The sequence below is a fragment of the Polaromonas sp. genome, assembly GCF_049790275.1.
GTDB lineage: Bacteria > Pseudomonadota > Gammaproteobacteria > Burkholderiales > Burkholderiaceae_C > Polaromonas.
In genome coordinates this window covers 1-57,671 of sequence record NZ_JBAQYR010000056.1, presented here as the reverse complement: position 1 = coordinate 57,671, position 57,671 = coordinate 1, and the positions used below count along the sequence as shown (strand labels likewise).

48 protein-coding genes, 3 tRNA genes, 1 other RNA gene and 1 pseudogene (1 of these 53 running past the window's edge) are annotated in these 57,671 nt (G+C 62.1%); 42 read left to right on the top strand and 11 right to left on the bottom strand.

The window, feature by feature from the left end; genetic code table 11:
• Both WA904_RS08420 and WA904_RS08415 read right to left on the bottom strand, forming a co-directional pair.
• Positions 1–291 carry the 5' portion of a nucleotidyltransferase family protein gene (locus WA904_RS08420; protein ID WP_425196669.1) on the bottom strand. It extends 288 nt beyond the left edge of the window, so the window shows 291 of its 579 coding nt (coding positions 1–291); its start codon is at positions 289–291; its stop codon lies beyond the left edge, outside the window.
• Positions 292–321: 30 nt separating this feature from the next.
• Positions 322–1,518: an amino acid aminotransferase gene (locus WA904_RS08415; protein ID WP_425196668.1), complete on the bottom strand. Its 1,197-nt coding sequence runs from the start codon at positions 1,516–1,518 to the stop codon at positions 322–324.
• A gap of 171 nt (positions 1,519–1,689) precedes the next feature.
• Between WA904_RS08415 and uvrB the strand changes: the two genes are divergently transcribed.
• The 11 genes from uvrB (at position 1,690) to WA904_RS08360 (ending at position 10,569) form a co-directional block, all read left to right on the top strand.
• Positions 1,690–3,804 (top strand): excinuclease ABC subunit UvrB, encoded by a 2,115-nt coding sequence (uvrB, locus tag WA904_RS08410; protein ID WP_425196667.1) that lies wholly within the window; start codon positions 1,690–1,692, stop codon positions 3,802–3,804.
• Between the two features lie 344 nt (positions 3,805–4,148).
• Entirely contained in the window at positions 4,149–4,685 is a 537-nt protein-coding gene (iscR, locus tag WA904_RS08405) for a Fe-S cluster assembly transcriptional regulator IscR (RefSeq protein ID WP_077595009.1), read from the top strand.
• Between the two features lie 86 nt (positions 4,686–4,771).
• Positions 4,772–5,989, top strand: coding sequence for an IscS subfamily cysteine desulfurase (locus WA904_RS08400; RefSeq protein ID WP_425196666.1), 1,218 nt, complete (start codon positions 4,772–4,774; stop codon positions 5,987–5,989).
• A gap of 41 nt (positions 5,990–6,030) precedes the next feature.
• Positions 6,031–6,417 (top strand): Fe-S cluster assembly scaffold IscU, encoded by a 387-nt coding sequence (gene iscU, locus WA904_RS08395; RefSeq protein ID WP_077595007.1) that lies wholly within the window; start codon positions 6,031–6,033, stop codon positions 6,415–6,417.
• 21 nt (positions 6,418–6,438) lie between these two features.
• Positions 6,439–6,762 carry an iron-sulfur cluster assembly protein IscA gene (gene iscA, locus WA904_RS08390; protein WP_077595006.1) on the top strand — a complete coding sequence of 108 codons (324 nt, stop codon included), beginning with the start codon at positions 6,439–6,441 and terminating at the stop codon, positions 6,760–6,762.
• Positions 6,763–6,810: 48 nt separating this feature from the next.
• Positions 6,811–6,885, top strand: a non-coding RNA gene (locus WA904_RS08385) — sX9 sRNA.
• Positions 6,886–6,901: 16 nt separating this feature from the next.
• Positions 6,902–7,423 carry a Fe-S protein assembly co-chaperone HscB gene (gene hscB / locus WA904_RS08380; RefSeq protein WP_425196665.1) on the top strand — a complete coding sequence of 174 codons (522 nt, stop codon included), beginning with the start codon at positions 6,902–6,904 and terminating at the stop codon, positions 7,421–7,423.
• Positions 7,424–7,459: 36 nt separating this feature from the next.
• Positions 7,460–9,334, top strand: a complete 1,875-nt coding sequence (gene hscA, locus WA904_RS08375) for a Fe-S protein assembly chaperone HscA (protein ID WP_425196664.1) — start codon at positions 7,460–7,462, stop codon at positions 9,332–9,334.
• A gap of 16 nt (positions 9,335–9,350) precedes the next feature.
• Positions 9,351–9,689, top strand: a complete 339-nt coding sequence (gene fdx, locus WA904_RS08370) for an ISC system 2Fe-2S type ferredoxin (RefSeq protein ID WP_425196663.1) — start codon at positions 9,351–9,353, stop codon at positions 9,687–9,689.
• 64 nt (positions 9,690–9,753) lie between these two features.
• Positions 9,754–10,461 (top strand): DNA polymerase III subunit epsilon, encoded by a 708-nt coding sequence (gene dnaQ, locus WA904_RS08365; protein WP_425196662.1) that lies wholly within the window; start codon positions 9,754–9,756, stop codon positions 10,459–10,461.
• Between the two features lie 33 nt (positions 10,462–10,494).
• Positions 10,495–10,569 (top strand) — tRNA-Val (locus WA904_RS08360).
• A gap of 67 nt (positions 10,570–10,636) precedes the next feature.
• Here the strand turns inward: WA904_RS08360 and WA904_RS08355 are convergent.
• Both WA904_RS08355 and WA904_RS08350 read right to left on the bottom strand, forming a co-directional pair.
• Positions 10,637–11,245 (bottom strand): outer membrane beta-barrel protein, encoded by a 609-nt coding sequence (locus WA904_RS08355; protein WP_425196661.1) that lies wholly within the window; start codon positions 11,243–11,245, stop codon positions 10,637–10,639.
• 344 nt (positions 11,246–11,589) lie between these two features.
• Positions 11,590–12,372: a 3-hydroxybutyrate dehydrogenase gene (locus WA904_RS08350; RefSeq protein ID WP_425196660.1), complete on the bottom strand. Its 783-nt coding sequence runs from the start codon at positions 12,370–12,372 to the stop codon at positions 11,590–11,592.
• Between the two features lie 90 nt (positions 12,373–12,462).
• Here WA904_RS08350 and WA904_RS08345 point away from each other — a divergent pair, with 90 nt between their 5' ends.
• The 5 genes from WA904_RS08345 (at position 12,463) to rimO (ending at position 18,041) form a co-directional block, all read left to right on the top strand.
• On the top strand, positions 12,463–13,362 hold the full coding sequence (locus WA904_RS08345; RefSeq protein WP_425196659.1) for an alpha/beta fold hydrolase: 900 nt from the start codon (positions 12,463–12,465) through the stop codon (positions 13,360–13,362).
• A gap of 27 nt (positions 13,363–13,389) precedes the next feature.
• A complete protein-coding gene (locus WA904_RS08340; RefSeq protein WP_425196727.1) occupies positions 13,390–15,657 on the top strand; it encodes a RelA/SpoT family protein in 2,268 nt (755 codons plus the stop codon).
• A 76-nt stretch (positions 15,658–15,733) separates the two neighbouring features.
• Positions 15,734–15,810 (top strand) — tRNA-Val (locus WA904_RS08335).
• A gap of 221 nt (positions 15,811–16,031) precedes the next feature.
• Positions 16,032–16,568, top strand: a complete 537-nt coding sequence (gene phaR / locus WA904_RS08330; RefSeq protein ID WP_425196726.1) for a polyhydroxyalkanoate synthesis repressor PhaR — start codon at positions 16,032–16,034, stop codon at positions 16,566–16,568.
• Positions 16,569–16,631: 63 nt separating this feature from the next.
• Positions 16,632–18,041 (top strand): 30S ribosomal protein S12 methylthiotransferase RimO, encoded by a 1,410-nt coding sequence (gene rimO / locus WA904_RS08325; RefSeq protein ID WP_425196658.1) that lies wholly within the window; start codon positions 16,632–16,634, stop codon positions 18,039–18,041.
• A 118-nt stretch (positions 18,042–18,159) separates the two neighbouring features.
• Here the strand turns inward: rimO and WA904_RS08320 are convergent.
• Positions 18,160–18,244: transfer RNA gene (locus tag WA904_RS08320), tRNA-Leu, on the bottom strand.
• Positions 18,245–18,488: 244 nt separating this feature from the next.
• Between WA904_RS08320 and rnr the strand changes: the two genes are divergently transcribed.
• On the top strand, positions 18,489–20,789 hold the full coding sequence (gene rnr / locus WA904_RS08315; protein WP_425196725.1) for a ribonuclease R: 2,301 nt from the start codon (positions 18,489–18,491) through the stop codon (positions 20,787–20,789).
• Between the two features lie 38 nt (positions 20,790–20,827).
• Positions 20,828–21,376: a YggT family protein gene (locus WA904_RS08310; RefSeq protein WP_425196657.1), complete on the top strand. Its 549-nt coding sequence runs from the start codon at positions 20,828–20,830 to the stop codon at positions 21,374–21,376.
• Here the strand turns inward: WA904_RS08310 and WA904_RS08305 are convergent.
• Together WA904_RS08305 and WA904_RS08300 are read right to left on the bottom strand one after the other, a co-directional pair.
• Positions 21,323–22,894 (bottom strand): NAD(P)H-hydrate dehydratase, encoded by a 1,572-nt coding sequence (locus WA904_RS08305; protein ID WP_425196656.1) that lies wholly within the window; start codon positions 22,892–22,894, stop codon positions 21,323–21,325. The genes WA904_RS08310 and WA904_RS08305 overlap by 54 nt on opposite strands.
• A gap of 51 nt (positions 22,895–22,945) precedes the next feature.
• Positions 22,946–24,217 carry a D-amino acid dehydrogenase gene (locus WA904_RS08300; protein ID WP_425196655.1) on the bottom strand — a complete coding sequence of 424 codons (1,272 nt, stop codon included), beginning with the start codon at positions 24,215–24,217 and terminating at the stop codon, positions 22,946–22,948.
• A 343-nt stretch (positions 24,218–24,560) separates the two neighbouring features.
• Here WA904_RS08300 and rpsB point away from each other — a divergent pair, with 343 nt between their 5' ends.
• The 20 genes from rpsB (at position 24,561) to WA904_RS08200 (ending at position 45,926) form a co-directional block, all read left to right on the top strand.
• Positions 24,561–25,313, top strand: a complete 753-nt coding sequence (rpsB, locus tag WA904_RS08295) for a 30S ribosomal protein S2 (protein WP_425196654.1) — start codon at positions 24,561–24,563, stop codon at positions 25,311–25,313.
• 116 nt (positions 25,314–25,429) lie between these two features.
• On the top strand, positions 25,430–26,344 hold the full coding sequence (gene tsf, locus WA904_RS08290; protein WP_425196653.1) for a translation elongation factor Ts: 915 nt from the start codon (positions 25,430–25,432) through the stop codon (positions 26,342–26,344).
• A 63-nt stretch (positions 26,345–26,407) separates the two neighbouring features.
• Positions 26,408–27,118 (top strand): UMP kinase, encoded by a 711-nt coding sequence (pyrH, locus tag WA904_RS08285; RefSeq protein WP_300536184.1) that lies wholly within the window; start codon positions 26,408–26,410, stop codon positions 27,116–27,118.
• Between the two features lie 59 nt (positions 27,119–27,177).
• The gene (gene frr / locus WA904_RS08280) at positions 27,178–27,738 is read left to right on the top strand and encodes a ribosome recycling factor (protein WP_425196652.1); all 561 of its coding nucleotides are present in this window, start codon (positions 27,178–27,180) and stop codon (positions 27,736–27,738) included.
• 150 nt (positions 27,739–27,888) lie between these two features.
• Positions 27,889–28,632, top strand: a complete 744-nt coding sequence (uppS, locus tag WA904_RS08275) for a polyprenyl diphosphate synthase (protein ID WP_425196651.1) — start codon at positions 27,889–27,891, stop codon at positions 28,630–28,632.
• A complete protein-coding gene (locus tag WA904_RS08270; protein WP_425196650.1) occupies positions 28,632–29,468 on the top strand; it encodes a phosphatidate cytidylyltransferase in 837 nt (278 codons plus the stop codon). Before uppS ends, WA904_RS08270 begins: the two co-directional genes overlap by 1 nt.
• A 4-nt stretch (positions 29,469–29,472) precedes the next feature.
• Entirely contained in the window at positions 29,473–30,660 is a 1,188-nt protein-coding gene (gene ispC / locus WA904_RS08265) for a 1-deoxy-D-xylulose-5-phosphate reductoisomerase (RefSeq protein WP_425196649.1), read from the top strand.
• A gap of 13 nt (positions 30,661–30,673) precedes the next feature.
• Positions 30,674–32,062, top strand: coding sequence for an RIP metalloprotease RseP (rseP, locus tag WA904_RS08260; protein WP_425196648.1), 1,389 nt, complete (start codon positions 30,674–30,676; stop codon positions 32,060–32,062).
• Between the two features lie 13 nt (positions 32,063–32,075).
• On the top strand, positions 32,076–34,382 hold the full coding sequence (bamA, locus tag WA904_RS08255; protein WP_425196647.1) for an outer membrane protein assembly factor BamA: 2,307 nt from the start codon (positions 32,076–32,078) through the stop codon (positions 34,380–34,382).
• A complete protein-coding gene (locus tag WA904_RS08250) occupies positions 34,382–34,888 on the top strand; it encodes an OmpH family outer membrane protein (RefSeq protein WP_425196646.1) in 507 nt (168 codons plus the stop codon). Before bamA ends, WA904_RS08250 begins: the two co-directional genes overlap by 1 nt.
• 21 nt (positions 34,889–34,909) lie before the next feature.
• The gene (gene lpxD / locus WA904_RS08245) at positions 34,910–35,977 is read left to right on the top strand and encodes a UDP-3-O-(3-hydroxymyristoyl)glucosamine N-acyltransferase (RefSeq protein WP_425196645.1); all 1,068 of its coding nucleotides are present in this window, start codon (positions 34,910–34,912) and stop codon (positions 35,975–35,977) included.
• On the top strand, positions 35,974–36,414 hold the full coding sequence (gene fabZ / locus WA904_RS08240; protein WP_425196644.1) for a 3-hydroxyacyl-ACP dehydratase FabZ: 441 nt from the start codon (positions 35,974–35,976) through the stop codon (positions 36,412–36,414). Before lpxD ends, fabZ begins: the two co-directional genes overlap by 4 nt.
• A 239-nt stretch (positions 36,415–36,653) precedes the next feature.
• Positions 36,654–37,448 (top strand): acyl-ACP--UDP-N-acetylglucosamine O-acyltransferase, encoded by a 795-nt coding sequence (gene lpxA, locus WA904_RS08235; protein WP_425196643.1) that lies wholly within the window; start codon positions 36,654–36,656, stop codon positions 37,446–37,448.
• Between the two features lie 84 nt (positions 37,449–37,532).
• On the top strand, positions 37,533–38,663 hold the full coding sequence (lpxB, locus tag WA904_RS08230; protein ID WP_425196724.1) for a lipid-A-disaccharide synthase: 1,131 nt from the start codon (positions 37,533–37,535) through the stop codon (positions 38,661–38,663).
• Entirely contained in the window at positions 38,635–39,252 is a 618-nt protein-coding gene (gene rnhB / locus WA904_RS08225) for a ribonuclease HII (protein WP_425196642.1), read from the top strand. Before lpxB ends, rnhB begins: the two co-directional genes overlap by 29 nt.
• Positions 39,249–40,040, top strand: coding sequence for a TrmH family RNA methyltransferase (locus tag WA904_RS08220; RefSeq protein WP_425196641.1), 792 nt, complete (start codon positions 39,249–39,251; stop codon positions 40,038–40,040). Before rnhB ends, WA904_RS08220 begins: the two co-directional genes overlap by 4 nt.
• A gap of 188 nt (positions 40,041–40,228) precedes the next feature.
• Positions 40,229–41,410 (top strand): glutamine-hydrolyzing carbamoyl-phosphate synthase small subunit, encoded by a 1,182-nt coding sequence (gene carA / locus WA904_RS08215; protein WP_425196640.1) that lies wholly within the window; start codon positions 40,229–40,231, stop codon positions 41,408–41,410.
• Positions 41,403–44,633, top strand: coding sequence for a carbamoyl-phosphate synthase large subunit (gene carB / locus WA904_RS08210; RefSeq protein ID WP_425196639.1), 3,231 nt, complete (start codon positions 41,403–41,405; stop codon positions 44,631–44,633). Before carA ends, carB begins: the two co-directional genes overlap by 8 nt.
• Before the next feature lie 361 nt (positions 44,634–44,994).
• Positions 44,995–45,471, top strand: a complete 477-nt coding sequence (greA, locus tag WA904_RS08205; protein ID WP_425196638.1) for a transcription elongation factor GreA — start codon at positions 44,995–44,997, stop codon at positions 45,469–45,471.
• 17 nt (positions 45,472–45,488) lie between these two features.
• The gene (locus WA904_RS08200) at positions 45,489–45,926 is read left to right on the top strand and encodes a DUF4149 domain-containing protein (RefSeq protein ID WP_425196637.1); all 438 of its coding nucleotides are present in this window, start codon (positions 45,489–45,491) and stop codon (positions 45,924–45,926) included.
• 102 nt (positions 45,927–46,028) lie between these two features.
• Here the strand turns inward: WA904_RS08200 and folD are convergent, their stop codons facing one another.
• From folD to WA904_RS08185, 3 genes are all read right to left on the bottom strand, one after another.
• Positions 46,029–46,895: a bifunctional methylenetetrahydrofolate dehydrogenase/methenyltetrahydrofolate cyclohydrolase FolD gene (gene folD, locus WA904_RS08195; RefSeq protein WP_425196636.1), complete on the bottom strand. Its 867-nt coding sequence runs from the start codon at positions 46,893–46,895 to the stop codon at positions 46,029–46,031.
• Positions 46,896–46,984: 89 nt separating this feature from the next.
• A complete protein-coding gene (locus WA904_RS08190) occupies positions 46,985–47,611 on the bottom strand; it encodes a response regulator transcription factor (RefSeq protein WP_077594972.1) in 627 nt (208 codons plus the stop codon).
• Positions 47,612–47,647: 36 nt separating this feature from the next.
• Complete coding sequence (locus tag WA904_RS08185) at positions 47,648–50,209, bottom strand: PAS domain S-box protein (RefSeq protein ID WP_425196635.1); 2,562 nt, start codon at positions 50,207–50,209, stop codon at positions 47,648–47,650.
• A gap of 281 nt (positions 50,210–50,490) precedes the next feature.
• Between WA904_RS08185 and aceE the strand changes: the two genes are divergently transcribed.
• From aceE to lpdA, 4 genes are all read left to right on the top strand, one after another.
• Entirely contained in the window at positions 50,491–53,220 is a 2,730-nt protein-coding gene (aceE, locus tag WA904_RS08180; protein ID WP_425196634.1) for a pyruvate dehydrogenase (acetyl-transferring), homodimeric type, read from the top strand.
• A gap of 32 nt (positions 53,221–53,252) precedes the next feature.
• On the top strand, positions 53,253–54,920 hold the full coding sequence (gene aceF / locus WA904_RS08175; RefSeq protein ID WP_425196633.1) for a dihydrolipoyllysine-residue acetyltransferase: 1,668 nt from the start codon (positions 53,253–53,255) through the stop codon (positions 54,918–54,920).
• 104 nt (positions 54,921–55,024) lie between these two features.
• The gene (locus WA904_RS08170; RefSeq protein WP_425196632.1) at positions 55,025–55,609 is read left to right on the top strand and encodes an MFS transporter; all 585 of its coding nucleotides are present in this window, start codon (positions 55,025–55,027) and stop codon (positions 55,607–55,609) included.
• Between the two features lie 27 nt (positions 55,610–55,636).
• Positions 55,637–57,457, top strand: a complete 1,821-nt coding sequence (lpdA, locus tag WA904_RS08165) for a dihydrolipoyl dehydrogenase (protein WP_425196631.1) — start codon at positions 55,637–55,639, stop codon at positions 57,455–57,457.
• Between the two features lie 80 nt (positions 57,458–57,537).
• Here the strand turns inward: lpdA and WA904_RS08160 are convergent.
• A pseudogene (locus WA904_RS08160) lies at positions 57,538–57,671 on the bottom strand (IS1595 family transposase); the annotation flags it as partial.

Below are 57,671 nucleotides of genomic sequence, written 5' to 3'. Positions count from 1 at the left end.
GTACCAGGTGTGCACGCGGGCCTGGTTTTTGACTTCCAGCTCCACGCTCAGTTCGGCAAAGGCATCCTGGGCGCGCCGGTTGATGGCGTGTTCTGCAGCCTCCGACAAATCGCCGGGGTCGAAGTAAAAGATGTCGTAGTCCTTGATGCCCGATTCGGGTGAGCGGCCGTCTAGCAGGTTCCAGACAGTCTGGAACAGGCAACCCCCCACGAGCCAGGCATCGGGCAGCTCGAGCTCGTGAAGGCGTTGCAGCAGGACGCGGTTGCAGTGGTTGTTCAGTGCGTCCCGCACAAACCGCTGCTGCAGCTCCACGCTGCCGATTTACATCACCTTGGCGATGGACGCGCAGACGTGGGCGATGTTCTTGCTGTTCAGCGCAGCCACGCACATGCGGCCGGTGTCGGTGCCGTAAACACCGAACTCATTGCGCAGGCGCACCATCTGGTCCTTGGTCAGGCCCGAGTAGCTGAACATGCCGATCTGCTGGGTGATGAAGCTCATGTCTTCCTTCACGCCGGCGGCTTTCAGCCCGTCCACCAGTTTCTGGCGCATTTCCTTGATGCGCACGCGCATTTCGCCCAGCTCTTTCTCCCACAAGGCACGCAGTTCCGGGTTGTTCAGCACATTGGCGACCACGGTGGCGCCATGGATCTGCGGGTTGCTGTAGTTGGTGCGAATGACGATCTTGAGCTGCGACAGCACGCGCTCGGCTTCGTCCTTGCTCTCACACAGCACCGACAGGGCGCCGACGCGTTCGCCGTACAGGCTGAAGCTCTTGGAAAACGACGTCGAGACAAAAAACGACAGGCCTGCCGCGACAAACTTGCCGATGACGGCACCGTCTTCCTTGATGCCGTGGCCAAAGCCCTGGTAAGCCATGTCCAGGAAGGCCGTCAGGTTGCGTGTCTTGACGGTGGCGACCACCTGGTCCCACTGGTCGCTGGTGATGTCGTAGCCGGTCGGGTTGTGGCAGCAGGCGTGCAGTACGACGATGGTGCCGGCCGGGGCGGCGTTCAGCGCAGCCAGCATGCCATCGAAATTGACACCGCGTTTGGCAGCGTCGTAGTAAGGGTAGCTTTCAACGACAAATCCGGCCTGGGTGAACAGGGCGCGGTGGTTCTCCCAGCTCGGGTCGCTGATCAGCACCTTGGCATCCGGGCTGAGTTTTTTCAGGAAGTCGGCGCCAATCTTCAGGCCGCCGGTGCCGCCTATGCCCTGCGCGGTGGCCACGCGCCCGCTTTTCACCGGCTCGCTGTCGGCGCCGAACACCAGGGCCTTGACGGCGGCATCATAGGCAGCCACCCCGTCCATGGGCAGGTAGCCGCGCGGCTTGGGCGATTCCATCATGGCTTTTTCGGCGGCCTGCACACATTGCAGCAGGGGCAGCTTGCCGTTGTCGTCGTAGTAGACGCCGACACCGAGGTTAACCTTGTTCGGGTTGGTATCGGCATTGAATTGCTCGTTCAGGCCCAATATAGGGTCACGGGGAGCCATCTCGACGGCGGTGAAAAGCGACATGAAAATCCTCTGATAGGGTGGTTTGTGTTTTTTAACGGCCCGGCAGCCCGTCTGGTTTACCGGGTGTTACGCAAACATCGGGGTGATCGGCGGTTCCGGGAATCGCCCATCGCCCAAATGTCGTATTCTGTTCGGTTACCCCGGATTTTAGCGGGCCAGGATTGAGTTTTTATGCCAGAACTGATTGAAGTTATTCCCGATTCAACTGCATTGCCCGCCGCCGGCGAGTTTGTGCGTTTCCCAGACTCGCCTTTCGAGCTCTTCATGCCTTACCCACCGGCCGGCGACCAGCCGGTGGCCATCGAGCAGCTGGTGGAAGGCATCAACGACGGCGAGGTGTTCCAGACCCTGCTGGGCGTGACCGGCTCGGGCAAAACCTTCACCATGGCCAATGTGATTGCCCGGCTGGGCCGGCCGGCGATTGTGTTTGCGCCCAACAAGACACTGGCGGCGCAACTGTACAGCGAGTTTCGCGAGTTCTTCCCGAAAAATGCCGTGGAGTACTTCGTCAGTTATTACGACTACTACCAGCCCGAAGCCTACGTGCCGCAGCGCGACCTGTTCATCGAGAAAGACTCGGCCATCAACGAACACATCGAGCAGATGCGCCTGTCGGCCACCAAAAGTGTGCTGGAACGGCGCGACACCATCATCGTGGCCACCGTCAGCGCGATTTACGGCATCGGAGCGCCCGAGGACTACACGCAGATGCGTTTCATCGCGCGCTCCGGCGACAAGATGAACCAGCGCGATGTGATTTCGCGCCTGATCCGCATGCAGTACGCGCGCAATGACCAGGACTTCGCGCGTGGCACTTTCCGCGTGCGCGGCGACGTGATCGACGTGTTTCCGGCGGAGCATTCCGAGCTTGCCATCCGCATTGAGCTGTTCGACGACGAAATCGAATCGTTGCAGCTGTTCGACCCGTTGACCGGCCGCATCCGCCAGAAAGTGCCGCGGTTTGTGGTGTACCCCAAGAGCCACTACGTCACGCCGCGCGACAAGGTCATGGCCGCGGTCGAAACCATCAAGCTCGAGCTGTCCGAGCGGGTGGCCCAGTTCATTGCCGACGGCAAGCTGGTGGAGGCGCAGCGCATCGAGCAGCGCACCCGCTTTGACCTGGAGATGCTTAGCGAAATTGGCCACTGCAAGGGCATTGAGAACTACACCCGCCATCTGAGCGGCTCGCCGCCGGGCTCGCCGCCCTCGACGCTGTGCGACTACCTGCCCAAGGACGCGATCATGTTCCTGGATGAGAGCCACGTGATGATCGGCCAGCTCAACGCCATGTACAACGGCGACCGCGCGCGAAAGACCACGCTGGTGGAATACGGCTTTCGCCTGCCGAGCGCGCTGGACAACCGGCCGCTGAAGTTCGAGGAGTTCGAGGCCAAGATGCGCCAGGCGATTTTTGTGTCGGCCACGCCGGCCGCTTACGAACAGCAACATGCCGGCAAGGTGGTTGAGCAGGTGGTGCGGCCCACCGGGTTGGTGGACCCCGAGGTGGAAGTGCGACCGGCCACCCACCAGGTGGACGATGTGCTGCAGGAAATCCGCATTCGCGTGGACAAGAACGAACGCGTGCTGATCACCACGCTGACCAAACGCATGGCCGAGCAGCTGACCGACTACCTGACCGACAACGGCGTCAAGGTGCGCTACCTGCACAGCGATGTGGACACCGTCGAACGCGTGGAAATCCTGCGCGACCTGCGGCTTGGCAGCTTTGATGTGCTGGTGGGCATCAACCTGCTGCGCGAGGGGCTGGACATTCCCGAGGTAAGTCTGGTGGCCATCCTGGACGCCGACAAGGAAGGTTTTTTGCGCGCCGAGCGCAGCCTGATCCAGACGATCGGCCGGGCGGCGCGCAATCTCAATGGCCGCGCCATCCTGTATGCCGACCGCGTCACCGATTCGATGAAAAAAGCGATGGGCGAGACCGAGCGCCGCCGCAACAAGCAGATTGCGTTCAACCTGGCGCATGACATCACGCCGCGCAGCATCGTCAAGCGCATCAAGGACCTGATTGACGGGGTTTACAGCGAGAAATCAGGCAAGGAAGCGGAAAAACTCGAAATCCAGAAAGCCCTGGTCGAGGACATGAGCGAGAAAGACATCGCCCGGGAAATCAAACGGCTTGAGAAACTGATGATCGAACATGCGAAAAACCTGGAATTTGAGAAAGCTGCCAAAGTGCGCGACCAGTTGCATGTTCTCAAGCAACAGGCTTTTGGCGCCCCGGGCATCGACAATGTGCCGCTTTCCGCCGGTCCCAGCAGCCCTTGATCCCTTGACTTGAGGGGGGCACAGGGTGACTCGGGGGCCTGCTGGCCGCCCGCATCCGGACTCAGGGAACGTAGTTGCACGGAAAGGGTCGAATACCCGGCAGCGGGTGAAGTTCGGGTCACATCTCCTCTCCGGAACCAGTCGTCCGGGGTCGGGGTGCCGAGCGAATCCGGCCCCTCTCATGCTATACTTGACGAAAACAGTCAGGAACAGCCAAAACAACAGAAACCCTGAGCCAAGGCAGGCCGATTGGCAGGGGTGGGTAGGAGAAAGTTCCTTGTAGTCCATAAGACTTACAAGGTGAGCCAAACGACAGTCAAGCCAACTTTTTAAGGAGCTTGAAAATGCGCCTAACAACCAAAGGCCGCTTTGCGGTCACCGCGATGATTGACTTAGCCCTGCGCCAGAACAATGGCCCCGTGACCCTGGCGGCCATCAGCCAGCGCCAGCAGATTTCGCTGTCCTATCTGGAGCAGCTTTTCGGTAAACTGCGCCGCCACGAACTCGTGGAGTCCACGCGCGGCCCGGGCGGCGGTTACACGCTGGGCCGCAAGGCTGCCGAAATCACCGTGGCCGACATCATCGTGTCGGTGGATGAGCCGATTGATTCCACCCAGTGTGGCGGCAAGGAAAACTGCCTCGGTGATGGTGGCCGCTGCATGACGCACGAATTGTGGGCTTCGCTGAACAGCCGCATGGTGGAGTTTCTTGATTCCGTGACCTTGCAGAAACTGGTCGACGACCAGTTGGCCAAGGGCGTGGTCGTTGAAAACACACCCATGGTGAAGAAAGCCATTTTCACTGCGCCGGTGGCCAAGCCGATGCGTGTCAATGCGCCCAATTCGGTTTTTGCCCTGGGCAACGCGTTCTCGAAGTCCTGAGCGGATGGGTTGGATGGGCGTGATCGCCTTAAACTGCCGTCCTTTTTAGATGCTGCCAGCCAGCCGTGAATTGAAAAGCTAGCCACATGGAAACTCCCCACTTCCCCATTTATATGGATTACAGCGCCACGAACCCGTGTGACCCACGGGTGGTGGACGCGATGATCCCCTGGTTGCGCGAGCATTTCGGCAATCCCGCCTCGCGCAGCCACGCCTGGGGCTGGGAAGCGGAAGCCGCTGTTGAAAAGGCGCGGGAGCAGGTGGCCGAGCTGATTGGTGCCGACCCGCGCGAGATTGTCTGGACCAGCGGTGCGACCGAGTCCAACAACCTGGCACTCAAGGGCGCTGCGCATTTCTACAAATCCAAAGGCAAACACCTCATCACGGTCAAGACCGAGCACAAGGCCGTGCTCGACACCTGCCGCGAGCTGGAACGCCAGGGTTTTGACGTGACTTATCTCGACGTGCAGGCCGATGGCTTGCTCGACCTCGAGGTGCTGAAGGCGGCCATCCGTCCCGACACGATCATGGTCAGCGTCATGTACGTCAACAACGAAATCGGCGTCATCCAGGACATCCCGGCGATTGGCGCGCTGTGCCGTGAAAAAGGCATCATTTTCCATGTCGATGCCGCGCAGGCAACGGGCCGTGTGGATGTCGACCTCTCGGCTTTGCCGGTTGATCTGATGAGCCTGACCTCGCACAAAACCTATGGCCCCAAAGGCATTGGTGCCCTGTATGTGCGGCGCAAGCCTCGCGTGCGGCTCGAAGCGCAGATGCACGGCGGCGGCCATGAGCGCGGCATGCGTTCAGGAACCCTGCCGACGCACCAGATCGTGGGCATGGGCGAGGCCTACCGCATCGCCAAGGCCGAGATGCATGAGGAAAACAAGCGCATCCGTGCGCTGCACGAACGCATGCTGGCCGGCCTGAAGGATGTGGAAGAAGTTTTCCTCAACGGCCATGCCGAAAAACGCGTGCCGCATAACCTCAACATGAGTTTCAACTTTGTCGAGGGCGAGTCGCTGATCATGGGCATCAAGGGCCTGGCGGTTTCCAGCGGATCCGCCTGCACCTCGGCCAGCCTGGAGCCCAGCTATGTGTTGCGTGCCCTGGGCCGCAGCGACGAACTGGCGCACAGCAGCCTGCGCATGACGATAGGCCGCTGGAGCACCGAAGAAGAAATCGACTACGCCGTGGCGACGATCAAGGAAAACGTGGCCAAGCTGCGCGACCTGTCGCCGCTCTGGGAAATGTTCAAGGATGGCGTGGACCTGTCCACCATCCAGTGGGCGGCCCATTAAGGCCAGCCCGCTACCCAAGACAGCTTAAAGAGGTAAACAAAATGGCATACAGCGAAAAAGTGGTAGACCACTATGAAAACCCCCGCAACGTCGGCTCGTTTGAAAAGGGCGACGACACGGTAGGCACCGGCATGGTCGGTGCGCCGGCCTGTGGCGACGTGATGAAGCTGCAGATCAAGGTCAACCCGCTGACGGGCGTGATTGAAGATGCGCGCTTCAAGACTTATGGCTGCGGTTCGGCCATTGCCTCCAGCTCGCTTGTGACCGAGTGGGTCAAGGGCAAGACCCTGGACGAAGCGGCAAGCATCAAGAACAGCGCCATTGCCGAAGAGCTGGCCCTGCCACCGGTGAAAATCCATTGCTCCATCCTGGCCGAAGACGCCATCAAGGCGGCCGTCAGCGACTACAAGCTCAAGCATACCCACTAACTTTTCATTGACCCGCGAATCATGTCCGTCACCCTCACCGACGCCGCAGCACGGCACGTCACCCGCTACATGGCCAAACGCGGCAAGGGTGTGGGCGTGCGCCTGGGCGTCAGGACCACCGGCTGCTCCGGCCTGGCCTACAAGCTTGAATACGCCGATGAAATCGCGCCTGAAGACGTGGTGTTCGAGGACAACGGCGTGAAGGTGCTGGTGGACCCGAAAAGCATGGCTTACATCGACGGCACCAAACTCGACTTTGTGCGCGAGGGGCTCAATGAAGGCTTCAAGTTCATCAATCCCAATGAGCGCGACCGCTGCGGGTGCGGCGAATCTTTTCGGGTGTGAAGCTACTGCGCAGGCGTGATCGAGGCGCGTGCAGTGCTCGCCATCCTCACGTACTCCAAGTACGCTCCGGTTGCTCCGCGCTGGCCGCACCTCGCTGACGCCCGCTCGCTACGCTTCCCATCCCGAAAACGGGCTTTCCGTGACAAGTCTCCAATCCAACGATTTCGAACTTTTTGACGTGCCCGTGCAGTTTGCGCAGGACCGCGCGGTGCTTGATGCCCGCTGGAAAGAGTTGCAGCGTGAAGCACACCCTGACAAGTTTGCGGCGCAAGGTGCATCGGCCCAGCGGCTGGCCATGCAATGGTCGGTGCGCATCAATGAGGCTTACCAGCGGCTGAAGAATCCGCTCAGGCGTGCCATGTACCTGTGTGAGTTGCATGGCGCGCCCATCCAGGCTGAGAGCAACACCGCCATGCCCCCGGATTTCCTGGTCCAGCAAATGCAGTGGCGCGAGGCGCTGGAAGAGGCGCAAGGGCTTGAAAGCCTGGAAGAAATAGCCGCCCAGGCCAATGAGAGCAAACGCATCCGGCTATCAAAAATAGAGCAATCGCTGGACCGCGAGAAAAATTTTCCGGCAGCGGCCCAGCAGGTGAGAAGCCTTATGTTTATTGAGCGCTTTGGCAGCGAGATTGATGCCCGCATCGACTCGCTGGGACAATAGACTTTCACAGACCTCTTCGCGCGACCCAGAACATTCATGGCACTACTGCAAATTTCCGAACCCGGCCAGACGCCTGATCCGCACCAGCGGCGTGTGGCCATTGGCATCGACCTGGGTACCACCCATTCGCTGGTGGCCAGCGTGCGCAATGGCGTGGCCGAATGTTTGCCTGATGCGCAGGGCCGCGTGTTGCTGCCCAGCGTAGTCCGCTATTTGGTGGACGACAACGGCGCCATCGGCCGCCAGGTCGGGTTTGACGCGCAGGCCGCGCAGGTCCAGGACCCACAAAACACCATCGCCTCGATCAAGCGTCTGATGGGCCGTGGCATTGAGGATATTGGCAGCCGCGCCCAATTGCCTTACGAGCTGATCGACAAACCCGGCATGGTCACGCTGCAGACGGTGGCGGGCGAGAAAAGTCCGGTCGAAATCAGTGCCGAGATCCTGGCCACGCTGCGCTACCGGGCTGAAGACACCTTTGACGACGAGATTTATGGCGCGGTCATCACGGTGCCGGCATATTTTGACGACGCCCAGCGACAGGCCACCAAGGACGCGGCCCAGCTGGCCGGGCTCAAGGTACTGCGCCTGATCAATGAACCGACGGCCGCAGCCATCGCCTATGGACTGGACAACGCCAGCGAGGGAATTTATGCCATCTACGACCTCGGTGGCGGCACCTTCGATATTTCCATCCTGCGCCTGACACTGGGTGTGTTTGAGGTTGTGGCCACCGGCGGCGACTCGGCCCTGGGTGGCGACGATTACGACCGCGCCCTGGTCGACTGGGTGCTGGCCAAGGCGGGGCTGGCCGTCGACACGCTCACGCCTGGCGACAAGGCGGCGCTGCTGCAGACTGCCCGCGCCTGCAAGGAAGCCCTGTCTGCTACAGATTCAGTAGCATTCTCCGTCCGACTGGCAAGGGCTAACGTGCAATTCGATATGAAGGCTGCGGACTTTGAAGCCGCCACGGCCGGCCTGACGCAGCGCACCCTGACGGCTGTCCGCAAGGCCTTGCGCGATGCGGAGCTGGGCAAGGACGAGGTCCAGGGTGTGGTGCTGGTGGGAGGGTCCACCCGCATGCCGCAGGTGCGCCGCGCGGTGGCTGGCCTGTTTGGCCGGGAACCCCTGATCAACCTGAACCCGGATGAAGTGGTGGCGCTGGGTGCTGCCATTTCAGCCAACCAGCTGGCCGGCAACAGCACCGGTGGTGACTTGCTGCTGCTCGACGTGATCCCGCTGTCGCTCGGTATTGAAACCATGGGCGGGCTGGTCGAGCGCATCGTGCCGCGCAACCAGACCATTCCGACGGCGATGGCGCAGGACTTCACCACTTACCAGGATGGCCAGACTGCGCTGGCGCTGCATGTGGTGCAGGGCGAGCGTGATTTGGTGGCCAATTGCCGCAGCCTGGCGCGGTTCGAGCTGCGCGGCATTCCGCCCATGGCGGCCGGTGCAGCCCGCATCCGCGTGACCTTCACGGTGGACGCCGACGGCCTGCTTAGCGTGAGCGCGAAGGAGCAGGGCAGCGGCGTGGAGGCAAGCATCGATGTGAAGCCTTCCTACGGCTTGTCAGACGACGAGATCGCCCGCATGCTGCAGGAAAGCTTTTCGACGGCCCAGCAGGACATGCAGGCGCGGGCACTGGCCGAGGCACAGGTGGATGCCGACCGCATGCTGCTGGCCACGCGCAGTGCCCTGGATGCCGACGCCGATTTGCTGGCCCCCGACGAGCAGTTGGAGATCGACCGGCTGATGGCCGAACTGGCAGGCATCCGGCTGCAGGGCGACGCCGCGCAAATCGAGGCCGCCATCAAGGCCCTGGCGGCAGGGACCGAAAACTTTGCCGCTCAGCGCATGAATCGCGGCATCCGCCAGGCCCTGGCCGGAAAAAACATAGCGACCGTCTGAAAGCGCCGAATCCATCATGCCCATCATCAAAATACTGCCTCATCCCGAATACTGTCCGAACGGTGCCGAAGTTTCTGCGTCGGCCGGCACGTCCATCTGCGAGGCACTGCTCGACAACAACATCAACATCGAACACGCCTGCGACATGAGTTGTGCCTGCACCACCTGCCACGTCATCGTGCGTGAGGGAATGAAGTCGCTCAACGAGATTGACGAGAGCGAGGAAGACCTGCTGGACCGTGCCTGGGGTCTGGAACCCAACTCGCGCCTGAGCTGCCAGGCCATCCTGGCGCAGTCCGACGTGACCGTCGAGATCCCCAAGTACTCCATCAACCACGCCAAGGAAGTCCATTGAGGATTTGCGGTTCCCGCACCTGATCCGGGAACGACAGGAAACTTTTGGTCCCTACAATCAGGCCATGCGCCAAATTGTTCTAGACACGGAAACCACCGGCCTGTCCGCCGAAAACGGCGACCGCATCATCGAAATCGGCTGCGTCGAGCTGATCGGACGCAAGCTCACCGGCAACAACAAGCACTTCTACCTCAACCCGGAGCGCGAGAGCCACGAAGATGCGCTCAAGGTACACGGCATCAGCAACGAGTTCCTGCAGGACAAGCCCAAATTCCCTGCCATTGCCGACGAACTCCTGGCTTACCTGGAAGGCGCCGAGGTCATCATCCACAACGCACCGTTTGACATCAGTTTCCTGAACAAGGAACTGGAGCTGATGGGGCGTGGTCCGGTCGGGCAATGCGTGGCCAAGGTCACAGACAGCCTGATGATGGCCAAGGAAATGTTTCCCGGCAAACGCAATTCGCTCGATGCGCTGTGCGATCGGCTGGAAGTCGACAATTCCGGGCGCACCCTGCACGGCGCCTTGCTGGACGCGGAATTGCTCGCCGATGTGTATATCAACCTGACGCGTGGCCAGAACTCGCTGGTGATGGAGGTGGGTGGCAGTACGCAGGAGGGAGGCGCTGCCGTGCTGATCGACCTGAGCGGATTCGATTTGCCGCTGTTGCTGGCTAACGATCAGGAGATGGCTGCGCACGAAAGCCTGCTCGCCGATATTGATAAAAGCAGCAAAGGCAAAACTGTGTGGCGCGTGCTGGCCAGCGCATGAGAAAAGCCCTTATAATCTGAGGCTGACCAAACAGGGCGGTTAGCTCAGGGGTAGAGCACTGCATTCACACTGCAGGGGTCGCAAGTTCGAAACTTGCACCGCCCACCAAAAATCAAACCCCAAGCCAGTGACTGGCTTGGGGTTTTTCTTTGCCCTGCGGTTTGGGATCGCCCGCTCAGAAGCGATATTTCAAACCGATGGTGGTCGCATGGACAGGTTCCCGTCCGACGCCTGCAAACTTCATTTCATGGCGTTCCCACTGCAGCACCGCTGACCAGTTCTGGGTGAAGTTGAAGTCCACCCCCGCGCCCACTGACAACCCGAAGCCATCCTCGTCGCCCGCGGTGATGCCCGATCCCGGGGTAGCGGAGACCTTGGTGCTGCCGTAGGTTGTACCCAGTTTGCCGAACAGGCCCACTCTTTCACTCAGGGGAACCTTGCCGATGAGGCTCAGGTTGACGCCCCGTGCCTCCGTGGTACCGCCTCCGCGGGCGATGTCACCCATGTCGATGTAGCCGAGCTCCAGTCCGAAGTTGTTGTTCAGCATGCTGCCGCCGTAGATGCTGAAGGCATCGTCCTTGTCGCCGCAACTGAACAGCCCGGTGCCGCAGCCCTGGCGGTAGTTGGACTGCCCGGCACTGAAGCCGATGTAGCCGCCGGCGGGGGCATACCAGGATCCGCTACCAGACCCGGAAGTGGAGGTTTGTGCCTGAGCGGAGATACCAAAGGCCATGGCTGCTGCGCCTAGCGCCAGGCCCGGGAGGGTACGACTGAATTTTTTCACAATGACTCCTTGTTGGAAAAGGAAACCCGGCCCTCATGGGACAGGTGTAGTTAACAAGCAAGGGTCAATCTAGGCCGGCGTCCATGACCGGTTTGTCGGAAGCGCGTGAAGGCGTGTGTAGGACAAAAGAAAGCCGGCAGGGGGACCCAGGATCCGGCGTTTTCCCCCGGAAGGCGCGTTACGCGGTGAGCCAGGGTGCGTGTCCTGCAGCGGTGCGTGCTATGAAAAAAGTAGCTTGCTACGACCGTGTCTATTGGGTTGCATGGCTTTTCCTCATTGAATTTCAGAAAAGCAGTGGTGCATGAACCCCATGCGGCCGGCAGACCGCAGGGCTGCGGAACGGCTTACTGGGCCGCCCAGCCACCGTCCATGTTCCAGGCCACGCCGCGCACATTGTTGCCGGCGGGCGAACAGAAAAACACGGCCAGCGCGCCGAGCTCCTCGGGTGTGGTGAATTGCATTGAGGGCTCTTTTTCGCCCAGCAGCTGCTGTGTGGCTTGCTCGTTGGAGATGCCGCCAGCCGCGGCTTTGGCGTCCACCTGCTTCTGCACCAGCGGCGTCAGCACCCAGCCGGGGCAGATGGCATTGCAGGTCACGCCGGTGGTGGCGTTCTCAAGGGCTGTGACCTTGGTCAGGCCCACGATGCCGTGTTTCGCGGCCACATAGGCGGATTTTTCAGCCGAGCCGACCAGGCCATGAACCGAGGCGACGTTGATGATGCGGCCCCAACCCTTGCCGCCGTTGGCAGCCTGCATGGCGGGCAATGCCAGGCGTGTGGCATGGAAGGCGCTGCTCAGGTTGATGGCGATGACGGCGTCCCAGCGTTCCACCGGAAAGTTCTCGATTTTTGCCACATGCTGGATGCCTGCGTTGTTCACCAGAATATCGACCTGTCCAAACCGTGCGGCGGCAAAACCCATCATGGCTTCAATGTCTGCGGGCTTGCTCATGTCTGCGCCGTGATAGGCCACTTTCACGCCCAGCGCCACGATTTCTGCCTGGGGTCCCTCGGTATCGCCGAAACCGTTGAGCACGATGTTGGCGCCCTGAGCTGCGAGCGCCTTGGCGATACCCAGACCAATGCCGCTGGTGGAGCCGGTCACGAGTGCAGTTTTACCTTTGAGCATGAAGTTTTCTCCGGATGATTTACGATGCCATGAAACGCTGAAAAAGCAGCTTGGGCAATTATCAAGCCTGCCAACCGGATTCCCTCCGTCATGACTGAACCTACGCTGAACTACGTATCCTGCCCCGATGCCTCGGAAGGGCATCGCATGGCTTACTGGCAGTGGGGTGACCCGGCCAATCCGCACGTGGTGCTGTGTGTCCATGGCCTGTCTCGCCAGGGGCGGGACTTCGACGTGCTGGCGGCGTACCTGTGCGACGAGGTCCGGGTCATTTGCCCCGACGTGGCTGGCCGCGGCCAGAGCGACTGGCTCCAGGACCCCATGGGTTACCAGATTCCGCAGTATGCAGCCGACATGATGGTGCTGCTCAATCAGCTGCACCAGCAAGCACCCATCACGACCCTGGACTGGGTCGGCACCAGCATGGGCGGACTGATCGGTATGGCGATTGCCGGCCAACCTGAGTTGCCCCTGCCTGTGCCTGTCAATAAACTGGTCCTGAATGATGTGGGGCCGGCCATCGAATGGCAGGCCATCACGCGCATCGCTGCCTACCTCGGCAAGGCCGGCCATTTCGCTTCGCTGCAGGAAGCCGCCGACGCGATGTGGGCCATCTCGACCAGCTTCGGCCCGCACACGCCCGAGCAGTGGCTGGCCCTGTCGCGTCACATGGTCAAGCCCGTGCCCGGGGCGGTTGACGGCAGCGTGATGCTGCATTACGACCCGGCGATCGCGGTGCCGGTGCGGGCCACGACCGAGGAGTCGGCCAGGCAGGGCGAAGCCATGCTTTGGCAACTTTTTGACAACATTAAGGCGCCGACGCTGGTCCTGCGCGGGGCACAATCGGATCTGCTCAGCGATGCCACGGCGCTGGCCATGACGCAACGCGGTCCCCGGGCACGCCTGGTGGAGTTTGAAGGGGTCGGGCATGCACCGACCCTGGTTGCCCTGGATCAGGTCTGCACGGTGGGCGACTTTCTTCTTGTCTGAAATTTTTTTCCTGAAAAACTGCTCGTGATGAAACATGCCGGGGCCGGGCCAGGTGCCTCGCCCAAACCGTCGTTGACTCCCTTTTCCAATGCGTCCATCGTGACAGCCACGGCAGACAGCCTGCCTGACCAGCCGCATGCGCTGGTCCGCGCCAGAGCCTTTGCCGAGCCATTGATCGCCAGCGAAACCCTGGACACCGGGGAAAACATCCTGGCCCATGCGGACGCCGTTGCCGCCATCCTCCGGGCCATTGGCGGGTCGGAAGCCATGCAGGCCGCCACCTACCTGGTGCATGCCTGCGCGCACCTGAACAAGCCGCAGGAGGTGATTGCCAAGGCTTTTGGCGCCAATTTCGCGGCGCTGGCCATGGAGACCACCAAGCTGGTCAATGTGCAGAAGCAGGCCCGCACTGCCGAGGCCAGGGCGCAGCTGGAAGACCCGGCGGCGCAGACCGAAAATGTCCGCAAGATGCTGCTGGCGTTTTCGCGCGACCTGCGGGTCGTCATGCTGCGGCTCGCATCGCGCCTGCAGACCCTGCGTCACTTTGCGGCCATCCGGCAACCCTGCCCACTGGCCGTGGCGCGGGAATCCCTCCATGTTTTTGCGCCCCTGGCCAACCGCCTTGGCATCTGGCAGATCAAGTGGGAAATGGAGGACCTGGCCTTCCGCTTTCTGGAGCCCGACACCTACAAGAGCATTGCCCGCCTGCTCGATGAAAAACGCGCCGAGCGCGAGGTTTTCATGGAGGCGCTGCGCGCCCAGCTGGAACGCGACCTGAACCAGAATGGTATCGCCGCGCTGGTGCAGGGCCGGCCCAAACATATCTACAGCATCGTCAAGAAAATGCGCGGCAAGGGGCTCGACTTCGAGCAGGTGTTCGACATCCGCGCGCTGCGCGTGATTGCCGCCGACGTCAAGGGCTGCTACGCGGCGCTCGGTTTTGTGCACTCGCATTTCACGCCGGTGGAGGGTGAATTCGACGACTACATTGCCAAGCCCAAGTCGAACGGTTACCAGTCCCTGCACACGGTGGTGCGCGATTCGCACCAGCGCGCAGTCGAAATCCAGATCCGTACGCAGGCCATGCACGACCATGCCGAGCATGGCGTGGCTGCCCACTGGGCCTACAAGGAGGCCGGCGCCAAGGGTTACAACGGTGTGTCGGCCAGCAGCGAGTACGACGCAAAAATTGCCGTGCTGCGGCAGTTGCTGGCCTGGGAGCGTGATTTGTCGGGGCCGGTGGCGGCCAAGGCGCGCGAAGCCAACCAGGGCCTGTTCGAAGACCGCATCTACGTCCTGACGCCCGACGCGGCCGTCGTTGAATTGCCGCAGGGCGCAACGGCGCTCGACTTTGCCTACAGCGTGCACACCAGCCTGGGCCACCGCTGCCGCGGCGCACGCATCGACGGTGCCATGGTGCCGCTGAACACGCCGCTGCAAAACGGCCAGACCGTGGAGGTTGTCACCACGAAAGAAGGCGGCCCCTCGCGCGACTGGCTCAACCCCGAACTCGGCTTCCTGGCCAGTCACCGCGCCAGGTCGAAAGTGCGTGCCTGGTTCAATGCGCAGGCCATGGCCCAGACGGTGGCCCGTGGGCGCGAGGCGGTGGAAAAGCTGCTGCAGCGCGAAGGCAAGACCGCGATGAAGCTTGAGGATGTGGCCACCCAGCTGGGCTTCAAGAGCGCCGAAGACCTGTTCGAGGTGGTGGGCAAGGACGAGCTGTCATTGCGCACGATCGAAAACATGCTCAAGCCGCCCGAGCCTGCCCCGACCCAGGATGACTACGTCCTGGCGAAAAAACCCCGGCATGACAAGGCCGCGGAGCGCGGACGCAAGGGCGGCGTGCTGGTGGTCGGCATCGACTCGCTGCTCACGCAGCTGGCCAAGTGCTGCAAGCCCGCGCCGCCGGATGCCATTCTCGGTTTTGTGACCAAAGGCAAGGGCGTGAGCATCCACCGCAGCGACTGCAGCAACTTCAGGAACATGGCCAGCGGCAGCCCCGACCGGGTGATTGAAGTCCAGTGGAGCCGACCCAAGAGCAGCGACGGTTCGGTCTACCCGGTGGACGTGGCCGTGGAAGCGGCTGACCGGCAAGGCCTGCTACGCGATATTTCGGAAGTGTTTGCACGGGAGAAAATGAACGTGATTGGCGTGCAGACCACCTCGGTCAAGGACAACCGCGGCGGCACGGCCTGGATGACGTTCACCGTGGAGGTGGCGGATTCGGGGCGGCTCAATCAGGTGCTGGCCATTGTTGCCGAGGTCGGCGGTGTGCGTTCCGCGCGTCGGCGGTGATGGGCTGCAAAAAATACGGCGCCCCGGGCAAAAGGCCGGATTTGCCCTGCTACAATGACGAGGTCGAACAGTCCTTAGGCGCGTAGCTCAGCTGGTTAGAGCACCACCTTGACATGGTGGGGGTCGTTGGTTCGAGTCCAATCGCGCCTACCAATTTCCTGAAGTTGTTTTCCCGTTCACCGGACCTCCGGTGCACACAGGGTAAACCAAGGGGATTGTGAGTATGCATACTTCCTAGAATGTCAGCAAGTCTTGTGCATCGGTACAGGCAGTCATTCACAGGAGTTCGCGCAGTGCCCAAAAGCAAGCCCACCAGTCAGTCCAGGAGCCGGTCAGCTGACGAGGCATCGCCTGCCGGCGATACGCCGGGAAAAATGTCAGGCGCCAAAGGCGGCAATGGCAAGGCCGCATCGCCGCGTGTCATCAAGAAGTACCCGAATCGCCGTCTCTATGACACCGATACCTCGGCCTACATCACCTTGACCGAAATCAAGAACCTTGTCATGGACAGCGCCGATTTTGTGGTGCGGGATGCCAAGACCAATGAAGACCTGACACGCAGCATCCTGCTGCAGATCATCCTGGAAGAAGAAGCCGGTGGCGCCCCCATGTTCACCGAGGCAGTGCTGGCCAACATCATTCGTTTCTACGGCAATGCGATGCAGGGCTTCATGGGCAGCTACCTCGAGAAAAACATCCAGTCGTTCATGGACTTGCAGGTCAAGATGTCCGAACAGTCCAAGGGCCTGACGCCGGAAGCATGGGCGCAGTTTGTCAATGCCCAGTCGCCGGCCATGCAGGGCATGATGGGCAACTATGTGGAGCAGTCAAAAACCGTGTTCACGCAGATGCAGGAGCAGATGCAAAAGCAGAGCGAGCAGATGCTCGCCGCGCTGGGCCTGAAGCGCTGACCCTATCCGGGTCTTTCAGGCCGAGCCCGTCCGCTGTGGGCCGGCTCTGAGACAATAGAGGGCATGAGCCAAGCCCTTGCCAATCCTCCATCTTCCACGCTGAACACGGCGCCCCGTGTCGGTTTTGTCAGCCTGGGCTGTCCCAAGGCCCTGACTGACTCGGAGCTGATCCTCACCCAGCTCAGCGCCGAGGGCTACCAGACCTCCAAGACCTTCGAAGGCGCCGACCTGGTAATCGTCAACACCTGCGGGTTCATTGATGACGCGGTCAGGGAAAGCCTGGACACCATTGGAGAGGCGCTGGCCGAAAACGGCCGGGTCATCGTGACGGGCTGCCTGGGTGCCAAGACAGGCGAGGGCGGAGCCAACCTGGTGCGCCAGATGCACCCCAGCGTGCTGGCCGTGACCGGCCCGCACGCCACGCAGGAAGTGATGGACGCGGTGCATCTGAACCTGCCCAAGCCGCATGACCCGTTTGTTGATCTGGTGCCCAACGCCTTTGGCATTGCCGGCATCAAGCTCACGCCGCGGCATTACGCCTACCTGAAAATCAGCGAAGGCTGCAACCACCGCTGCACCTTCTGCATCATCCCGTCGATGCGCGGCGACCTGGTGTCGCGGCCGGTCGGCGACGTGCTCAATGAAGCGCGTGCATTGTTTGAAGGCGGCGTACGGGAATTGCTGGTGATCAGCCAGGACACCTCGGCCTATGGCGTGGATGTGAAATACCGCACCGGCTTCTGGGACGGGAAACCGGTCAAGACCCGCATGCTGGAACTGGTGCAGGCGCTGGGCGAAATTGCCGAGCCCTATGGCGCATGGGTCCGCTTGCATTACGTGTATCCGTACCCAAGTGTGGATGAGATCCTGCCGCTGATGGCCACCGGCAAGGTGCTGCCTTACCTGGACGTACCGCTGCAGCACAGCCACCCCGATGTGCTCAAGCGCATGAAGCGGCCGGCCAGCGGCGAGAAGAACCTGGAGCGCATTTCGCGCTGGCGCGAAATCTGTCCCGAAATCGTGATTCGCAGCACCTTTATTGCCGGCTTTCCCGGCGAGACCGAGGGCGAATTCGAACATCTGCTGGACTTCATGCGCGAAGCGCAGATCGACCGGGCCGGCTGTTTTGCCTACAGCGCAGTGGAAGGCGCCACCGCCAATGACATTCCCGGCATGCTGCCGCTGGAACTTCGCGAAGAGCGCCGGGCGCGCTTCATGGCGGTGGCCGAGGCCGTGTCTGCTGACAAGCTGCAGCAGCGCGTGGGCTCGACCATGCAGGTGCTGGTCGATTCGGCGCCTGGCATGGGAAAAAAGGGAGGCGTGGGACGCAGCTATGCCGACGCGCCCGAGATTGACGGTGTCGTGAAATTGTTGCCGCCTGAGAAGATCAGCAAGACGCTGAAGGTCGGTGAATTCACCAGGGCACGAGTCGTTGGCACGCAGGGCCACGATCTGGTGGCGGTGCCGGTCTGAGCATTGCGGGCAAGACTGCAAGAGATGCAAAGGGTGCCGGGAAAGCACCTGAAAAGCAAAAAGGCCACTGGGTTGACAGTGGCCTTCGCTTTGCCAGCATTTGCTGACTGGATGTATCTGGTGCCCGGGAGAGAACTCGAATCTCCACATCTTGCGATACACGGACCTGAACCGTGCGCGTCTACCAATTCCGCCACCCGGGCACAGCCAGCAGTGTACCATTACAGAATCGATTTTCTGGACCGGGCACCAAAAAATTTCAGTCATGGCGCGCGCTGTACGGCACATGACGCACCGCCGATTTTTTTGCCGCGCAAGGTAAAAACAGGCACCGTAAATTTTCCGCAGGCAGCCTGCCTGCGCCAGAATTCCTTACACAATTAACCATCTCAAAAAGAGAGATTTCTTATCAAAACAACTACACACAGCAGCGGCCAGGGTGCCGGACTGCTTGCCGAATTTGAAGGCACTGTTTCAGGCCACCGCGACGGCCACGGCTTTGTGCTGCGCGATGACGGCGAAGCCGACATCTACCTGCCGCCCAACGAAATGCGTGCCGTGCTGCACAAGGACCGCGTCAAGGCGCGCATCGTGCGGCATGACCGCAAGAACCGACCCGAAGGCCGCGTCACGGAAATCATTGAACGTTCCCCCAATCCCATCATTGGCCGCCTGCTGCAGGAAAGCGGTGTCTGGCTGGTGGCACCCGAGGACAAGCGTTACGGCCAGGATGTGCTGATCCCCAAGGGGGCCATCGGCACGGCCAAGCCCGGGCAAATCGTGGTGGTCCAGCTGACCGAGCCGCCGGCGCTGTTTGGCCAACCGGTCGGCCGTGTCAAGGAAGTGCTCGGTGAAATCGACGACCCCGGCATGGAAATTGAAATTGCGGTGCGCAAATACGGTGTGCCGCATGAGTTCAGCGACGCCGCACTGGCCCTGGCCCGCACCCTGCCGGACGCCGTGCGCCCCGCCGACAAAAAAGGCCGCGTGGACCTGACCGACATTCCGCTGGTGACCATCGACGGGGAAGACGCGCGCGACTTCGATGACGCCGTGTATTGCGAGCCGGCCAAGGTGGGTCGCGGCAAGGGCTGGCGCCTGCTGGTGGCGATTGCCGACGTGAGCCACTATGTGGAAACCGGCAGTGCGATCGATATCGACGCCTACGACCGTGCGACCAGTGTTTATTTCCCGCGCCGCGTGATCCCGATGCTGCCCGAGAAGCTTTCCAACGGCCTGTGTTCGCTGAACCCGAATGTCGAGCGCCTGTGCATGGTCTGCGACATGCTGGTCAATGCCAAGGGGGAAGTCCACGCCTACCAGTTTTACCCGGCCGTGATGTTCAGCCACGCGCGTTTCACTTACACCGAAGTGGCCGCCATCCTGGCCAACACGCGCGGCCCGGAAGCCGCCCAGCGCAAGGCGCTGGTGCCGCACCTGCTGGACCTGCATGATGTCTACCAGGCACTGCTCAAGGAGCGTGGCGTGCGCGGTGCGGTGGACTTTGAAACCACCGAGACCCAGATCGTCTGCGACGAAGCCGGACGCATCGAGAAAATCGTGCCGCGCACCCGCAACGTTGCCCACCGCGTGATTGAAGAGGCCATGCTGGCGGCCAACGTCTGCTCTGCGGACTTCATCTCCGAGAGCAAACACGAAGGCCTGTTCCGCGTGCACGAGGGTCCCACGCCCGAGAAGAAAGACATACTGCGCACCTACCTGAAGGCCCTGGGCATTGGCATGACGATCACGGAGAACCCCGCACCGGGCGAGTTCCAGCAGATCGCCATGGCCACCAAAGACCGGCCCGATGCGATGCAGATCCATTCCATGCTGCTGCGCTCCATGCAGCAGGCGATCTACACCCCCATGAACGCCGGCCACTTCGGCCTGGCCTACGAGGCCTACACGCATTTCACCAGTCCGATCCGCCGTTACCCGGACCTGCTGGTGCACCGCGTCATCAAGGCGGTGCTGACCAAATCCAGGTACCAGCTGCCGGTGTTGCCGACCCCTGGCGAGGCCGAGGCCAAGCTGTCGAAACGGCTGGCCTCGCGCGTCACCGAGCCGGACCAGAAACCGAAAAAACCAACGGCCGACCAGCTCGCCTGGCAGGCCGCCGGCCTGCATTGCAGTGCCAATGAACGGCGCGCCGACGAGGCCAGCCGCGATGTGGAGGCCTGGCTCAAGTGCAAGTACATGCGCGAGCACCTGGGCGAGGAGTTCGGCGGCGTGGTCACGGCGGCCACCAGCTTCGGTATTTTTGTCACGCTCGATGCGATGTATGTCGAAGGGCTGGTGCACATCACCGAACTGGGCGGCGAGTACTTCCGCTTTGACGAGGCGCGCCAGGAACTGCGCGGTGAACGCACGGGCATTCGTTATGCCATCGGCACCCGTGTGCGTGTGCAGGTCAGCCGCGTCGACCTTGACGGCCGCAAGATCGATTTCCGCCTGGTGCGCGAGGGGGAAGAGCTGCTCACCCGCGCCATGAAGGACAAGGCCGGCGGGCGCAGTTCCGACCTGCCTGACCAGGAGCGCTCACCCGCGCGCAAAACCGAGCTGCGTGGCGACGAACGCAGCGGCAGGCGAGCCGACAAAGGTGTCGAGCAGCGTTCCAGCGCGCGCAGCGGCAGTACAGCCGGCAGCAGCCGGGCAGCCAAGTCGCCCATCCAGGCACTCAAGGCGGCCGTCAAGAAGTCGGCTGCCAGCGCAGGGCGCAAGCAGAGCAAGAAACCCCGGCGTTGAACATCGGTGGCGCCATCAAAAACCGGGACTGAAAAAACATGCTGATCCGCATCCTGTCCTTCCTGCTGGAAACCCTTTTTTTCGTGCTGATCGGGGCCGCGCTGCTGCGTGCCTGGATGAACCGGCTGCGCATCAACATGAGTGCGCAGCCGGGTTATTTTGTGATGGCCGTGACCGACTGGCTGGTCAAACCCCTGCGGCGAGTGTTGCCCAAGGCACTGGTGCAATCGCGCGTGGACTGGGCCAGCCTGTTGGCTGCGCTGCTGCTGACGCTGGTGTACGCGCTGCTCTGGGCGGCCCTTTTTGGCGCTTTGCTGAACCTGACTGCGGCCATGTTGCCGGCGCTGCTGCTGGCTTCGCTCAAGATGCTGGTTCGTGTGGCGCTGCAACTGGCCTTTGTCGTGGTGCTGGTGTACGCCATCATTTCCTGGCTGCAGCCCGGTTCGCCCATGTACAGCCTGCTCGGCCGGCTGGCCGAACCCCTGCTGGCGCCGCTGCGCCGAGTCATCCCGGCGATAGGCGGGGTGGACCTGTCAGCGCTGGTGCTGCTGCTCCTGCTGCAGATCGGCCTGATGATTCTGGGCTAGCAGGGAAGCCGTCAGTACCTGCCCGGGGTGGCTGGCTGGCCAGTTGTCGGCCAGCTGGCCATGCTGGAAAACGGCCGTGCAGGCAGCGCCGAATGCCGTGTAACCGCCAGCCAGCAAGGCACCGACCATGCCTGCCAACACATCACCGGTGCCCGCCGTGGCCAGGCGTGCATTGCCTGTGGCGTTGATGGCCGGGATTTCGCCGGGCGCGGCGATCACTGTGCCCGAACCCTTGAGTACCACCACACAGCCGAATTCTTCGGCCAGTTGTTGCGCGGCCGCCAGGCGGTCGGCCTGCACGGTGGCCGCGCTGCTGCCGAGCAGGCGCGCCGCCTCCAGCGGATGCGGCGTCAGGACTGTGCGGTAAGCGCGGCCCCGGCGCGCATGGAGCTGGGTTTGCAGCTGCGTGTCCCGGGCAATGGCATTGAGCGCGTCGGCGTCCAGCACGGCGGCCGGGGCGGCGGAGAGAATTTGTGGCAGAACGCCTGCTACCGCCTCGCCGCCGCCGCAGCCGCAAACCACCACCTGGGTTTTCAGGTCCAGCGCAGCCGGGCTGCGAAACATCAGTTCGGGCTGCTGCGGATCCACCGTGAGGACGGCCTGGCCGAGCAGGGCCACAAACACCCGTCCGGCACCCTCATGCAGGGCGGCACGTCCGGCCAGCAGGGCCGCGCCGCTCATGTGTATTGCGCCGTCTGTGCCGGACTGGCCGCCGACGATGGCGACATCTCCAAAACTGCCTTTGTGGCTGGTATGCGCCGCCAGGGCCCGGTTATGGCTGCCCGCGCGGTCCTGGCCCAGCAGCCAGGCGTCAGGTGCTGCGGTGGGCGCTGGCGCGACACCCAGGTCGTCCCACCACACCTGCCCGGCCAGGTCGCGGCCGGCGGCGGTGAACAGGCCTGGTTTCAGCGTCAGGAATGTCAAGGTAAATCGGCCTCCAGCCCTTTCCGGACGGGCGCCAGTTGCTATTGATTCAGGAGCAAGATCAGCCCCCGTGCTGGCGTCCAGTCCGCTCGGGATATCCAGCGCCAGAACGGGTTGGCCGGTGGCGCGCAGAAGGGCCAGCCATTCGCCGAGCAAATCGGCCTGGCCGGCGGCGTGGGCCAGACGGGGTGCGGCGCCTATGCCGAGCAGCGCGTCAATCGCGAAGTCGAAGCCGGACGGGGGTGTTTTTGCAAACGGAACACCGGCTGCGCGCGCCCGCACCAGCGAGGCCAGCGCATCGGCCGGCACTTTGGCCTGGTTCTGCGCGCCCAGCCAGGTCACGGTCACATTCTTCCCCCACTGGTGCAGGTGCATGGCCGCTTCGAGGCCGTCGCCACCGTTGTTGCCCGGGCCGCAGGCGATCCAGATGTGTTGTGCGTGCGGCGCCAGCGCCAGGCTCAGGCGAGCGCTGGCCAGTCCGGCGCGCTGCATCAGCGCGTGCGGTGCAAGGCCGGCTGCCGTCTGCTGTTCCAGCAGACGGGTCGCCGCCACGCCATGGAGCGGCAGGCTGAGGGCGCTGGAGAGGGCTTGCATGGGCTGATTGTGGGCGCTTCAGGCGCTTTTTAGGTGCTTTTTAGGTGCTTTTTAGGTGCTTGGGGCCTTGAGCCGGCTCAGGTTCAGCCCTTCCATGTCGATGTCCGGCGTTTTGCCGGCAATCAGGTCGGCCACGGCCCGCGCGCTGCCGCAGCTGAGTGCCCAGCCGCTGGAGCCGTGGCCGAGATTGAGCCACAGGCCGGGCAGGCCGCTGGCGCCCAGGATGGGTGGGCCGTCCGCCAGCATGGGCCGGGCGCCTTTCCATTCCTGCACATGGGCGGCCGGGTTGGAGGTGTGGGCAGCCCCGGGAAACCAGTCCTGCAGCACTTTGTACAGCGTCTGGATGGATGCGGCGCGCTTTTTGTCCGGCGCACCACCGATCTCGGCGCTGCCGGCCACGCGCACGCGGTTGCCCATGCGCGAGATGGCGACCTTGTACCGCTCGTCCATCAGCGCGCTGCGAGGCGCGTTCAGTGGCTCGCGGATGGGTGCGCTCACGGAGTAGCCATACACCGCCGCCATCGGAATCTTGATGCCCAGGGGCCGAAGCAGTTGCGCCGAAGCCAGTCCGGCACACAGGACCACCGCGTCGAAGTTCCGCGGCGTTGCTTCGCCTGCTATTAAAAAGGTAGCTGGTTGCGCCCGATCCATATGGGCCACGGTCGCATTGAACTCGAATTTCACGCCCAGACGCTGGGCTTCAGTCTTGAGCAGCAGCGCGAACTGGCGGCAATTGGCCACTTCGTCGTCGGGCAGATGAATGGCGCCCAGCAGGGCGGTGTCCGGATTCAGGGCCGGTTCTATCCGGCGCGCCTCGTCCGAGCCGATTTGCCGGAAAGCCACGCCGGCCTCACGCAGCACCTGCAGGCCGGGTTCGACCAGCAGGGCGTCCTGTTCGGCGCGCAGCAGCACCATGTAACCGGGGCTGCGGTCGTATTCGAGTTGCCGTTCGGCGGTGAGCTGGTGCAGGCGTGCGCGGCTGTAAAAAGCCAGGCGCTGCATCCGGCCCCGATTCGCCAGGTAAGTTTCCAGCCGGCACGCGCGCCACCACTTCCACATCCAGGCCAGCTCACTGCCGGACAGGGGCAGGCTGAGCCGGACCGGTGCGTGGCGACCCAGCAGGTGGCGCAACACCTTGCCCGGCATGCCCGGTGCAGCCCAAGGGGTGACGTAGCCCGGAGCCACCACGCCGGCATTGGCAAAACTGCTTTCTTCGGCGGCCGCGCCGCGGCGCTCGAAAACGGTGACCTCGTGGCCGTCCTGGGCGAGTTCCCAGGCGGTGGTGATGCCGATGATGCCGGCGCCGATGACCGCAACCCTCATGGGGTGACCCGCCATGGGCCAGGATGAGTAGCGGAAAGGGGGTAATTCATGGATGGATGGTCAGTTGGGCCTGCAGCCCATGCCAACCGGGCGCAGGCAGCTATCATTTTTATACTGAAGGTGAGATTGCCAAGGCGGTGCGAATTCCGCCTGCCAGGGTGCGGCGGTCTCCGGATGGGGACTGCTGACTGGCAGGGATGTTATACTCTGTGGGTTGTGCGAAAGGCAATTCGGCCACCGCGCAATAAATCGCAAATCAGCCATTCAAGGTGTTGCCCGCGAAGCTTTTTCAAGGTTTGCAGGCGATAAGCGCTGATTTTAGACACAACCTTTGGAGTTACTTATGTCAATTAGCATGCGTGAAATGCTGGAAGCCGGCGTCCATTTCGGTCACCAAACCCGCTTCTGGAATCCCAAGATGGCCCCGTATATCTTCGGCCATCGCAACCGTATCCACATCATCAACCTCGAAAAATCGCTGCCGATGTTCGAGGACGCGATGAAGTTCGCCAAGCAGCTTTCCGCCAACCGCGGCACCATCCTGATGGTGGGCACCAAGCGCCAGGCCCGCGAACTGGTTGCCACCGAAGCGCGCCGCGCCGGTGTGCCTTTTGTCGACCAGCGCTGGCTGGGTGGCATGCTGACCAACTTCAAGACGGTCAAGACCTCGATCAAGCGCCTCAAGGAAATGAAGGCCCAGCAGGAAGTCGGCCTCGACACCCTGAGCAAGAAAGAGCAGTTGACCTTCAAGCGCGAAATGGAAAAGCTGGAAAAAGATATCGGCGGCATCCAGGACATGAATGCCTTGCCTGACGCGATTTTTGTGATCGACGTGGGTTTCCACAAGATCGCCGTGCTCGAAGCCAAGAAGCTGGGCATCCCGCTGATTGGTGTGGTTGACTCCAACCATTCGCCCATCGGCATTGACTATGTCATTCCCGGCAACGACGACTCGTCCAAGGCCGTGGCGCTGTATGCCCGTGGCATTGCTGACGCCATCATCGAAGGCCGCGCCAATGCGGTCAACGACGTTGTGAAGATGGTCTCGGCCGAGAGCGGCGACGAATTCGTCGAAGTGGAAAACGCTGCAGCCTGATCGTTGCGGCCCTGCGCCTGACGCGAAAAAGGGGCTCGCGTAGCCCCTTTTTCACAGCCTTGTTCAAAAGGCACCCCTATTTATTTGAAGTCAACACGACACACGGAGAATTGAAGATGGCAATCACAGCAAGCATGGTCGCAGAGTTGCGCGCAAAAACCGACGCACCGATGATGGAGTGCAAGAAGGCCCTGACCGAGGCCGACGGTAACTTCGAAAAAGCCGAAGAAATCCTGCGTGTCAAGCTGGGCAACAAGGCCGGCAAGGCCGCTTCCCGCATCACCGCTGAAGGCGTGATCGCTTTCCACAGCGAAGGTGCCGTGGGCGCGCTGGTCGAGATCAACTGTGAAACCGACTTCGTCACCAAGAACGACAGCTTCCTGGCTTTCACCGATGCGGTGGTCAAGGGCATCGTCAAGAACAATCCGGCTGATGTGGGCGCAATCGGCGTCATGCCTCTGAGTCTGGACGGTTTCGGCCCGACAGTGGAAGACGTGCGCAAGGGCCTGATCGGCAAGATCGGCGAAAACATGAGCGTGCGCCGCTTCAAGCGCTTTGAAGGCGGCAAGCTGGCTTCCTACCTGCACGGCACGCGCATCGGCGTGGTGGTCGAGTACGAAGGCGACGAAGTACCCGCCAAGGATGTTGCCATGCATGTGGCCGCCATGAAGCCGGTGTCGCTGTCGAGCGACCAGGTGCCTGCCGAGCTAGTGGCCCGCGAGCGTTCGGTCGCTGCGGCCAAGGCTGCCGAGGACGCCGCTGTGGCCACCGCTGCCGGCAAGCCGGTGCAATCGCCCGAAATTGTTGCCAAACGTATTGAAGGCGGTGTTCAGAAGTACCTCAAGGAGGTGTCCCTGTTCAACCAGCCCTTCGTGAAGAACGACAAGCAGACCGTCGAGCAGATGCTCAAGGAAAAAGGCACGACCGTGAAGGCTTTCACGCTGTATGTCGTCGGCGAAGGCATCGAGAAAAAGGTCGACGATTTTGCTGCTGAAGTTGCTGCCCAGGTGGCTGCCGCCAAAGCCGCCTGATTGCACCCGCTGACCCGAAAGGCCGCTAAACTTACGCCGATAAAAACGACAGGAACTCCCCTCATGCCAGCCTACAAGCGAATCTTGTTGAAACTTTCAGGCGAAGCCTTGATGGGAGACGATGCCTTCGGTATCAACCGTGCGACGATTGTGCGCATGGTCGAGGAGATTGCCGAAGTGACCCGCATGGGCGTGGAAGTGGCTGTCGTGATCGGCGGAGGCAACATCTTCCGCGGTGTGGCGGGCGGTTCGGTGGGCATGGACCGTGCCACCGCCGACTACATGGGTATGCTGGCCACCGTGATGAACGCGCTGGCACTCGGCGACACCATGGACAAGGCGGGCCTGACACCGCGCGTCATGTCGGCCATCGGCATCGAGCGCGTTGTCGAGCCGTATGTTCGCCCCAAGGCTTTGCAGTACCTTGAAGAGGGCAAGGTTGTCATTTTCGCCGCGGGCACCGGCAATCCTTTTTTCACCACCGACACCGCCGCCGCCCTGCGCGGCGCGGAGATAGGTGCCGAGATTGTGCTGAAGGCCACCAAGGTCGATGGCGTGTACAGCGCAGATCCCAAGAAAGATCCTTCGGCTACACGTTACACCAACATCACCTTCGACGAAGCCATGGGCAAGAACCTCGAAGTGATGGATGCCACCGCCTTCGCACTGTGCCGTGACCAGAAACTGCCGATCAAGATCTTCAGCATCTTCAAGCACGGTGCGCTCAAGCGCGTGGTGCAAGGCGAAGACGAAGGAACACTGGTCCACGTCTGAAGCCTGCCGATGCGCATGCCATTCCTTTGCAGAACAAGAATCCTCCGGAGATTTTCATCATGAGCATTCCCGATATCAAGAGCCTGGCCGAGCAGAAAATGCAGCAATCGGTGGAGTCTTTCAAGCATGCGCTGACGAAGATCCGCACCGGCCGAGCCAACCCCGGCCTGCTGGACACCGTGCAGGTGGACTATTACGGCGCCATGGTGCCGATCAGCCAGGTGGCCAACGTGTCGCTGCTCGATGCCCGCACCATCAGCGTTGCGCCGTGGGAAAAGGGCATGGGGGCCAAGATCGAAAAAGCCATTCGCGACTCTGACCTTGGCCTCAACCCGGCGTCCCAGGGCGACCTGATCCGCGTGCCGATGCCGGCCATGACCGAAGAGCGCCGCAAGGAGCTGACCAAGGTGGTCCGTGCCGAAGGCGAACATGCCAAGGTCGCCATCCGGAATCTGCGCCGCGACGCGAATGACAGCGTCAAGAAACTCGTGAAGGACAAGCTGGCTTCCGAAGACGACGAGCGCCGGGCCCACGACGAAGTGCAGAAGTTCACCGACCGTTTCATTGCAGAAGTCGACAAGCTGGTCGCGGGCAAGGAACAAGACATCATGGCGGTCTAGATTGCCCCCACGGTCGCTCACTTCGTGTAGCTCCCTGCCCCCCGAGGGGGCCGCTGCGCCTGCGGGCCGTCAAAGCCGGACCCGCGGCCCCTGCTTGAAAAGTCAACTGCCACCATGCACGCGCGCCGTGCGTAGTGACTGACTGCCGACATGGCTCAAACAAATTCCGTCGCCGTTCCGCACCACGTTGCCATCGTGATGGATGGCAATGGTCGCTGGGCCACGCGTCGCTTCCTGCCGCGTATTGCCGGGCACAAGCAGGGTGTGGGCGCGCTGAATCGCTGCGTGCAGGCCTGCATGGCGCGCGGCATCGGCGTGCTGACGGTGTTTGCCTTTTCATCCGAAAACTGGAACCGGCCCCCGGAAGAAGTCTCCGGGCTCATGGAGCTGCTGGGGCTGTCGCTGGCGCGGGAAGTGCCCTCGCTCAAGGCCCATGGTGTGCAGCTGCATTTTGTCGGCGACAGGCAGCGTCTGTCCGACAAGTTCAAGGCCGGGCTGGATCAGGCAGAGCAGGCCACCGCAGACAACCAGCGACTGGTTCTCAATGTGTGTTTCAACTACGGCGGCCGCTGGGACATTGCCCAGGCGGCACGCAAGCTCGCTGCCGAAGGTCGGGAAATCACAGAAATGGCACTGGACCGTGCACTGGCGCTGGCCCATGTGCCGGATCCGGACCTCGTGATCCGCACTGGTGGCGAGCTGCGCATTAGCAACTTCCTGCTCTGGCAGGCAGCTTACTCCGAACTGCACTTCTCCGACAAGCTCTGGCCTGATTTCGACGACGCGGCACTCGATGAAGCGATCGCGGCTTACCGCAGCCGGGAGAGACGCTTCGGACAAACCTCCGCGCAAGTTGTTCCGGACCCGCGCGACCCCACCATGAAGGCCGCCTGATGCTCAAGCAACGTGTCATCACTGCGCTTGTCATGTTGGCCATTCTGCTGCCGGCGCTGTTTTACCGCACCCCGGTGCCGTTCGCCCTGGTGGCCCTGGTGCTGATTGCGGCCGGCGCGTGGGAATGGGCGCGCCTCAATGGCTACGACCAACTCAGCGCGTTGCTGGCCGGTTTTGCCTGCGTGGTGCTGTGCGGCATGTCCTGGGATCTGGGCCTGCTCGATCAGACCCTGCCTTTGCTCTGGCGGCTGGCTGGCGCAGCCTGGGTGCTGGCGGGGTCCTGGCTGCTGCGTGGCGGAGTGGCAGGCTGGTCGCGCATCCCGCGGGCCCTGCGCCTGGTCGGCGGCATACTGGCGCTCTGGCTCGCGTGGCTGGCTGTGGCACAGGCGCGCTTCATCGGCATCGAGTTCCTGTTGTCGGTGCTGCTGCTCGTCTGGGTTGCCGACATCGGTGCTTATTTTTCCGGCAAGGCCCTGGGTGGACGCTTCAGCAAAAGCAAGCTGGCCCCCGCGATCAGCCCCGGCAAAAGCTGGGAAGGTGTCTGGGGCGGCATGGTTGGTGTCCTGCTGCTGTGTATCGCCTGGCTGGTACTGGACACCACAGGAGAAAGTTTGTATGCGCGCCTGGCCGCGCAGCACGGCCTGGCGCTGACATTGCTGTCCATGATTTTCCTGGCCGCTCTCAGTGTGGTGGGTGACCTCGTCGAATCACTGATCAAGCGCAGCGCGGGTGCCAAGGATTCCAGCGGCCTGCTGCCAGGCCACGGCGGCGTGCTGGACCGCGTCGATGCGCTCCTGCCTGTGCTGCCGCTGGCCATGATGCTGCTGACCGTCTAGGGCTATGACATCCATGAAAAAACGCATCACAGTGCTGGGCTCGACCGGCTCGGTCGGGGTCAACACACTGGATGTGATCGCCGGCCATCCGGACCGCTTTGAGGTTTTTGCGCTCAGCGCGGCCACACAGACCGACCTGATGCTGGCGCAATGCATCCGCTTCAAACCACGCTACGCCGTCATGGCCAGTGCGCCGCATGCCCGCGTTCTGGCCCAAAGCCTGAAGGAAAACGGGCTTCAAACCGAGGTACTGCTTGCGCCAGATGCTCTTGAAATAATAGCATCTGATGATGGCGTGGACACCGTGATGGCCGCCATCGTTGGGGCGGCCGGGCTGGCGCCCTGCATGGCCGCGGCGCGTGCCGGCAAGCGTTTGCTGCTGGCCAACAAGGAGGCGCTGGTGGTGGGCGGTGAAGTGTTCATGCAGGCCGTGCGCGAGGGCGGAGCCCAGCTGCTGCCCATTGATAGCGAGCATTCGGCGATTTTCCAGTCCCTCCCGGAGGACCCGGCGGCCTGGGCTGAACGCATCGACAAGATCATCCTGACCGCTTCTGGCGGGCCGTTTCGCACCCGCGCACCAGCCACCCTGCGCGATGTCACGCCCGACGAGGCCTGCGCCCACCCCAACTGGGTCATGGGCCGGAAGATCTCGGTGGACTCGGCCACCATGATGAACAAGGCCCTCGAAGTGATCGAGGCCCGTTACCTGTTCGGTCTGGCGCCGGCGCAGATCGAGGTGGTGATTCACCCGCAAAGCATCATCCATTCGATGGTTCAGTACCGCGACACCTCGGTGGTGGCGCAGCTGGGCACGCCCGACATGCGGGTACCCATTGCCTACGGCCTGGCCTGGCCTGGCCGGATCTCTTCGGGTGCGCAGGCCCTCGACTTCCGGGCGCTGGCCACCATGACTTTTGCGGTGCCCGATGACGAGCATTTCCCCGGGCTGCCACTGGCCTGGGAGGTGCTGAATGCCCCGGTCGGCACCACAGCGGTGCTCAACGCCGCCAATGAAATTGCGGTGGCTGCCTTTCTTGAAAAACGCATTCGTTTCGACCAGATTCATGCGGTGAACCGTGGAACTCTGGATTCCGTGAACGTCTCTGAAATCCGTGGGATAGGGGACTTGCTGGCGCTGGATGCCCAATCGCGTGCCGCAGCCACCAGAATCGCCGGGAATCTGGCGACTTGACAGGAGTTTTGCCATGCTGACCTTGGTCGCCTTTGTTGTTGCCCTGGGAATCCTGATTGCTGTCCACGAGTATGGCCACTACCGCGTGGCTGTCGCCTGCGGCATCAAGGTCCTGAAGTTTTCCGTGGGCTTTGGCAAGCCGATCTACACCTGGCGGCTCAGGAGTCGACCCACCGAGTTTTCCATCGGCCTGCTGCCGCTGGGGGGCTACGTCAAGATGCTTGACGAACGGGAAGGCCCGGTCGATCCCGCGGAGCGGCACCTGGCCTTCAACACGCAACCTTTGCGCGCGCGTGCCGCGGTGGTTGCTGCGGGCCCGGCCGCCAACCTGCTGCTGGCCATTGTCCTGTATGCCGTTGTCAACTGGAGCGGCTTGCAGGAGCCCCAAGCCATCCTGGCCAGCCCCGTGGCAGGCTCGATCGCGGAGCTTGCCGGTTTGCGTGGCGGCGAACGGGTGCAGCAGGCGGCTTTCGGAGACGAAGACCTGCAGGATGTGCGCTCCTTTGAAGACCTGCGCTGGCGGCTGACGCAGGGTGCGCTCAGCGGCCGCGATGTACAGCTGCTGGTCAGCCCGGATGGCGAGCAGCCGCGGGGGGCGGACGCGAATCCTGTGCCGACACGCAGTGTCGTGCTGCCGTTGAGCCAGCTGCAGGCCGCGGATGCCGATGCGCAGCTGTTTCGCAAGATCGGCATCGTCGGACCGTGGACACAGGCGGTCATCGGCGAACTGATGCCGGGCGGGGCGGCGGAAAAAGCAGGCTTGCGCAGCGGCGACGTGGTGCTTCGTGTTGGCGACCGCGTCGTGGTCGATGGTCAGCAACTGCGTGAAGTCATCCGGGCATCGGCCTCCCTGGCGCAAGGCCCGACCCAGACCTGGCACATCCTGAGGGCAGGGCAGGCCCTGTCCCTGCCGGTCACGCCCGAGGTCCGGCAGGAAGGTAGCCAGTCCATTGGTCGGATCAGCGCTTATGTGGGCGCACCGCCTGCGATGGTCACGGTGCGTTATGGGCCAATCGACGGCTTGTGGAACGGGGTGGTCCGCACCTGGCAGGTCTCCGTGCTGACGCTGAAGATGATGGGCAAGATGCTGATTGGCGAAGCTTCGCTGAAAAACCTCAGCGGGCCTCTGACCATTGCCGACTACGCCGGCAAATCTGCGTCCATCGGCTGGACGGCGTACCTGCTCTTTTTGGCGCTGATCAGCGTGAGCCTGGGCGTGCTCAATTTACTGCCGCTGCCGGTTCTGGATGGGGGACACCTGATGTATTATCTTTGGGAGGCGATCACCGGCAAAGGCGTGTCTGAAGCCTGGATGGACCGCCTGCAGCGCGGAGGTGTTGCAATCCTGCTGGGCATGATGTCGGTGGCCCTGTTTAACGATGTCTCCCGGCTTTTGGGTTAATTCCGTACTTTTCATGCAAAAACAAAACAAACGATTCAAAGTCCGCAGCGTTTCCGCGATTGTGGCCAGTTTCCTCATCGCGCATGCGGCCTGGGCCGTGGATCCTTTCACCGTGCGCGATATACGGGTCGAAGGCTTGCAGCGCGTGGAGCCGGGGACCATTTTTGCTTCCTTGCCCTTTCGGGTGGGAGAAACCTACACCGACGACAAGGGCGCAGGCGCAATCCGGGCCCTGTTCGGGCTGGGCCTGTTCAAGGATGTCCGGCTCGAAGTCAGCGGGGATGTGCTGGTGGTGATCGTCGAGGAGCGCCCAACAGTGGCCGACGTGGATTTCGTCGGCGCCAAGGAGTTTGACAAGGAAGTGCTGAAGAAAGCTCTGCGCGAGATTGGTCTGGCCGATGGCCGGCCCTTCGACAAGGCGCTGGCCGACCGGGCCGAGCAGGAACTCAAGCGCCAGTACATCAACCGAAGCCTGTACGGCGTCGAGGTGCTGACCACGGTGACACCGATCGAACGCAACCGGGTCAATGTGACTTTCAGCGTCACCGAAGGCGATGTCGCCAAGATCAAGGAAATCCACATCGTCGGAAACAAGGTATTCAGCGAATCCACACTGCGTGGCCTGTTCGACCTGGATACCGGCGGCTGGCTGAGCTGGTACACCAAATCCGACCGTTATTCACGTGCCAAGCTCAATGCCGACATCGAAACCCTGCGCTCTTACTACCTGACGCGCGGCTACCTCGAGTTCAAGGTCGACTCCACCCAGGTGGCGATTTCCCCGAACAAGCAGGATATTTCGGTGACCATCAACATCACCGAGGGTGAACGCTTCACCGTGTCCGGTGTCAAGCTCGAAGGCAACTTCCTGGATCGGGACGAAGAATTCAAGTCCCTGGTGACCATCAAACCCGGCGAAGCCTACAACGCGGACCAGGTGGCCCAGACCGTCAAGTCTTTCACGGAGTATTACGGTAGTTTCGGCTTTGCCTTCGCGAAAGTCGAAGCGCGTCCCGAAATTGACCGGGCCAACAACCGCGTGGCTTTTGTCCTGCAGGGCGATCCGTCGCGCCGGGCTTATGTGCGCCGCATCAACGTCAGTGGCAACAACCGCACGCGTGACGAAGTGGTTCGCCGGGAGTTCAGGCAGTTTGAAGCCTCCTGGTACGACGGCGACAAAATCCGCCTCTCGCGTGACCGGGTGGACCGCCTGGGTTACTTCACCGAGGTCAACATCGACACGCAGGAAGTGCCTGGTACGCCGGACCAAGTGGACCTGAACCTGGCCGTGGTGGAAAAACCCACCGGCAATCTGCAGCTCGGTGCCGGTTTTTCCAGCGCCGACAGGCTGTCGCTCATCTTTGGTTTCAAGCAGGAAAATGCGTTCGGTACCGGTAACTACATGGGGCTGGAAGTCAACACCGGAAAATACAACCGTCAGCTGGTGCTGAGCACCGTTGACCCTTATTTCACGGCTGACGGCATTTCGCGTACTTTCGATCTTTACACCCGAACCTCGCGTCCCTACAGCAGCCAGCTTGGTGTGGTGAACACCGACTACGCGATCAAAACCACCGGTGGCAGTGTGCGTTTTGGTGTGCCCTTCAGCGAAGTGGACACGGTTTATTTTGGCGCAGGACTGGAGCAGATTGAGATTTCCGGAACCAATCTACCGGTGGTTTACCAGGACTACATTCGGGACTTTGGTGCCAAAAGCAATTCAGTCCCGTTGACCATTGGCTGGACGAGAGATGATCGGGACAGTGCCCTGGTGCCCACCAAAGGACGGTTCCAGCGCGTTTATGGCGATTGGGGCATCGCGGGGGACGCCAGGTTCCTGCGCGCCAATTATCAGTTCCAGCAATACATTCCGCTGAACAAGCAATTCACGGTCGCCCTGAACACTGAACTGGGTTGGGGCAAAGGCCTCAATGGACAACCTTTCCCGGTGTTCAAGAATTCCTATTCAGGTGGTCTGGGTTCTGTGCGCGGCTATGAGCCAGGCACCCTGGGTCCCCGCGACAGCCAGGACAACTCCATCGGCGGACCGAAAAAAATCACGCTGAATGCCGAAGTCCTGATGCCTTTCCCTGGTGCCGGCAACGACAGGACCTTGCGGCTCTTCGGTTTTGTAGATGCGGGCAATGTGTTCGGCGAGAAGGAAAAATACGATCTCGGCGAGCTGCGTACGTCGGCAGGTTTCGGTGTCAGCTGGATTTCTCCCCTGGGTCCCTTGCGGTTGGCGTTTGCCCATCCGATGAACAAGAAGCCAACAGATAGAATCCAGAGATTGCAATTCCAAATTGGTACATCCTTCTAATGAAGTATTCCTCATACAAGTTTTTCCTGGCGGCCGTGATGACACTGGCCGCGTTTGCGGCGGGCGCTCAGGAGTTCAAGGTCGGCGTCGTTATCATTGACCGCATCTTCCGCGAAGCCAACAGCGCCAAAGCAGCCCAGGCCAAATTGGAGCAGGAGTTCGGCAAGCGCGACAAAGAGATTACCGACCTCGGAACCCAGCTCAAAACGGCGGCAGACAAGTTCGAGCGCGAAGCGCCGACGCTTTCGGAGAGCCAGCGTATTGCACGCCAGAAGCAACTGGTGGAACAGGACAGGGAATTCCAGCGCAAACGCCGGGAGCACCTGGAGGATCTCAATTCGCGCAAGAACGAAGAACTGCAGCAGCTCATTGAGCGCGCCAACAAGGTTGTCAAAGCGGTGGCCGAGTCTGAAAAGTACGACCTGATCCTGGAAGGGGCGGTCTACGTCAGTCCGAAGCATGACATCACCGACAAGGTCATCAAGGCGCTCAACGCCAGCAAATAAGCATTCAGGGACAAGCCAGGTGTGACGCTCAGACTCGGGGACATTGTTGCATCGCTGGCTGGCGAGTTTGACGCCCGGTTGGTGGGAGACCCGGATGTCCTGGTTGAAAGGCTCGCCCCGCTCGAATCTGCCGGAGCCGCCGAGCTCACCTTCCTCAGTCATCCCAAATACCAGAGCAAGCTCGGCCAGTCCGCTGCTGCCTGCGTGGTGGTGGGACCGGCTGCTGCAGAACCCGCCATGCAGCGCGGAGCCTGCATCATCGTCCATGACCCTTATCTGTACTTTGCCCGCATCACCCAGCTCTGGAAGCAGCGCCATCAACCGCCTCCCATGGCAAGCGTGCACCCCAGCGCCTTCATCGATCCCCTGGCACAGCTGGCACCCGATGTGACGGTGGACGCCTTTGCCTGCGTGGGCGCCCATGCGGTGTTGGGTCCAGGCGTTCGTGTAGGCGCACATGGCGTGATTGGCAGCGACGTCCGCATCGGCGCCGGTACCCATCTGGCGGTCCGTGTGACGGTGGCAGACGGGTGTTCCCTTGGAGAGCGCTGCATCGTGCATCCGGGCGCCGTGATCGGTGCCGACGGCTTCGGTTTCGCCCCCCATGACGGCCGCTGGGAGAAAATCGAGCAACTGGGGGCTGTGCGCATCGGTAACGATGTGGAGATTGGCGCCAACACCTGCATTGACCGGGGCGCGTTGCAGGACACGGTGATCGACGACGGGGTCAAGCTGGACAACCTGGTGCAGATAGGCCACAACGTGCGCATCGGCCGGCACACCGCCATGGCCGGTTGCGTGGGGGTGGCGGGTAGCGCCACCATCGGTGCGCACTGCACGGTGGGCGGGGGCGCCGTGGTGCTGGGGCATTTGAGCCTTGCCGATCATGTGCATGTTTCGGCTGCTTCGGTGGTCACGCGATCAATTCACAAGCCGGGGCATTACACCGGGCTGTTTCCCATCGACGACAATGCGCAGTGGGAAAAAAATGCAGCCACGCTCAAGCATCTTCACGCTTTGCGTGAACGCCTTAAGGCGCTGGAGCAAACGACCGAAAAAGCCTTTGGAAAGAAACAAGAAAAATCATGATGGACATTCACCAAATCCTCAAGCAGCTGCCGCACCGCTACCCCTTTTTGCTGGTGGACCGCGTGCTTGAACTCGACAAGGGTAAACGCATCAAGGCCCTGAAAAACGTCACGATCAACGAACCTTTTTTCACCGGGCACTTCCCGCACCGGCCGGTGATGCCGGGCGTGCTGATGCTTGAAGCCATGGCCCAAGTAGCCGCTTTGCTGGCTTTCGACATGCAGGGCGTGACGCCCGATGACAAGACCGTGTATTACTTTGCGGGCATAGACGGTGCCCGTTTCAAGCGGCCGGTGGAACCGGGTGACCAACTGATCATGGAGCTGACGCTGGACCGTCTCAAGGCCGGTGTGTTCAAGTTCAAGGGCACGGCGCATGTCGAAGGCAATATGGTCTGCGAGGCCGAACTCATGTGCACCATGCGCACCATCGCTTGAATGGCCCCCACGCTTTTCGCTTCGCGTAATGCGCTGCACCTTGCAGGCCGCCGCTCGCCAGAGGCTTCGCTTCTGGCGCCTGTCCAAACCTGCTCAAGCAGGTTCGGAGCCGCAGGCTCCAGCCCCGAGGGGGCCGTTACGCCTGCGGTCTGGCAGAGCCAGTCCCGCGGCCCCGGCTTGACGGGGACCTTGCCTGGGTGGCCATTGGCCGAGGTGTTGTTCGAACAATTCATTTTTTCATGACCGCCATCCATCCCACAGCGCTGGTTGACCCCCAGGCCCAGCTCGACAGCAGCGTCAGCGTTGGCCCGTACACGGTGATCGGCCCGCACGTCGAGGTCGCGGCCGGCACGACGATTGGCGCGCATTGCGTCATCGAAGGCCACACGACGATAGGTCGCGACAACCGCATTTTCCAGTTCAATTCGCTGGGCGCGATTCCGCAGGACAAGAAGTACGCCGGCGAGCCTGGCGAGCTGGTGATCGGCGACCGCAACACCATCCGCGAGTTTTGCACTTTCAATATCGGCACGCCTGGCGGCGGCGGGGTGACCAAGCTGGGCAACGACAACTGGATGATGGCGTACGTGCACCTGGCGCACGATTGCCTGGTGGGCAACAACACCACCTTCGCCAACAACTCGCAACTGGCCGGCCATGTGACTGTCGGCGACTGGGTGATTCTTGGCGGCTTTACCGTGGTCCACCAGTTTGTGCGGATCGGAGCACACAGCATGACGGCCATGTGTTCGCTGCTGTTTGCCGATTTACCCCCCTTCGTGATGTGCCAGGGCCAGCCCGCCGAAGCGCGGTCGATGAATTTTGAAGGCTTGCGCCGGCGCGGGTTCTCTCCCGAGCGCATCACCGCGGTGAAGGCCATGCACAAGGCCCTGTACCGTGAGGATCTGCCCTTGGACACGGCTCGGGCGCAGATTGCTGGTCTGAGTGAAAAGTACCCTGAGTCCGCTCCTGATGTGAAAATGATGCTCTCATTTTTGCAGCAAACCGCACCGCAGCGCGGCATCGTCCGGTAGGCGCTGATGTCCCTGGCGCCAACCCCTCTGCCCAGCCGTCCAGAGGCGGGTGGGCTCACTGCACAGCGGGCTCCCGTCATGGCCATGGTGGCCGGCGAAACTTCCGGAGATTTGCTGGCCAGCCTGCTGCTTGACGGTTTTCGTGCTCGCTGGCCTGGCCTGCGCGCCGGTGGCATAGGAGGCCCCCAGATGGCAAGCCGGGGTTTCGAGGCCTGGTGGCCCAGCGAAAAATTGGCAGTACGCGGTTATGTCGAGGTGCTGCGCCACTACCGCGAAATTGTCGGCATACGCAGGCAATTGAAGGAAAAACTGCTGCAGCAGCGCCCCGATATTTTTATTGGCGTTGACGCCCCCGATTTCAACCTCGACCTGGAAGCCGACCTCAAGGCGGCCGGGATCCGTACCGTGCATTTCATCAGCCCTTCGGTCTGGGCATGGCGTGCCGATCGGGTGGAAAAAATCCGCCGCAGTGTCGATCACGTGCTGTGTATCTTTCCTTTTGAACCAGCCCTGTTGGCACAGCACGGCATTGCCGCCACCTATGTGGGCCATCCGCTGGCTGGCATGATCCCGATGCAGCCTGACCGCGTGGAAACTCGCAGAAAACTGGGTTTGCAGGCGGACGACCTGGTGTTGGCCGTGCTGCCGGGCAGCCGCCGTTCCGAAGTCCAGTACTTGGCTGATCGGTTCTTTCACGCTGCAGACCTTGTCAGGCGGGTGCATCCAGCTATCAAAATAATAGTGCCCGCCGTGTCTGCCCTGCGCGAATTCATCGCCCAGGCGGCGAGGGCGGCCGGCATGCAGGATGACGTGCAGATTGTCACCGGGCAGTCCCACACCGTGCTGGCGGCTTGCGATGTCACGCTGATTGCCAGCGGCACCGCGACGCTGGAAGCGGCGCTGTTCAAGCGGCCCATGGTGATCGCCTACAACATGAACTGGCTGTCCTGGCAGATCATGCGCCGCAAGAAGCTGCAGCCCTGGGTAGGCCTGCCCAACATCCTGTGCCGCGATTTTGTGGTGCCCGAACTGCTGCAGGACGCTGCCACGCCAAAAGCGCTGGCCGATGCCGTTTTGCAGTGGATAGATGCGAAAATCTCGGCACCCGAAAAAATTGCCACCGTCGAACAACGCTTCATGCAGTTGCACCAAGAGTTGCACCGCGACACCGCCCAACTAGCCACCGATGCGATCCAGAACATTCTTGAAAGCTGAGCAGGTCACCCTGTCCTGGGACACACCCGGCCTCTGGGCCGGTGTGGACGAGGCCGGCCGCGGGCCGCTGGCCGGCCCGGTGGTGGCGGCGGCGGTGATTCTGGACGACCTCAAGCCCATCAAGGGCCTCGCCGACTCCAAGGTACTGACAGCGCTGCGCCGGGAAAAGCTTTACGACGAAATCCTCGCCAAGGCCTTGTGCTGCTCGATTGCCCAGGCCAGTGTGGAAGAGATCGACAGCCTCAACATCCTGCAAGCCACGATGCTGGCAATGAAACGTGCCGTCGAGGGTTTGCGCCTGAAGCCGGTGAAGGTGCTGGTGGACGGCAACCGCCTGCCGGTGCTCAGCATGCTGGCCGAGGCCATCGTCAAGGGCGATGCGCTGGTGCCATCGATTTCCGCGGCTTCCATCCTGGCCAAGGTTTACCGCGACCGCTGGTGCGAGCAGTTCCACCTGGAGTACCCGCAATACGGCTTCGCCGGCCACAAGGGCTATGGCACGGCCGAGCACCTGGCGGCCTTGCGCGAGCACGGCGCCTGCCCGCAGCATCGCCGCTCCTTCAGCCCGGTGGCCGAGGTCCTGCGTTGAGTGCTGCATCGCCGGCAGCCCCCGTCTTTGTCACGTCGCGCGACAACGCCCTGGTCAAGGAGCTGCGCAGGCTGTCGCAGGACAGCACGGCCTACCGCAAGCAGGGTCGTATTTGGCTGGAAGGTGATCATTTGTGCCGTGCAGCCCTTGCGCGGGGCCTGAAACCGCAGATCGCCGTCTTTTCCGAGTCATTCTGGCCTGTTGCCCCCGCCGAATGGACACAGTCCGCTATCAAAACCATAGTCATTCCTGATGCCTTGCTGCCTGACATCAGCGGCCTGGAATCCCCGGCGCGCATGGGGTTTGTGCTTGATCTTCCGGCGCCTGCGGCCTTGCTGCCCGGCGCCGCCTCGCTGATCCTGGACCGCGTGCAGGATGCCGGCAACGTCGGCTCCATGCTGCGCAGCGCCGCGGCCTTCGGTTTCAGCCAGGTGATTGCGCTCAAGGGTACGGCCGCGCTCTGGTCGCCCAAGGTGCTGCGCGCCGGCATGGGGGCGCATTTTTCGCTACAGCTGCTGGAAGCGGTGGAACCGCAGGCGCTGAACGCACTGACAGTACCCATCCTCGTAACCAGTTCACACCATGGCGGCTTTTTGCACCAGCAAAACCTGCCCATGCCCTGCGCCTGGGCCATGGGGCACGAAGGCCAGGGCGTCGGTGATGATCTGATGGCTCGGGCCAGCCTGAGGGTTCGCATTGATCAGCCCGGCGGAGAGGAGTCGCTCAATGTTGCCGCTGCCACTGCGATCTGCCTGTACGCTAGCTCCTTGGCAACGCAACCGGGCTGAAGTAGGGGCGCATGTCTTAAATGCATAAAGCCCTTCGCTTCCTCAAGCTATAATCAAGGGCTTTTCAAAACACAGCTTCGCCCGAGCGCACACCAAGCCAACACCCTCACAAAAGCAGCCCGCAAGAGTCTTGACCGAGACGTTTCTTGTGCACGCTTGGGCGAACCGTAACCAATCCGGAGAACCCAGTGCTTTTGTCTCTACAGGGAAATACCCCGCACGCCATCCTGGCGCTCGCAGACGGCACGGTCTTTATCGGCAATTCCATCGGAGCAGTGGGCTCCACAGTCGGCGAGGTGGTGTTCAACACCGCCATGACCGGTTACCAGGAAATCCTCACGGATCCCAGCTACTGCCAGCAGATCGTCACCCTCACGTACCCCCACATCGGTAACTACGGCATCAGTGCCGAGGATGTGGAAGCCGACAAGGTCCATGCAGCCGGCCTGATCATCAAGGACCTGCCGCTGATCGCGTCGAACTTCCGCAGCACCATGACCCTGTCCGAGTACCTGGTCAGGGAAAAAACGGTGGCGATTGCCAACGTCGACACGCGCCAGCTCACCCGCATGCTGCGTACCAAGGGCGCGCAGAACGGCTGCATTCTGGCCCTGCCGTTGGGCGAGGTAGTGTCGCCCGAGGCGATCGAGCAGGCGGTGGCTGCTGCCCGCAGCGCACCCAACATGGCCGGCCTCGACCTCGCCAAGGTGGTCAGCTGCAAACAGTCTTATGAGTGGACCCAGACCGAGTGGAAGCTGGGTTCGGGTTACGGCGTGCAGATCACGCCGAAGTTCCATGTCGTCGCCTTCGATTTCGGCGTGAAGAAAAACATCCTGCGCATGATGGCCGAGCGGGGCGCGCGCATCACCGTGGTGCCGGCACAGACGCCTGCCGCCGACGTGCTCAAGCTCAAACCCGATGGCATCTTCCTGGCCAACGGCCCCGGAGATCCGGAACCCTGCGACTATGCGATTGCTGCGGTGCGTGAGCTGATCGACACCGGCATCCCGACCTTCGGCATCTGCCTGGGCCACCAGATCATGGCGCTGGCCAGCGGCGCCAAAACCTTCAAGATGAAGTTCGGTCACCATGGTGCCAACCACCCGGTGAAAGACCTCGACAACGGCCGCGTCAGCATCACCAGCCAGAACCACGGTTTTGCAGTGGACGAAAAAACCCTGCCGGCCAATCTGCGTCCCACCCACATCAGCCTATTCGACGGCACGCTGCAAGGCCTGGCCCGCACGGACAAGCCGGCCTTCTGCTTCCAGGGCCACCCGGAAGCCTCGCCCGGCCCGCACGATATTTCGTATTTGTTTGACCGTTTCACCGCGCTGATGGAACAGGCTCAGGAGAAGAAGAATGCCTAAGCGCACAGACATCAAAAGCGTCCTCATCATCGGCGCCGGCCCCATCATCATCGGCCAGGCCTGCGAGTTCGACTACTCCGGCGTGCAGGCCTGCAAGGCGCTGCGTGAAGAGGGTTACAAGGTCATCCTGATCAACAGCAACCCGGCGACCATCATGACCGACCCGGCCACGGCCGACGTCACCTACATCGAGCCCATCACCTGGCAGACGGTCGAGAAAATCATCGCCAAGGAGCGTCCCGACGCCATCCTGCCGACCATGGGCGGGCAGACCGCGCTCAATTGCGCACTCGACCTCTGGCACAACGGTGTGCTCGACAAGTACAAGGTCGAACTCATAGGCGCGACGCCAGAAGCCATCGACAAGGCCGAAGACCGCCTGAAGTTCAAGGACGCGATGACCAAGATCGGCCTGGGATCGGCCCGCTCCGGCATCGCGCACAGCATGGAAGAAGCCTGGACGGTTCAGAAGACCCTGGGTTTCCCGACCGTGATCCGTCCCAGCTTCACGCTGGGCGGTACCGGCGGCGGCATTGCCTACAACTCGGAAGAGTTCGAGGTCATCTGCAAGCGCGGCCTGGAAGCTTCGCCGACCAACGAGCTGTTGATCGAGGAATCGCTGCTCGGCTGGAAAGAGTACGAGATGGAAGTGGTCCGCGACAAGGCGGACAACTGCATCATCGTCTGCTCGATTGAAAACCTGGATCCCATGGGTGTGCACACCGGCGACTCGATCACCGTGGCACCGGCGCAGACGCTGACCGACAAGGAATACCAGATCCTGCGCAATGCCTCGCTGGCCGTGCTGCGTGAGATCGGCGTGGACACCGGCGGCTCCAACGTGCAGTTCTCAATCAACCCGGTCGATGGCCGCATGGTGGTGATCGAAATGAACCCGCGTGTTTCGCGTTCTTCCGCGCTGGCCTCCAAGGCGACGGGTTTCCCGATTGCCAAGGTGGCGGCCAAGCTGGCCATTGGCTACACGCTGGACGAACTGCGCAACGAGATCACCGGCGGCGCCACGCCCGCGAGTTTCGAGCCCAGCATCGATTACGTGGTCACCAAGATCCCGCGTTTCGCGTTTGAGAAATTCCCGGCCGCCGATTCGCGCCTGACCACGCAGATGAAGTCGGTCGGCGAAGTCATGGCCATGGGCCGCACCTTCCAGGAGTCCTTCCAGAAAGCCCTGCGCGGCCTGGAAGTCGGCGTGGACGGCATGAACGAGAAGACGCAGGACCGCGAGGTGCTCGAGAAGGAACTCGGCGCGCCCGGTCCCGACCGCATCTGGTACGTGGGCGACGCCTTTGCCATGGGCATGAGCGTGGATGAAGTTTTTGCGCTGACCAAGATCGACCCCTGGTTTCTGGTGCAGATCGAGCAGATCGTCAAGGTCGAGCTTGAACTGGAAACCACCACCCTGGACAAGATTGACGAGCCGACGCTGCGTATGCTCAAGCAGAAGGGCTTTTCTGACAGGCGCCTGGCCAAACAGCTGAAGACCACCGACACTGCCATCCGTGAGAAACGGCTGGAGCTGGGTGTGCGCCCGGTCTACAAGCGGGTGGACACCTGCGCCGCCGAGTTCGCGACCAACACCGCCTACATGTACTCGACCTACGAAGGCGAGGGCAGCGAGTGCGAAGCCGAGCCGACCGACAACAAGAAAATCATGGTGCTGGGCGGCGGTCCGAACCGCATCGGCCAGGGCATCGAGTTCGACTACTGCTGCGTGCATGCCGCACTCGCCATGCGCGAGGATGGCTACGAGACCATCATGGTCAACTGCAACCCCGAGACCGTCTCGACCGACTACGACACCAGCGACCGCCTGTATTTCGAGCCGCTGACGCTGGAAGACGTGCTGGAAATTGTCGACAAGGAAAAACCGCTGGGCGTGATTGTCCAGTACGGCGGCCAGACACCTTTGAAGCTGGCGCTGGACCTGGAGAAAAACGGCGTGCCCATCATCGGCACCTCGCCCGACATGATCGACGCAGCCGAAGACCGCGAACGTTTCCAGAAGCTGCTTCATGAACTCAAGCTGCGCCAGCCGCCCAACGCGACGGCCCGTACCGAGCCGGAAGCGCTGGAAAAAGCCGCCGCCCTCGGCTACCCGCTGGTGGTGCGCCCCAGCTACGTGCTGGGCGGCCGGGCGATGGAAATTGTGCACGAGCAGCGCGACCTCGAGCGTTACATGCGCGAAGCGGTCAAGGTCAGCCATGACTCGCCGGTGTTGCTGGACCGCTTCCTGAACGACGCGATCGAATGTGACGTTGATTGCATCCGCGATCCTGAAGGCGTGACCTTCATTGGCGGCGTGATGGAACACATCGAGCAGGCCGGCGTGCACAGCGGCGACTCGGCCTGTTCCCTGCCGCCGTATTCGCTCAGTGCCGAAACGGTGACCGAGATCAAGCGCCAGACCGCAGCCATGGCAAAAGCCCTGAATGTGGTCGGCCTCATGAACGTGCAGTTCGCCATCCAGCATGTGGACGGCAAGGACGTGATCTATGTGCTCGAGGTGAACCCCCGCGCATCGCGCACCGTGCCTTTTGTCAGCAAGGCCACCGGCATCCAGCTGGCCAAGGTGGCGGCGCGCTGCATGGTGGGCCAGACGCTGGCGTCGCAGGGCATCAAAAACGAAGTGACACCGCCGTACTTCAGTGTCAAGGAAGCGGTGTTTCCTTTCGTCAAGTTCCCCGGCGTGGACACCATTCTCGGCCCCGAGATGAAGTCGACCGGCGAGGTCATGGGTGTGGGCAAGACCTTTGGCGAGGCTTTTGTGAAGTCGCAGCTCGGTGCCGGCACCAAGTTGCCGACCTCTGGCAAAGTGTTCCTGACCGTCAAGAACAACGACAAGCCGCGTGCCGTGGAAGTGGCGCGTGCGCTGGCAACACTGAAGTTCGACATCGTTGCCACCAAGGGCACGGCCGCAGCCATCAACGCCGCCGGCATTCCCTGCGGCGTGGTCAACAAGGTCACCGAGGGCCGGCCGCACGTGGTGGACATGATCAAGAACAACGAGATTGCGCTGGTCATCAACACCGTGGAAGAACGTCGCAACGCGATTGCCGACTCGCGGCAGATCCGCACCTCGGCGCTGCTGGCACGGGTCACCACCTACACGACCATCGCCGGGGCCGAAGCGGCGGTGGAGGGCATGAAATACCTGGACAACCTGACGGTTTATTCGGTCCAGGAGCTTCACGCCCAGCTGATGTGACCCCCACGGTCGCTCATTTCGTGTAGCTTCCGAGGCCTTGCAGGCCGCGGCTCGCGAGACGCTTCGCCTCTGTCGCCCGTCCAAGCCTGCGCAGGCAGGCTTGGAGCCGCGGGCTCCAGCCCCTCGGGGGCCGCTGCGCCTGCGGACTGGCAAAGCCAGATCCGCGGCCCTGGCTGGTGGGGAGAGGTTCCCCACCGGTCGTTCGCTTAGCGTAATTTCGTGTGTCCGTGGGGGCGTCGCTGCTAGGGTCTGCGCTGGCGAGTACTGCACCCGATTTGCATTAAACTGGCATCAGGACAAACATGTTAAGACGCCGCCGCCAGGTGACTGGTGGCGGTTTCGCTTTTGGAGGACTCAAACCATGGCAACCATTCCTATTACCAAACGTGGCGCAGAAAAGCTCAAGGCCGAGTTGCACCAGCTCAAGACCGTGGATCGTCCCTGGGTGATCAACTCGATTTCCGAAGCCCGGGCGCAGGGCGACCTGAGCGAAAACGCCGAATACGACGCCGCCAAGGACCGCCAGGGTTTTATCGAAGGCCGTATCCAGGAAATCGAAGGCAAGCTGTCAGCCGCCCAGATCATCGACCCGTCAGAGGTGGATGCAGGGGGCAAGGTGGTGTTCGGCTCCACCATCGAGCTGCAGGACGAGGATTCCGGCGACAAGGTGACCTACCAGATCGTCGGTGAAGACGAGGCCGACATCAAGCAGGGCCTGGTCAACATCAGCTCGCCGATCGCGCGCGCACTGATCGGCAAGGACGAGGGCGACACCGCCGAGGTGCAGGCTCCCGGCGGTATCAAGCGTTACGAGATCATCGCGGTGATGTACATCTAGCTTTCTTGCCAGGGCACATGAAATCACGCCTGAGCATTGTGCTGGCCGCCCTCTGGTGGGGCAGCCTGACGGGCTTGGGGTTTGTCGTGGTGCCCATGCTGTTTGCCCACCTGCCCAGCCCGGCGATGGCCGGCGCCATGGCGGCAAAACTTTTCACTGCGCAAACCTGGCTCAGCATTGCTTGCAGCTTCCTGCTGCTCCTGGTTCTCAATAAAAACAGGGCTTCTGCCCTTTCCCCGCCTGCGCCAGCTGCTATCAAATATGTAGTGGCCGGCTTGCTGCTGGCGGTGTTGGTGGAGTTCGGCGTGGCGCCGAACATCGTCAGCGCACGCGCCAGCGGCGGTGACCTCCGGTTCTGGCACGGCCTGGGCAGCGCGATGTACCTGGCGCAGTGGCTGGCTGCCGGTTGGACGCTGTGGTGCCTGAGCCGTTTAACGAACGCTGGCGCCGCATAGCGGGCGGACCAAGGACCACAGCACTCTTCTCTTTTCAAGCGGGGGCCGCGGGTCCGGCTTCGCCGGCCCGCAGGCGCAGCGGCCCCCTCGGGGGGCAGGGAGTTACACGGAGTGAACGACCGTGGGGGCTCTTTCAGCCGCTTCCAGCGTGTTCACGAGCAGCATGGCGCGGGTCATGGGCCCGACGCCGCCGGGCACTGGCGTGATCCAGCCAGCCACCTGCGACACGCCGGCAAAATCGACGTCGCCGCACAGCTTGCCGGCCTCGTCGCGGTTCATGCCCACGTCAATCACCACAGCGCCGGGTTTGACCATGTCAGCCGTCAGAACCATGCGCTTGCCGACCGCGGCCACCACGACATCGGCCTGCCGTGTGTACAGGCCGATGTCCGCGGTGCCGCTGTGGCACACGGTGACGGTGGCGTTGGCCTGCAGCAGCAGCAGGGCCATCGGTTTGCCCACCGTGTTGCTGCGGCCGATGACGACCGCATTCTTGCCTTTCAGGCTGATGCCGGTGGTTTCAATCAGCTTCATGCAGCCGTAGGGGGTGCAGGGGCGAAAACCCGGCTGGCCGACCATCAGCGCACCTGCGCTTTGCACGTGGAAGCCGTCGACATCCTTGAGTGGCGAGATTGTCTCGATGACTTTGTGGGGGTCGATGTGTTTGGGCAGCGGCATCTGCACGAGGATGCCGTGAATCGACGGATCGGCGTTCAGCACTTCGATGCGGGCGAGGAGCTCAGCCTCGGAAAACGTGGCTGGGTAACGGTCAAGCACCGAGCGCACGCCGCTGGTTTCACAGTCGTTGACCTTGTGCTTGACATAGACCTGCGAGGCCGGGTCCTCGCCCACCAGGATCACCGCGAGGCCGGGCTGGCGTCCGCGGGCAGTGAGGGCGGCGGCGCGCTCGGTAACCTCCGCACGGATTGTCCTGGCGAGGGCGTTGCCGTCAATGAGTTGTGCAGTCATGATTTCAGTTTTCTAAAGTAAAAACGCCCGCTGGTCCAGCAACCACGGGCGCAAGCAGCTATCGGAAAGATAGCGACCGGAGATGGGGTTCAGGCCTTGGGTGCGCTCGAGCCCAGGGCGATTTTCAGCAGGTCGGCGACGGTGTTGGCGTTGAGCTTTTCCATGATGTTGGCGCGGTGCGCCTCCACCGTCTTGATGCTGATGCCCAGGTCGTCGGCGATCTGCTTGTTCAGGCGGCCGGCGACGATGCGTTCGAGCACCTGCGCTTCGCGCGAGGTGAGCTTGGCGAGCAGGGCGTCGCGGCTGGCCGACTGCTGGTGTTCGCTGAAGGCTTCCTTGGCCTGGTCCAGCATGCGTTCGACCAGGCTGACCAGGGCTTCTTCCTGGAAAGGCTTCTGGATGAAATCCATGGCGCCTTTTTTCATGGTGTTCACGGCCATGGGCACGTCGCCGTGGCCGGTAATGAAAACGATGGGCAAGGGCGATTTGCGTTCCACCAGGCGGTCCTGCAGCTCCAGGCCGGTCATGCCGCCCATGCGGATGTCGACGATCAGGCAGGCGACTTCGCGCGGATCGTAGCGGCTCAGGAAAGTTTCGGCAGAGTCGTAGCAGCGGACGCGGTAGTCCTTGCCTTCGAGTAGCCACTGGAGCGAGTCACGCACGCCCTCGTCGTCATCAACGACGTAAACGGTACCTTTTTTCGGAATCAAGCTCATGCCAAACCTTTGCGTGGACGGTATCGGAATACCTTGTCAGGAAATGCCAGTTGGGGTGGCGGGCGCTTCTGCTGCGGCGGCCGGCAAAAGCAGGGGTGTCACAGGAATCCAGAAGGTAAACCGGCACCCCACCACTTCGTCGCCATTGTAGAGGTTCTCGGCCTGCATCCTGCCCTGGTGGGACTCGACAATGCTGCGGCACAGTTTCAGGCCGATGCCCATGCCTTCTGCCTTGGTCGAGTAGAAGGCTTCATAAAGCCGGCCCATCACCTCAGGCGACAGTCCCTTGCCTGAATCCAGCACCGAAAACTCGATCACATCCTGGTCTTCGATGTTCTTCGGCACCACGCGCAGCTCCACGCTGCGCCGCGCGGTGGGGCGGCGTGCCTGCGCAATCGATTCGGCCCCGTTTTTCATCAGGTTGATAAGCACCTGCTCGATCAGGATGGGGTCCACCATCACCGGCGGCAGGCGCGCAGCGATGTAGTGACTCAGCCGCACGTTGTGGCGGCGCAGCTCGATGTCGGCCAGTTCCATCGCGTTGCTGACCATGGTGGCAACGTCGGCCGAGGTCCGGTTCGGCTCGCTGCGTTTCACAAAGGAACGGATGCGCTGGATGATCTGTCCGGCGCGGTGTGCCTGCTTCGCGGTTTTCTCCAGCGCAATCAGCAGGTCTTCATTGCTGATCTGCTGGCCCTTGATGCGCGACACCATGCCGTTGCAATAATTGTTGATGGCCGTCAGTGGCTGGTTCAGTTCGTGCGCCACGCTCGACGCCATCTCGCCCATGGTGATCAGCCGGCTGGCTGACTGGGCGCGTTCGGCCTGCTGGGCGGCCTGTTCTTCGGCGTGGCGGCGCGGCGTGATGTCGGTGGCAATCACCATCTGCGCCAGCCGGCCGTCGACCCAGGTCAGGTAGCGCGAGCGAACCTCCAGCCACTTGCCGAGTTCAGGTACAAAAATCTCGGCATTTTCGGTTTGGGCCGTGGTCAGCGTGTCGGTCGGAAAACCAGCCAGGCCGTCGACGGCATCGAGGGTATCGTCGGTCGGCGTCACGGCCGGCACGCCGGCCTGCGCAATCAGGTTCATGTGGCCGGCGACTTCGCCGCCGAACCAGGCGCGGTACAGCTTGTTGGCAAACAGCAGCTCCTCACTGCCCAGCGGCGCGACCGACACGGCCGCGTCAAGGCCTTCCAGCACGGTGGTGAAACGTTCGTAAGAGGCGGACAGTTCTTCGCGGACCCGCTTGGGCTCGGTGATGTCGGTGACCGAGGTCATCCAGCCGGTCTGCTGGCCGCGCGGGTCGATCAGCGGCGAGACATACATGCGGCCGTCGAAAATCGCGCCGCTTTTGCGTTTGATGCGTACCTCGAAGCCGCCCGGCGTGGAGCGGCCATGCAGTTCGTCGTCCAGCCGGGCTGCCAGCGTTTCCCTGTCCTGGTCGGGCCAGTAAGGGAAAGGGGCGGTGCGGCCCACCAGCTCGCCCTCGCTCCAGCCTGTCATCTGGCAAAAAGCCGGATTCACGTAGGTGATGCGGCCCTGCAGGTCCAGCGCCCGCATGCCGGTCAGCATGGAGTTTTCCATGGCGCGCCGGAAATTGGTTTCGGTGATCAATGCCTGTTGCGCCTGGACGCGGCGCCGCGTATGGCGCCAGGTGCCGAGCAGCATCCAGACCGTGAGGGCGCTCAGCGCGCTGACCAGCCAGAAAAAACCGCTGCCGACCACGCCCAACGAGGCCCGGTAGCCTTGGGCCTTGAGCAGCAGGCCGTTGCCGACCGGTGAAACAGGGATTTCATACTCCTGCGTTTCGTCAGACAGGGGCAGCAGCTTGGCCGCCGTGTTCCTGGGCGGCGGCAGATGGCCGGCCAGCACCTTGCCCTGGTCGTCAAGCAGGGCCACGGCGTATTTGGCCGTGACTTCGTTGGGCACGCCAAAGCGCAGCAGGCCATCGATGGAGTATTCGCCCATGATGACGCCGTCAAACCGGCCCTGGTCGTCCAGCGGCACCTGCAGCTGCAGGCTGGGTGCGTTGTAGCTGGTGTCGTCCTTGACGGTCAGCGGACGTGAATAGACCGGCTGGCGCAGGTCGCGCGCCAGGCCGAAGGTGCTTTCCGTTTCTCCGCGCTTGAGCTGTTCGCCCGTCGACTGCACCTGCGATGCATTGGCGCTTGGCGACACATAGGAAGACTTGACCCTGCGGCGCGAATCTATCCAGGTCACGGCCAGCAGCTCGGGGTACTGGTTGACCAGCGATTCGGCCTGCGCAACGAACTCCTCGCTGTCCACGTCCTTGTTGGAAACATCGCGGCCCAGCCGCATCAACTGCTCCTGGCGCTCCAGCAGGCGCAGGCGCAGCCTCTGCTGGGCGTATTCGACATCGCGCTTGACGGCCTGCTGCTCGCGGTCCACCTCTTCAACACGCAGGTAGGCAAAAGCCGCAATCACCGCTGCCAGGAAAAGCACGACCGCCAGCAGGGGCCCGAGGGTCACGAAGCGGTCCTGTCGTGTTGGCGATTGACGGCGCCACCAGCGCCGCCAGCGGGCCAGCGGTGCGCTGCCGGGCGGCGTGTCGAAAGTGGAGGGTGTGGGCTCGGTCATGGGGGCAGTCAAGTTTAAGGGAGTTCCCTGGCGTGGCGGGTGGCCTTCGCCGGGCATGACCGTATCACGGGCGGGTGATTCGGCCTGCGGCAGCGGTGTGGTCCTGATAAGCGCCGCCTTTTCTTTGAATTTACAATTTCATTATGTGAAAGTAAAAAGCACTATTTGAAATTATTTTAAAAATGTGGGAAACTAGAGACTTGAATCTAAATTGCGTTAACGTGATGAAGATGCCAGTCAACCAACAGCTAGCCAACTAGCCACCAGCAGGAGACAACACCATGGCTGCAAATCCGGAACAGGCACGTGCCGACACTTTGGGCAACGCTGCCAACGAGGCTCAGGACAAGGACTCGCAGGAAACACGGGAGTGGCTGGAAGCCCTGACTGCCGTCATTGAAAGCGAAGGCCCGGAGCGTGCCCACTTCCTGCTTGAGCAATTGCTGGAACATGCCCGCCAGAGCAGCATCGACATGCCGTTTTCGGCGAATACCGGCTATGTCAACACGATAGAAACCGACCAGGAAGAACGCTGCCCCGGCAACCTGGAAATTGAGGAGCGGCTACGCGCCTACATGCGCTGGAATGCGATGGCCATGGTGGTCAAGGCCAATCGCCATCACCCGGAAGACGGCGGCGACCTGGGCGGCCACATCAGCTCCTTTGCCTCTGTAGCGAACATGTTCGGCGCCGGCTTCAACCATTTCTGGCATGCCGAAAGTGAAAACCATGGTGGCGATTGTCTCTACATCCAGGGGCACAGTTCACCCGGAATCTACGCCCGCGCTTTCCTTGAAGGTCGGCTGACCGAAGAGCAATTGCTCAATTTCCGGCAGGAAGTGGGCGGCAAGGGTTTGTCGAGCTATCCGCATCCCAAGCTGATGCCCGAGTTCTGGCAATTTCCCACCGTGTCCATGGGCCTGGGCCCGCTGATGGGCATTTATCAGGCGCGCTTCCTCAAGTACCTGCATGCGCGTGGCATTGCCAACACCGAAAACCGCAAGGTCTGGGTCTTCTGCGGTGACGGCGAGATGGACGAAGTCGAATCGCTGGGCGCCATTGGTGTGGCGGCGCGGGAAAATCTCGACAACCTGATTTTTGTCATCAACTGCAACCTGCAGCGCCTGGACGGCCCGGTGCGCGGCAACGGCAAGATCATCCAGGAGCTCGAAGGCGAGTTCCGCGGCGCCGGCTGGAATGTCATCAAGCTGATCTGGGGCAGCTACTGGGACCCGCTGCTGGCGCGCGACAAGGACGGCGCGCTGCGCAAGGTCATGATGGACACGCTCGACGGCGACTACCAGGCCATGAAAGCCAATGACGGCGCCTACGTGCGCAAGCATTTCTTCGGCAAGGACCCACGCACGCTGGAGATGGTCGCCAAGATGAGCGACGACGACATCTGGCGCCTGCAGCGCGGCGGCCACGACCCGCAGAAGGTCTATGCGGCCTACCACGCCGCCGTCAAACACAAGGGCCAGCCGACGGTCCTGCTGATCAAGACCGTCAAGGGCTTCGGCATGGGCAAGAGCGGCGAAGGCAAGAACACCGCCCACCAGACCAAGAAGCTGACGGACGAGGACATCCTGGCCTTCCGCGACCGCTTCAACATTCCCATCTCCGACGCGCAGATCGCCGAAGTGCCGTTCTACAAGCCGGCTGACGACACGCCGGAAATGAAATACCTGCACGAACGCCGCAAGGCCCTGGGCGGCTATTTGCCACACCGCCGCGTCAAGGCCGATGAGCAGTTCACCGTGCCCGCACTGGAGACCTTCAAATCAGTGCTCGAGCCGACGGCTGAAGGCCGCGAAATCTCGACGACACAGGCGTATGTGCGTTTCCTGACGACCTTGCTGCGCGACAAGGAAATCGGTCCCCGCGTGGTTCCCATCCTGGTCGATGAGGCCCGCACTTTCGGCATGGAAGGGCTGTTCCGCCAGATCGGCATCTACAACCATGAAGGCCAGCTCTATACGCCGCAGGACCGCGAGCAGGTGAGCTACTACAAGGAAGACAAGGCCGGGCAGATCCTGCAGGAAGGCATCAACGAAGCCGGCGGCATGGCCAGCTGGATTGCGGCGGCGACCTCGTACTCGACGAACAACCGCATCATGATCCCGTTCTACATCTATTACTCGATGTTCGGGCTGCAGCGCGTCGGTGACCTGTGCTGGGCGGCCGGCGACATGCAGGCGCGCGGTTTCCTGCTGGGCGGCACTTCGGGCCGCACCACGCTCAATGGCGAAGGCCTGCAGCACGAAGACGGCCACAGCCACATCATGGCCGGCACCATTCCGAACTGCATTTCGTACGACCCGACTTTCGCGCATGAAGTCGCCGTCATCCTGCACCATGGCCTCAAGCGCATGGTCGAAAAGCAGGACAACGTGTACTTCTACATCACGCTGCTCAATGAAAACTACGCCATGCCCGGCCTCGCGGCCGGCACCGAAGAGCAGATCATCAAGGGCATGTACCTGTGCAAGGAAGGCAAGAAGCTGACGCCGCGCGTTCAGTTGCTCGGCTCGGGCACCATCCTGCGCGAGTCCATTGCCGCCCAGGAACTGCTTGAAAAAGACTGGGGCGTGTCGGCCAACGTCTGGAGCTGCCCAAGCTTCAACGAGCTCACGCGTGAAGGCCAGGACTGCGAACGCTACAACCTGCTGCACCCGCTCGAGAAGACGCCTCGCGTGTCCTTTGTCGCCCAGCAGCTTGAGAAGCACGAAGGTCCCGTCGTTGCCTCGACCGATTACATGAAGGCCTATGCCGAGCAGATCCGCCCCTTCATGCCCAAGGGCCGCAACTACAAGGTGCTGGGCACCGACGGCTTTGGCCGCAGCGACTTCCGCTACAAGCTGCGCGAGCATTTCGAGGTGAACCGCCACTACATCGTCGTTGCCGCGCTGAAGGCGCTGAGCGAGGAGGGCAGCGTGCCGGTGGCCAAGGTTGCCGAGGCCATCAGGAAATACGGCATCAATGCCGACAAGATCAACCCGCTCTACGCCTGAGCAGCGCGCGCAGAACGCACGGAGATAAGAACATGGCATTGGTAGACATCACCATTCCCGACATCGGCGACTTCGACGAGGTGTCGGTCATCGAGCTGCTGGTCAAGCCCGGCGACACGATCAAGGCTGACCAGAGCCTGATGACGGTGGAAAGCGACAAGGCCTCAATGGAAATTCCGTCGAGCCAGGCCGGCGTCGTCAAGGAACTGAAGGTCAAGCTCGGCGACAAGGTCAAGCAGGGGTCGGTGGTGCTGGTGCTGGAAGCAGGCGAGTCCGCCGCCGCACCTGTCGCCGCCCAGGTTCCAGAGCAAAAACAGGCTGCAGCTTCCGTAGCACCTGCGCAAGCTGCTCCAAAATCAGTAGCAGATCCGGCTCCGGCTGCTGCCGCCGCCGGTCCTGTCGAAGTCCGGGTTCCCGACATCGGTGACTTCAAGGACGTGGCCGTCATCGAGGTGCTGGTCAAGGTCGGCGACACCGTGAAAGCCGAGCAGTCGCTGGTGACCGTGGAGTCGGACAAAGCCTCCATGGAGATTCCGTCATCGGCTTCCGGCGTGCTCAAGGAGCTCAAAGTCAAGCTCGGTGACAAGATCAATGTAGGCGACCTGCTGGCCATTCTTGAAGGCTCGGCCACGCCCGCCGCAGCACCGTCCCCGGCGCCAGCCCAGGCGGCCGCTGCAGCACCGGCCGTCAGCCTGGCGAGCGCGCCGGTGGAACGTGTTCTTCCCACTGCGGCCTTGCCGGCCCATGAACCGGCGACGCCCTCCGGCCAGTTGCCGCATGCCTCGCCGTCGGTGCGCAAGGTTGCGCGCGAGCTGGGGGTACCGCTCGGCGAAGTCAAGGGCAGTGGCCCGAAGGGCCGCATCACGCTCGACGACGTGCAGGGCTTCACCAAGTCCGTCATGGCCGGTGATGTACGCACCCAGGCGCAGGCCGCCAGGGCACCGGCTTCGGCCGGCGGTGGTGCGGGCCTGGACCTGTTGCCATGGCCCAAGGTCGACTTCACGAAGTTCGGCCCGGTCGAGCGCAAGGATATTTCCCGCATCAAGAAGATCAGCGGCGCCAACCTGCTGCGCAACTACGTGATGATTCCGCACGTCACCAACCATGACGATGCCGACATCACCGAGCTGGAAGCCTTTCGCGTTTCCACCAACAAGGAAAACGAGAAGGCCGGGCTCAAGGTCACCATGCTGGCCTTCCTGATCAAGGCCAGCGTTGCAGCCTTGAAGAAATACCCCGAATTCAATGCTTCGCTGGACGGCGATCAGCTGGTCTACAAGCAGTACTACCACATCGGTTTTGCCGCCGACACGCCCAATGGGCTGATGGTGCCCGTGCTCAAGGATGCGGACAAAAAAGGCATCATGCAGATTTCGCAGGAAATGGGCGAACTGGCCAAAAAGGCGCGCGACGGCAAGCTCACGCCTGCCGAAATGCAGGGTGCAAGTTTCACCATCTCTTCGCTGGGCGGCATTGGCGGGCGCTATTTCACGCCCATCATCAATGCCCCTGAGGTCGCCATCCTGGGCGTTTCCAAGAGCCAGATGGAGCCGGTCTGGGACGGCAAGGCTTTCCAGCCGCGGCTGATGCTGCCGATGTCGCTGGCCTGGGACCACCGCGTGATCGATGGCGCCGGCGCCGCGCGTTTCAATGCCTACCTGGGCCAGATCCTGAGCGACTTCCGCAGGGTACTGCTGTGACCCCCACGCTCGTCGCTTCGTGTACTTCGCTACCCCCCGAGGGGGCGCTGCGCCTGCGGTCTGGCAGAGCCAGTCCCGCGGCCCCGGCTTGAAAGGATTCCAGGATGACGACGCTTGTGGCTGTGCGCAAAGCCGGGCAGGCCGTGATCGCCACGGACGCCCTGATCACTTTCGGCGACACACGGCTGGCCAACCGCTTCGAAGCCAACAGCAAGATCTTCAAGGTGGAAACGCCGGCCGGCGCCAGTTACGTGGGCATGGCCGGCACGGTTGCGCATTTTCCGGTGCTGCGCAAAGCCATGGCGGCCCTGCCCAAGGACCAGCTCAGGCTGGGCAGCAAGGACGAGGTGTTCGACACCTTCCACAAGCTGCATCCGATGCTCAAGGACGTGTTTTTCCTGCAGACGAAGGAAGACGACAACGACCCCTACGAATCCAGCCAGTTCAGCGTCCTGATCGCCAACAGCAGCGGCATCTACGGGCTGTACAGCTATCGCGAGGTGTTCGAGTTCAAGGAGTTCTGGGGTATAGGCTCCGGACGCAGCTTTGCGCTGGGCGCCATGCACGCCACATGGGACAAGGCCAAGACCGCGCGCGAAGTGGCCCTGGCCGGCGTGCAGGCGGGTTGCGAGTTTGACAAGAATTCCGGCGGACCGGTGGAACTGTTCACGGTCAAGCTGAAAAAGTAAGCCGACCATTTTGCGGAGACAAGAGACATGGCATTGATAGATATCACCATTCCCGACATCGGGGATTTCGACGAGGTTTCCGTGATCGAGCTGCTGGTCAAGCCCGGCGACACGATCAAGGCCGACCAGAGCCTGCTGACGGTCGAAAGCGACAAGGCTTCGATGGAAATTCCGTCCAGCCACGCCGGCATCGTGAAGGAACTCAAGGTCAAGCTCGGCGACAAGGTCAAACAAGGCACGGTTGTGCTGACGCTGGAGGCAGGAGCTTCCGCAGCGGCTCCGGCTTCGGAGATAAAACAGGCTGCAGCCCCCGCTGCATCTGCGCCGACAGCTCCTGAAAAAGTAGCAGAACCGGCCGCTGCCAGCTTTGGCGGCAAGGCTGACCTCGAGTGCGACCTGCTGGTGCTGGGCGCCGGCCCCGGCGGTTATTCGGCGGCTTTCCGCGCGGCCGACCTCGGTCTCAAGGTCGTGCTGGTCGAGCGTTACGCCACCCTGGGTGGCGTCTGCCTGAACGTCGGCTGCATTCCGTCCAAGGCACTGCTGCATGTGGCTGCGGTGATGGACGAGGTCAAACATTTCGACAGCCTTGGCGTGAGCTTCGGCGAGCCGGTTCTCGACATCGCCAAGCTGCGCACGCACAAGGAAAAAGTCGTGGGCAAGCTGACGGGCGGCCTCAGCGCGATGGCGAAGATGCGCAAGGTCACGGTGGTTCGCGGCTATGGCGCCTTTGTCGGCGCCAACCATGTGGAGGTTGAAGAAACTTCCGGTGGCGCGCAGGAAAAAACCGGAAAGAAGCAGACAATCGCGTTCAAAAATTGCATCATCGCGGCCGGCTCGCAGGCTGTGCGCCTGCCCTTCATGCCGGAAGACCCGCGCGTTGTGGACTCCACCGGCGCGCTGAACCTCAAGGAAGTCCCGAAGCGCATGCTGATCCTGGGCGGCGGCATCATTGGCCTCGAGATGGGTACGGTCTATTCCACGCTGGGTGCCCGCCTGGATGTGGTGGAGATGATGGACGGGCTGATGCAGGGCGCCGACCGCGACCTCGTCAAGGTCTGGCAGAAAATGAACGCGCCGCGTTTTGACAACATCATGCTCAAGACAAAAACCGTAGGCGCCAAGGCCACTGCCAAAGGCATCGAGGTCACGTTTGAAGGCGAGGGCGCTCCGGCGCCGCAAACCTACGACCTGGTGCTTCAGGCCGTGGGCCGCACACCCAACGGCAAGAAGATTGCGGCCGACAAGGCCGGCGTGTCCGTGACCGACCGCGGCTTTATCCCGGTCGACATCCAGATGCGCACCAACGTGCCGCACATCTTTGCGATTGGCGACATCGTCGGCCAGCCCATGCTGGCACACAAGGCGGTGCACGAAGCGCATGTGGCCGCTGAAGTGATTGCCGGTGAACTGCAGGGCAACAAGGAACTGGCCAGTGCCGCCTTCAACGCCCGCGTGATCCCCAGCGTGGCCTACACCGACCCTGAAATCGCCTGGGTCGGGCTCACCGAAGACCAAGCCAAGGCGCAGGGCATCAAGGTGAAGAAAGGACTGTTCCCATGGAACGCTTCCGGGCGCGCCATTGCCAATGGCCGCGACGAAGGCTTCACCAAGCTGCTGTTTGATGACTCTCCCGAAGCGCATGGCCACGGCAGGATTCTGGGCGGCGGCATTGTCGGCACGCATGCCGGCGACATGATCGGCGAGATCGCGCTGGCCATCGAGATGGGCGCCGACGCGGTGGACATCGGCAAGACCATCCACCCGCACCCGACGCTCGGTGAAAGCATGGGCATGGCGGCGGAAGTGGCACATGGCAGCTGCACGGATTTGCCGCCTGCGCGCAAATAGTTTTGCATGAAAAGCGCCTCTTCCCCATGAGGCGCGGGCGTTAATAGCTATTTAATTAGGGGCTTAGGAAGCAAAGTTTGTTAAAGAGGATTGCTTCGTAGCAAGGATAACAGCGCTTGGTAGAGGCTTGAGTGACGGTGGTTGAATCTGAACTCGGTTTCCTTCAAATGCAGGTAGAACGTGTGCCTGGGCACGCCATTGAATCGCACCATCC

Excerpts from the sequence above, each read along its gene's own strand:
- WA904_RS08415 (WP_425196668.1), bottom strand. The coding sequence starts at position 1,518 with ATGTCGCTTTTCACCGCCGTCGAGATGGCTCCCCGTGACCCTATATTG.
- uvrB (WP_425196667.1), top strand. The coding sequence starts at position 1,690 with ATGCCAGAACTGATTGAAGTTATTCCCGATTCAACTGCATTGCCCGCC.
- iscR (WP_077595009.1), top strand. The coding sequence starts at position 4,149 with ATGCGCCTAACAACCAAAGGCCGCTTTGCGGTCACCGCGATGATTGAC.
- WA904_RS08400 (WP_425196666.1), top strand. The coding sequence starts at position 4,772 with ATGGAAACTCCCCACTTCCCCATTTATATGGATTACAGCGCCACGAAC.
- iscU (WP_077595007.1), top strand. The coding sequence starts at position 6,031 with ATGGCATACAGCGAAAAAGTGGTAGACCACTATGAAAACCCCCGCAAC.
- iscA (WP_077595006.1), top strand. The coding sequence starts at position 6,439 with ATGTCCGTCACCCTCACCGACGCCGCAGCACGGCACGTCACCCGCTAC.
- hscA (WP_425196664.1), top strand. The coding sequence starts at position 7,460 with ATGGCACTACTGCAAATTTCCGAACCCGGCCAGACGCCTGATCCGCAC.
- fdx (WP_425196663.1), top strand. The coding sequence starts at position 9,351 with ATGCCCATCATCAAAATACTGCCTCATCCCGAATACTGTCCGAACGGT.
- dnaQ (WP_425196662.1), top strand. The coding sequence starts at position 9,754 with ATGCGCCAAATTGTTCTAGACACGGAAACCACCGGCCTGTCCGCCGAA.
- WA904_RS08350 (WP_425196660.1), bottom strand. The coding sequence starts at position 12,372 with ATGCTCAAAGGTAAAACTGCACTCGTGACCGGCTCCACCAGCGGCATT.
- WA904_RS08345 (WP_425196659.1), top strand. The coding sequence starts at position 12,463 with ATGACTGAACCTACGCTGAACTACGTATCCTGCCCCGATGCCTCGGAA.
- WA904_RS08340 (WP_425196727.1), top strand. The coding sequence starts at position 13,390 with ATGAAACATGCCGGGGCCGGGCCAGGTGCCTCGCCCAAACCGTCGTTG.
- phaR (WP_425196726.1), top strand. The coding sequence starts at position 16,032 with ATGTCAGGCGCCAAAGGCGGCAATGGCAAGGCCGCATCGCCGCGTGTC.
- rimO (WP_425196658.1), top strand. The coding sequence starts at position 16,632 with ATGAGCCAAGCCCTTGCCAATCCTCCATCTTCCACGCTGAACACGGCG.
- WA904_RS08310 (WP_425196657.1), top strand. The coding sequence starts at position 20,828 with ATGCTGATCCGCATCCTGTCCTTCCTGCTGGAAACCCTTTTTTTCGTG.
- WA904_RS08305 (WP_425196656.1), bottom strand. The coding sequence starts at position 22,894 with ATGCAAGCCCTCTCCAGCGCCCTCAGCCTGCCGCTCCATGGCGTGGCG.
- WA904_RS08300 (WP_425196655.1), bottom strand. The coding sequence starts at position 24,217 with ATGAGGGTTGCGGTCATCGGCGCCGGCATCATCGGCATCACCACCGCC.
- rpsB (WP_425196654.1), top strand. The coding sequence starts at position 24,561 with ATGTCAATTAGCATGCGTGAAATGCTGGAAGCCGGCGTCCATTTCGGT.
- tsf (WP_425196653.1), top strand. The coding sequence starts at position 25,430 with ATGGCAATCACAGCAAGCATGGTCGCAGAGTTGCGCGCAAAAACCGAC.
- pyrH (WP_300536184.1), top strand. The coding sequence starts at position 26,408 with ATGCCAGCCTACAAGCGAATCTTGTTGAAACTTTCAGGCGAAGCCTTG.
- frr (WP_425196652.1), top strand. The coding sequence starts at position 27,178 with ATGAGCATTCCCGATATCAAGAGCCTGGCCGAGCAGAAAATGCAGCAA.
- uppS (WP_425196651.1), top strand. The coding sequence starts at position 27,889 with ATGGCTCAAACAAATTCCGTCGCCGTTCCGCACCACGTTGCCATCGTG.
- WA904_RS08270 (WP_425196650.1), top strand. The coding sequence starts at position 28,632 with ATGCTCAAGCAACGTGTCATCACTGCGCTTGTCATGTTGGCCATTCTG.
- ispC (WP_425196649.1), top strand. The coding sequence starts at position 29,473 with ATGACATCCATGAAAAAACGCATCACAGTGCTGGGCTCGACCGGCTCG.
- rseP (WP_425196648.1), top strand. The coding sequence starts at position 30,674 with ATGCTGACCTTGGTCGCCTTTGTTGTTGCCCTGGGAATCCTGATTGCT.
- bamA (WP_425196647.1), top strand. The coding sequence starts at position 32,076 with ATGCAAAAACAAAACAAACGATTCAAAGTCCGCAGCGTTTCCGCGATT.
- WA904_RS08250 (WP_425196646.1), top strand. The coding sequence starts at position 34,382 with ATGAAGTATTCCTCATACAAGTTTTTCCTGGCGGCCGTGATGACACTG.
- fabZ (WP_425196644.1), top strand. The coding sequence starts at position 35,974 with ATGATGGACATTCACCAAATCCTCAAGCAGCTGCCGCACCGCTACCCC.
- lpxA (WP_425196643.1), top strand. The coding sequence starts at position 36,654 with ATGACCGCCATCCATCCCACAGCGCTGGTTGACCCCCAGGCCCAGCTC.
- lpxB (WP_425196724.1), top strand. The coding sequence starts at position 37,533 with ATGGTGGCCGGCGAAACTTCCGGAGATTTGCTGGCCAGCCTGCTGCTT.
- rnhB (WP_425196642.1), top strand. The coding sequence starts at position 38,635 with ATGCGATCCAGAACATTCTTGAAAGCTGAGCAGGTCACCCTGTCCTGG.
- carB (WP_425196639.1), top strand. The coding sequence starts at position 41,403 with ATGCCTAAGCGCACAGACATCAAAAGCGTCCTCATCATCGGCGCCGGC.
- greA (WP_425196638.1), top strand. The coding sequence starts at position 44,995 with ATGGCAACCATTCCTATTACCAAACGTGGCGCAGAAAAGCTCAAGGCC.
- WA904_RS08200 (WP_425196637.1), top strand. The coding sequence starts at position 45,489 with ATGAAATCACGCCTGAGCATTGTGCTGGCCGCCCTCTGGTGGGGCAGC.
- folD (WP_425196636.1), bottom strand. The coding sequence starts at position 46,895 with ATGACTGCACAACTCATTGACGGCAACGCCCTCGCCAGGACAATCCGT.
- WA904_RS08190 (WP_077594972.1), bottom strand. The coding sequence starts at position 47,611 with ATGAGCTTGATTCCGAAAAAAGGTACCGTTTACGTCGTTGATGACGAC.
- WA904_RS08185 (WP_425196635.1), bottom strand. The coding sequence starts at position 50,209 with ATGACCGAGCCCACACCCTCCACTTTCGACACGCCGCCCGGCAGCGCA.
- aceE (WP_425196634.1), top strand. The coding sequence starts at position 50,491 with ATGGCTGCAAATCCGGAACAGGCACGTGCCGACACTTTGGGCAACGCT.
- aceF (WP_425196633.1), top strand. The coding sequence starts at position 53,253 with ATGGCATTGGTAGACATCACCATTCCCGACATCGGCGACTTCGACGAG.
- WA904_RS08170 (WP_425196632.1), top strand. The coding sequence starts at position 55,025 with ATGACGACGCTTGTGGCTGTGCGCAAAGCCGGGCAGGCCGTGATCGCC.
- lpdA (WP_425196631.1), top strand. The coding sequence starts at position 55,637 with ATGGCATTGATAGATATCACCATTCCCGACATCGGGGATTTCGACGAG.